This window comes from Paenibacillus sp. FSL K6-3182 (genome assembly GCF_037976325.1).
In the GTDB taxonomy this organism is placed as follows: Bacteria; Bacillota; Bacilli; order Paenibacillales; family Paenibacillaceae; genus Pristimantibacillus.
Window position 1 is genome coordinate 1,430,515 of sequence record NZ_CP150265.1, and the last position, 57,671, is coordinate 1,488,185.

The window sequence follows — 57,671 nt, forward strand, 5'->3', positions numbered from 1 at the left end:
TTGTGCTTGTCGTAGGTGATTCCGAATGGACGGCATCTTTTGATCCTTCTCGTTATAAGGGGTTGCCTTCGCGTACCGTGTTTGTTCGTGATTCCACTTACGCGTCTTTGCCGGACTATATAGCAGTGCCGCCAGCTAGCGAAGCGGGTTTCCCGCATCTGCTCGTACTGGATAGCCAAGATCAAATTCGTTATACAGCATCAGGATACAAGATCGGTACGGGAAAAGAAGCATTGCAGATTCTCACTAGCATATGGCAGCAGCCAGCGAAACGGAGTGATACGTAATGGCAAGTCGAAAATATATTGTGGCGGGTTATGCATCAGATTCGAAGCTTCCAGACATGACGCGGGAAGATTTAACGAAGCTCACCCATTTGAATGTGGCATTTGGCCATGTGCGCAATGATGAAATTATTACAGAGCATTTGAAAAATATTGATGTTCTTCGCAGGATTAAACACGAGCATCCAGAGCTGACTATTCTATTGTCTGTCGGCGGATGGAGCGCAGGCGGGTTTTCTGAAGCTGCATCTACCGCTGAAGGGAGGAGCCGCTTCGCAGATTCGGCGGTTCGTGTATTAACCAATTTTCCATTCGATGGAGTCGATCTCGACTGGGAATATCCTTGTTATGGTGAAGCGGGCATAGCGTCGAGTCCAGATGATAAGACCAATTTTACTCTGCTGCTCAAAACCATCCGCGAAGCTTTGGACGAGAAGGGCGCAAGTGACGGGAAACATTATTTGCTTACGATTGCAGCAGGCGCGGATCAATATTATGTAGACGGTACGGAAATGGATCAAGTCCAGCAATACTTGGATTTTGTTCAGCTGATGACCTACGATATGCGCGGTGGATTTCAAATTTTAACGGGGCATCATACGAATCTGTATACTCCAACCGGAGATTTATTCCGCATCAGTACGGATGCATCCGTTAATTTGTTCATCCGAGCAGGCGTGCCGAAGGAGAAGATTGTGATAGGCGCGGCGTTTTATACTCGGGTTTGGCATAACGTTCCTAATCGCGCCAATGGGCTTCATCAAATGGCGGGCAGCACAGGCGGATATGGACCGGATTTCACCAAGCTTGCAGCGGAATACATCAATAAAAACAATTATGTTCGATATTGGGACGACGAAGCGAAGGCGCCATACCTCTACGACGGAAGCAGCTTTATCTCTTACGACGACGAACAATCGCTGCATCATAAATGTGAGTATGTGAAAGCAAGTGAGCTTGGCGGCGTAATGTTCTGGGAATACAGCTGCGATGAAACGCACCGTTTGCTCCACGCGATATATGAAGGGCTTAAGGAGTAGCTGGATTGGGAAGTTGCTTAGTGGTATCGGTGCGGCTCTGATGCACAAGAGGAAGTCAGTTTTTCAAAATAAGCCTACTTTCTAGTCCTATTTCCGTGAAAGGTGCATGTTTGTTGAAAATAGGTCTAGATTTTATCGCTATTTTTACTGAATCGACGCATAGTGGGGTATTTGTCGGGTTGTGAGCGGAAATAAGCCTACTTTCTAGTCCTATTTCCGTGAAAGGTGCATGTTTGTTGAAAATAGGTCTAGATTTTATCGCTATTTTTACTGGATCGACGCATAGTGGGGTATTTGGCGGGTTGTGAGCGGAAATAAGCCTACTTTCTAGTCCTATTTCCGCAAAAAGCTCATGTTTGTTGAAAATAGGTCTAGATTCTATCGCTATTTTTACTGAATCGACGCATAGTGGGGTATTTGTCGGGTTGTGGGCGGAAAAGTGTAAGAGGAGGTTGTCCCGTAAGTAAATGACTTTGTGGGGCAACCTCCTCTTTAATCGGCCGATCAAACTTTTCATCAGCGCTAAACCTCGCCGTCTCCCGCACCAAAACCTAGCAATTTCGGCTGGCGAAGCAGGCCCGTATCCGTAAACTCGAGTGCGGTCACCCTGCATGGGAAATGTACGGCAAGCCAGACTACGTCGGATTTCTTCATGCCTTGCGAAAGCGACGGGAAGGGGCAATCTCCCGGGTGGTCATGCATGAACTGGAGCAGCAATTTTTTGGAGGCGTTATCTAGTCCAGAGACATGCCCAATATATTTATTCTCATATTGCAGCACGAGGCTCGACACGAGGCCATCCCTTAATTTCACCCCAACAACGTCCGCGACGATTCGTACTTCCTTCCGTTTCTTGAACCAATCTTTATGGCCTTTGCCCTCGCTGTAAGGACTATCCAGACGCTTCGATATGAGCCCTTCCCACTCCCGCTCGATAAGCCATTCCCATAAGGACTGACCATCATCAAACAAGTCGGTGACGAACAAGCGCGGCGATTTTTCAGGAAACTTGGCAGCAAGCCTGCTGTAACGATCACGGAAGGGAAGGCTGCGCAAATCTTCACCGTTATCATTGAGCATATCAAACATGACGAATAAGAGATCATCTTTGCCTGACCTTTTCTGTATGCCTAGGCGGCTGCGCTGAAAGTTTGGACGAGTGCCGTCAAAATAGACGATTTCACCATCAAGGATGCAAGGCCCAACACGCAGCGGCGACAAGAGAGCTACAATTTCAGGGAATGTGGTATTTCGCGGCTCTACTCGTTTGGAAAATAGTTCAACACCGCCGCTGCCATCTAATCGAGCGAGCGTTCGAACGCCATCCCATTTGATTTGATATCCCCACTCCGAGCCAGTAGGGATATCGGGTGAAGTAACTGGCGCCATGGGCACCTTCGGCAGAGGAAGCAAAGACATCGTGTTCATTATCCGGCATCCTTCGTTTTTCTAGTGGTGCTCTTCCTTTTCTTTGGAGCAGCAGGCGGTGTTTTGGCTGCTTCGAGGGAAGCTTGCAGCGCAGCCATCAAGTCAATGACATTCGTCCGACCAATAGCCGGAGCCGAAACCATATCAACGCTTTCGCCCGCCATTTTATGCTGAATAGCTTCAAGCATGGCAGCCCGGTAATCATCGGTATATTTTTCAGGATGAAACGGTTCAGACAGCTGCTCAATGAGCTGTTTTGCCATTTGCAGTTCCTTTTCATTGACATTAGCAAGCCCAGGCAGGTTAGGCACTTCTGCTAGCGGCCGAATTTCATCTGGATAATGCATCGTCTCCATGCATAAGCAGTTTCCGACAACGCGAATCGCCGCCAAGCTGCTTTTGCTGCGGATCGATATTTTGGCGATGCCGATTTTACCTGTTTGCTTGATCGCTTCAAGCAGCAGTGTATAAGCTCCAGCCCCTGACATGTCGGGCGAGAGGTAATAAGCTTTTTGATAATAGAGAGGATCGATATCCGTTAAATCGACAAAGTCGAGAATTTGAATAACCCGTGCAGATTCAGGCTTTAGCGCTTCAAGCTCCTCTTCATTAAAGAGGACAAACTTGTCCTTCTCGTATTCAAAACCTTTAGCGATATCCTCTGGTTTAACGGCTTCATCGCAGTGAGGACAGGTCTTCACATAGGAAATAGGCATGCCGCAAACCTTATGTATTTGGCGGAAATGAATATCCTTATCTTCTGTTGCTGTAAACATTTTTACAGGCACATGAACCAACCCAAAGCTAATCGCACCTTTCCAAACTGTATGCATACAATCCCCGCCCTGCTTTTTTTCCATAGGATGCGCGCGTTTGGTTAAAGTATACGAGGAATGGACAATCTCACCATATCAAGCCGATAACAAAAAGACCCTTCGCAAGCTCATTTGAACTTGTGAAAGGTCTCTATGCTAACGTTATTTATCGCTTTTTTGCTCGTTTTTGGCAAGCTGCTGCCGAAGCTCTGCATTTTTTGCAGCTAATTGTTTCGTTAAAGCAGCCTGCGAAGCATCAATTCTGGCTACCTCTTCGTTTAATTTCGTAATTTGAGTCATCTTGCTGCTAAGGTCGGTGGGGGAAGAGCTCATTTTGATGTTTTTTTGCAGTTGTTTTATTTTAGAGAGAGCTTTCTCTTTTTTGCTTTTATCGTTGCTGGTTTGCTTCTGCATGTCAGCGATTTCTCTTTTTAAGCGGCTGATAATGGATGTAGTGAAGCTAATGGACATAAGGGCACCTCATAATCGTATAGTGTTGCATCGCCCCATTTTACTATAAATCGCTCGTTTAAGCGAGAAAGAAAGACCCGGAAGAATGCCACCAAAATAAGGTGCTCTCCCGGGTCTCCGTTCATGCAAACGGTTTAGGCTGCTGTTAGTTTATTGATTGAGCTCTTGTTTGTGTTCCTGACTGTCCATGCTGTTCACGCTGTTCATGCTTTTCTTGCGAACGGTCGGTCTAATAAATCGTCCAAGAAGCATAAATAATGGCGAGGTTTCGAGTTCGACAAGATTGAGCATCTCCGCCCAGTTAAAGATGACCAGAAACGGCAGTAATCCAATGGCCAGTATGCCGAATATCAGTCCGACGGAAACATTTCGAAGCATTTTACCAATTGTCATGCTCTCATCTCCAATCTTGCGGATTCTCTCACCTTTACATTATACGCCCCTTCCGAGGCGCCATTCAACCGTACCCTTCAATTGCCGATTATTAAGGAGCATACTTGTGCCAGCAAATCATACTGAAGTATTATTAAACCTTGTACCCCATATCGTGAACTCCGATCAACCTATAGAGCAGCGATCATTCACGGGAAAGGAGCTTATTTTGAAGGTAAAAAGCTTGTACCACAACTATGTCAAAAATAATCTTTTCATGAAAATGATTTTGTTGTTTGCATTGATCACAACAGTGACGATCGTAACCTTTTCGTATTTTATGTTTAATGTCATGTCAGAGTCGATCGTACGCAATGAGCTTGAAAATCAGAAAAAAGCGATTGATAGCGTGAATAGCTACATGGCTCGTAAATTTGAATCGGTGGAGTCCATTATGCTTGATGTGTATCGGAATGAAGCCTTATCCCTTCATCTTACTTACTTTCTTCAAAATCCGTTCGAGGATTACATCAATTATCAATTGGATCAATATGCCTCTTCTATTAATATCGACATGCCGAAGGGGCTGGATTATTTTGAAAATAAGGTTGAAAATGATGCCGATATCGAGAACCTGCTGCTGTACAGCTCGGAAAGGCAGTTTTTGTACGCATACAAGCAGGGGCATGTAACGAAGTTAATATCTACAAATGCAGCACATTCCTATATCCCGGATGCCATGGCGATGGAAGGAAGTAAAGTAACGCTGCCAAATGCATGGGTACGAACGGCAATTGGACAGCAGGATCCAAAGCTATTCGCGATACGTGTCCCCATTACGGACAAAAATACGCTAAAAAACCTAGGACAGCTGCTCGTTTATTTCAACTCAGAACGGATTCAAAAAGCACTTGAGAGCTATAAAGAGCAATTAAAGGGCTACATTCTTGTCCTCGGACCAACAGGGGAAGTGCTCTTCGATTCCTCAGACAACTTTTATGGCAAACGCTACCCTTATATCGATAAAATTGATTCCTTGAATGACACTGTGATGCTTGAGCAGGAATCTTATGTCAAGATGTTCACGCAAACCGAAGCGGGTTATACCGTAGTTGGTGTAGCGCCGAAGGCGGAGGTGGCTGCTGCCTATCAAGGCCTGAAGCACACGATTACATTGATTAGTATCATTTGTATCATTATGGTGCTGCTTGTTCCGACCTTGGTTGTTATCAATTTCGCGAAAAGAACGAATAAAATAATACGATTTATGCGCAAAGTGGAGAACGGCGACTTGTCCGCACGCATCCAAGACGAGAAAGAGGACGAGCTTGGGCAAATTTCCAGAAGCTTTAACGATATGCTCGGCGAGCTGACAAAACATATCGACCGCGTCTATAAAGCGGAGATTAAACAAAAGCATACAGAGCTTGCTGCACTGCAGGCTAGAGTGAATCCACACTTTTTGTACAATACGCTCGAAGTGATTCGGATGCGGGCCGTATCGCAAGGAGCGAAGGACGTAGGCGAAATGATATACAGCTTATCGGTGTTATTCAAAAGCTTCGTTCAGCCCAAAGGCGAAAACACGCTCAAGGATGAGCTAGAGACTTCGCGCCTCTATTTGGAGCTGTTTCGGATTCGTTATAAGGACAAGCTGTCTTACGAAATTCATTGCGATCAGAGCTTGGCTAGCAAAAATATAATGCGAATGGCGCTGCAGCCGATCATTGAAAATTACGTTGTGCATGGTCTAGAAGCGCGCAGGCCGGATAACCAAGTGAAAATAAATGTTCGGCAGATAGAGGATCGCATACAAATTCAAGTCGAGGATAATGGCAGAGGTATAGCGCCTGGGCGACTCGCGTCCATTCGTGAGTCGATGGACATGCTGGAGGAAAGCGGCGATTCTTTTGGTCTTCGCAGTGTGCATGAGAGACTGAAGCTGCTGTACGGAACGGAATATGGTGTTGAAATTAACAGCACGCCAGGCGTCGGAACGATCGTAACGATTGAATTCCCAGTGCTAGAGGAGGCGCAGCATGTATAGAGTATTTCTTGTAGATGACGAGCCGTTTATTATAGAAGGCTTGTACGACATTATTGATTGGGCGGCGTTTGGCCTTGAAATCGTCGGTTCAGCGGAAAATGGCCAGGATGCGCTTGAAGCGTTGAAGGAGTCATCGGCTGATATTTTGCTTACGGATATTTCAATGCCTGTGATGGACGGCTTAACTTTGATTCGTGAAGCAAGGCAATTCCGGCCGGATTTGAAGGTCATTATTTTGAGCGGCTTCAACGAATTTGACTATATCAAGTCAGGGCTTAAGCTTGGTGTGGAAAATTATTTGCTTAAACCGATTAATATTGACGAGCTGCAGGAGACGCTGGCTAATACAATCGACAAATTGAACACAACAAGACCAGACCGATTATTTAGTGATTATGATATTCGCATTCTTAGGGATAATATATTGTATCGGTGGCTGACTGGACGCATTGCGCCAAATGAGCTGATCGAACGTACCGATATGCTTGAAATCCGGCTGGATGCTCCTTATCTTGTGACTGCGATTATTCGTACTGAAAGTCAGTTCGAGCCGTCCTATGAAGCCGTACAGCGGCTTGCCATGGAAGATCCGTCGATGCTGCCGTTTGTGGACATTGATGGCGACTTGGTTATCGTGTTTATGCTGGAGGACAAGGAGCTGGGTAAGGAAAAGGCGATGACCATGCTTGAAAATATGCAGAAGCGGTTCGCTCCGAGCCCGATGCGTATTTCGCTTGGCAGTGTGGAGGCGGTAGGCGAGGGTGCGCCGCAGAGCTACGCGCATGCGAAGAAAGCGCAGGAATATTTCTTATTATCCGACGAGCCGGCTATTTTGGACTATAGCTTGTTATCGGAGAAGAACAGCATTGAGAATGCAACGTCGCAGCCGCTGAATTGGTCCTTATTCTCGAAGCTGATTAAGGCGAAAGATCTAGAGCAGCTTTATGCGGCAATCGATGCTGAATTTGAGCATTATCAGACGCTGGACGGCGTTACGCCGGAATATATTCAAAGTATGGCCATTGAGATGATGATACGGTTCAAAATGGAGCTCAAAGAAATTAAGCAGGCAGATCAGCCTGAGCTGTTCAAAGCAGGTTTCACGCAAATCATGCAAGCCGAGACGATTGAAGGGCTCTCCTCCGTCGTCAAAGAAGCAGCTACCTTGACGGTGGATTCGCTTATGCGTGATGTGAAAAGCCCGATCATTCAGCTGCTGCTCGGATATGTGCATGAGAACTATGCACAGGCGCTGTCGCTCAAATCGCTCAGCCAGCAATACAATATCCATCCTGTTTATCTCGGACATCTGTTTCAGAAGGAGACAAATGAAACCTTTACCGAGTACATAAACAAATATCGAATAGGCAAGGCTAAGGAAATGTTGAAGGAGACGAATCTGAAGGTGCAGGAAATTGCGCTTCAGGTCGGCTACTGGGAAACTGGATATTTTTACAAGCAATTTAAGAAATATGTTGGCATTTCGCCGACTGATTACAAAGGACTACTCTAATGCAAGATGGAGTTGTCCTTTCTTTCTTTAATTTGTACACCATACCTTTAATTTGTTCCCTATTTGAAAACCGTTACATCCGTTATTTTTAAGTTAGCCCTAAAACGCATCGCGAATTAAGGTCAGAGCAATAAAGTAAGCGTATGCTTACGCAATTGAATTGTGCTTCGTAACTAGACATAGGGAGGACTTACAATGATTAGAAACAAAAAGAGATTTATGCCGGCGCTTGCACTGATGCTGGTCATGTCAATCGTGCTTAGCGCGTGCGGCGGAAGCAAAAACGAAGGTGAAGGCACTGCCGAGAAACCAGTAGAACTGCTCTGGTACACAATTGGTACGCCTCAAAAAGATGTGGACAAGGTTATGCAGGAAGTAAGCAAATATACAGCAGAAAAAATTGGTGTTACGGTTAAAATGAGCATGATCGACTGGGGCGATTACTCACAGAAGCTGCAAGTTATGACGGCTTCCGGTGAAGCAGTAGACATTATGTTTACGTCTTCATGGGCGTTTGACTACGTGCAGAACGCAAGAAAAGGCGCATTCATGCAAATCGATGATTTGTTGAAATCGCACGGTCAAGGCATCGTCGATACACTTGATCCTGCCTTCCTTGAAGGTTCCAAAATTGACGGCCACAACTATGGTATCCCTGCTAACAAAGAGCTGCCAGCACAAGAAGTATGGCGCTTTAACAAGCAGTATGTAGACAAGTACAAAATCGATATTTCAAAAGTAAACACACTTGAGAGCCTTGAGCCATTGCTCAAAACGATCAAAGAAAACGAACAAGGCGTATATCCTTTCGCGGTTGATAAAAACCAAATGCCTTACGTGCCATATGACTATGTAATCGAGAAGCTTCCAATGGCTGTTTCCCTCGATACAAAGGATTACAAATTGGTTAACGTTCTAGATACACCAGAAATGAAACAAGCTTTGACTACAATGCACAAATATTATAAAGCTGGCTACATTCCAACTGAAGCAGCAACAATGGATTCGATGACAGATGTTCAAACAACTGGCAAATGGTTCTCAGACCGTGCGACAACTCAGCCTTTCGCTGACAACCTATGGTCTGCAAGCTATGGCTACCCAGTAGTTTCAACTCCTGCAAGCAAAGCGCTTATTTATAACTGGTCTGTTATGGGCTCGATGCAAGCTATTTCGGCTAACTCGAAATATCCGGAAAAAGCAATGGAATTCCTAAACTTGCTGAACACAGATCCTGTGCTTCGCAACATGATTGATTCCGGTATCGAAAACGTTCACTACAAGAAAACAGGCGACAATGTTATGGAAAACCTTGATGAGTCTAAAAACTATGACATGCCAACATTCTCACTCGGTAATGTAATGCTTACGTACTTGAATACAACAGATCCTACGAACAAGTGGGAAGAGTTCAAGAAGTTTAACGATGCAGGAACACCAGCACCTCTTCTTGGCTTCAACTTCGATCCGTCGAAAGTAACGACTGAAATTGCTTCCGTACAAAACGTAAGAGAAGAGTTCTGGGCACCGCTTATGACAGGAACAGTTGATCCTGAGACTTACATCAAACGTGCAAATGAGAAATTTAAAGCAGCTGGACTTGATAAAATCATGGCTGAAGCACAACGTCAGCTTGACGAATGGAAAGCGGCGAACAAGTAAACATGCGGGAGGTATGAAGCGAATGCACGGCATTCGTTTCATACCTTTGCTTATTAATCTGACAACTGAGAGGTGATCACGTGGGAGCCATAGGACGGTTTTTTAAAGATATTAATAAAAATAAAGCGATGTTGATTATGGTGCTGCCAGCAACAATCTGGTTCATCTTCTTCTCTTACTTGCCGATGGCCGGTATGGTTATTGCGTTTAAGGAGTACAGATACAGCCGGGATGGATTTCTTGCCAGCATTATCGAGAGCAAGTGGGTAGGCCTGCAAAACTTCAAATTTCTATTCAGTACCAATGATGCTTACATCATTACACGCAATACCGTCGTTTATAACATCTTCTTTATCGTGCTTGGTCTAGTCATTGCCGTTGCAATGGCGATTATGCTGGCTGAGATTACGAACAAGAAATTAGCAAAAGTATATCAAACGGGTATGTTTCTTCCATACTTCCTATCATGGGTTATCGTCGGTTATTTCGTATTCAGCTTCCTGAGCTTGGATAAAGGCGTTGTGAACCAAGTGTTCAACTGGTTCGGCATCGATCCGATAAACTGGTACTCTGATCCAACCTATTGGCCGATTATTATCGTCGTCGTATTTCTTTGGAAATCAGTCGGCTACAACAGTGTCATCTATTTGGCAGCCATCATGGGTATTGATAAATCCCTTTATGAAGCGGCAATGATCGATGGCGCAAATAAATGGCAGCAAATTCGCAGCATTACGATCCCGATGCTTACACCGCTCATTACAATATTGACGCTGCTTGCAATCGGTAAAATCTTCTATGCGGATTTCGGACTGTTCTATCAGGTGCCAAGGGACTCTGGAACACTCTACAGCGTAACGAATGTTATCGATACTTATGTGTATCGCGGCTTGAAATCAACTGGTGAAATCGGTATGAGTACAGCAGCAGGCTTGTATCAGTCGATCATTGGATTTGTACTCGTTATTACATCGAACGGAATTGTTCGTAAATTCAACAAAGACAATGCTTTGTTCTAGTCTAAAGGCTTTACTGCTGGAACAAGCATTGCGCAGGGAGGAAAACCGCTATGTCCGCTCAAACGAAAACCCGCGACTTTCATAGGTTGACGCCCATTTGGAATATAGGATTCCATTCCGTGGCTGGTATTTTTGCATTGTTATGTGTATTTCCTTTTCTATTCGTCACCATCATTTCGTTTACGGATGAGGCGACGCTAGCTAAAAACGGCTATTCGCTCTTTCCTGAAAAATGGAGCTTTGAGGCTTACAGCTATTTATTTAAAGCGGGGGATCAACTGCTTCGCTCTTATGGGGTAACGATAGCTGTTACCGTTATTGGTACTGTCATTGGTGTTGTATGTACAGCGCTTTTCGCTTACGCAATCTCACGTAAAAGCTTTAAATATCGCGGTTTCTTCGCATTTTTCGCCTTTTTTACGATGCTATTTAACGGTGGTCTCGTGCCGTCTTATATTGTTGTTACACAGCTGCTTGGACTTAAAGACTCCATTTGGGCGCTTATTTTACCGCTTGCGGTCAACGCTTTCTACATTATGATCCTAAGGACATTCTTCTCGACCATGGTGCCAGATGCTATTATAGAATCAGGCAAAATCGATGGTGCGGGAGAATTTGGAACCTTCTTCAAGTTGGTGCTGCCTTTGTCGCTTCCAGGGCTTGCAACCATCGCTTTGTTCAGTACACTAGGCTATTGGAATGATTGGTTTAACGCCTTGCTGTACATTAACACGCCGAATTTAGTGCCGCTTCAGTCGATGCTGATGCGGATCGAGAATAGTATGCAATTCATTATGCAAAACTCGCAAAATGCATCGCTAAGCACCGGTTTGCTGCAGTCGATGCCGCAGGATACTTCGCGTATGGCGATGGTGGTGCTGGCAACAGGCCCAATCGTATTCGCTTATCCTTTCTTCCAAAGATATTTCATTCAAGGCTTGACGGTTGGTGCCGTTAAGGAATAATTACGAATCATATTTCTAAAGGAGCAAATACGATGGAGCAATTTAGATTACCGAAAATTCCGATGCCTGAGCTAACGCTGCCGCAGGCGATTCAAGACGTGCTGAAGGAAGCGGAGCAGAAGCTGGCACATCGCCCGAAGCTGCTTCAATTGTTCAAAAATTGCTTTCCGAATACGCTGGAAACAACGACAAAGCTGATGGACGATGGCACGACATTTGTAATTACTGGCGATATCCCTGCGATGTGGCTTCGTGATTCCGTCGAGCAAGTGATGCACTACGTTCCATTCGCGAAACATGATAAAGATTTGCAAAGAATTCTTAGTGGTTTGATTAAACGCCATATTTCCTATATTCAAATCGACCCTTATGCGAATGCGTTCAATGAGTCCGCTAATGATTGGCACTGGAATACTACGGATGAAACGGATATGTCTCCATGGGTATGGGAGCGCAAGTTCGAGCTTGACTCCATTTGTTTCTCCATGCGCCTCGCGCATGCTTACTGGAAAGAAACGGAGCTGACGGATATTTTCGATTCCGGCTTCAAAGCTGCGATGCGCCGCATCGTAGAGCTGTGGAAGACAGAGCAGCGCCATTTTGAACAATCGCCTTATCGTTTTACTCGTGATAATGGCATTCCAACTGATTCACTTCGCAATTCTGGTCTAGGCATGCCTGTAAACTATACGGGTATGATTTGGTCAGGCTTCCGTCCAAGCGATGATGCATGTGATTTCCATTACAACATCCCGGATAACATGTTTGCGGTTGTTACGCTTCGTCAAATGGAGGAAATAGCGGAATGGGTGTTCCGTGACATGGATTTCCTTAAAGAATTGAAAAAGCTAGAAGAGGATGTCAACCATGGCATTCAGCTTTACGGTATTTATCAGCATCCGGAATTCGGACCTATTTATGCTTATGAAACGGATGGTTTCGGCAACTTCTGCCTGATGGATGATGCAGGAACTCCGGGCTTGATCTCGATCCCTTACCTTGGTTATGTGGATGCAGAAGACCCGATTTATGTGAATACAAGAAAATTTGCTCTAAGCAAACATAATCCTTTCTACTATGAAGGAACGGCAGCAAAAGGTATCGGCAGCCCGCATACGCCTCCAGGCTACATCTGGCATATGGCATTGTCGATGCAAGGCATTACAGCTACTAGCAGCGAAGAAAAGCTAGATTTGATTGCGATGCTGGAAGCGACTGACGCGGACACAGGCTATATGCACGAAGGTTTCCATGCGGATAATCCAGCTGTGTTCACGCGCAAATGGTTCGCTTGGTCGAACAGTCTTTTCTCACAGCTTGTCTATCAAGCGATGAAGGATGAGATTCTATGAGCATGATTATTTTCTATGATCCATCGTTTCCAATCGATTCTCGCATAAGCTCGAATGCGGAAGGGCAGCTTCTGCAAATCGGCAGCGTCGTTCGCGCGAATAATCTTGGAGCGGCACTCGCTGCTGCAGATGGCGGAAGCTTTATAAATATGCATGCACCGTATTTCCCTAAGCAAGCATGGTCTGAAATTTTAGCCTACTTAAAGCGCGGTGGAGGTTTAATCAGCATCGGCGGCGTTCCATTCAAAAAACCAGTTTCAAAAAACGAAGCTGGCGTTTGGGAGCCAGAATCTGAGCAAACCGCCTATCACCGCGAGCTTCATATTCATGAGGCTTTGCCTGTAGATGCAGCACCAATTATGAAATTGCGTGCAATGGAAGATCTTCCGCTGCTGCAAGGCAAAGAGTCCATGTTTGAGGTTTCAAGCACTTGGAATCTAGTGCCGCATGTAACCAAAACGAGTGATTTGCCGCATCAGATGGGTTCTGCTGGACCGATGGATGCACAATTGTACCCGCTTCTAAAGGGTGTTTCAGCAGAAGGAAGAGAAGTTGCAGCACCTGTCGTACTATGGGAGAACACGAAGGGAATGTTCGCAGGCGCGCGCTGGTTGTTCGTAAATCAGCCGTTAACGGAGCTATTCTGGCAAAGCGGAGGTGCGGACGAGCTTCGCCGCTGGTCGGAATTCTGCTCAGCAGGCGTAACAGAGCTGTGGCTGAAACCTAATTATGCGTCCTTCGAGCTGGATGAGCGTGCGATGCTGACGCTGCAAGTACAGAAGCTTAGTCGTTCTGCTGCTGCGACAGATTTGCCAGCTGTAAGCTGGAGCTTTTCGATTACGATCCAGCATGAAAGCAAGCCAGATGAGCGGTGGACGAGCAGCATCAATGCGGAAGCAGCGAGCAAACAGCTTATCGTTCGTATTCCCGTTCCTCTAGCAATCGTTAGCGGTTACTATAAGGTGGACTGTATCGCGGAGTCAACGGATGGAGAAGTACGCATTCTTCGCCAAGGCTTCTGGGGTTTTGATGCTGAGCTGCTTGCAGAGGGAACTCCGGTTACGAGCGAACGCGATTATTTCGTAAAAGACGGCAGACCGATGCCGGTTGTCGGCATGACCTACATGACATCGGATGTTGCGCGCAAGTTTTTATTTTTGCCAAATGCATCGGTATGGGACCGTGATATGGCTCAGATGCGCAAAGCGGGCATCAACTGGATTAGAACCGGCATATGGACGGCTTATCGCAATATAATGCAGGTTGATGGCCATGCATCGGAAGAGGCGCTTCGCTCCATTGATGCGTTTCTGCTTACAGCCAAACGCCATGATTTGCAGGTAACCTTTACTTTCTTCTCATTCACTCCGGAAACTTGGGAAGGCCAAAATCCTTATCTCGATCCGCGGAGTTTAGAAGCACAGAAACGGTTTATCCGCTCGATCATTTCGCGCCACAAACAATCGAAGCATGTCGATTGGGATTTAATTAACGAGCCGTCAATGTTTGATCCTCCTCGTATTTTTTCTGATGGACCAAGATCAGCACGCGATCCATTCGAGCAGGCGGCTTATGCAGCTTGGCTTAAGGAACGCCACGAATCTGTGGAGAAGCTGCAGAAGCTATGGAATATGACGCCAGAGCAGCTGCCGAGCTTTGAAGCGGTGAAAGTGCCCGAGCCAGAGGAAATCAACTTTGACGTTCAAGATATGCATCAAGGCAAGAAGGGTACTCGCTGGCTTGATTATGTATTGTTCTCCATGGATATGCATAATCGCTGGGCACAGGAGCTATACCAGGCCATTAAAGAAGAATGCCCAGATCATATGGTTACAGTCGGACAGGATGAAGCGCTTGGCGCGCAGAGGCCTTCACCATTCTTCTATGGCGAGGCTGTCGATTATACAACCGTGCATTCTTGGTGGTTGAATGATCATTTGGTTTGGGACAGTATTTTTGCTAAGACGGCAGATAAGCCGAATTTGGTGCAGGAAACGGGCATTATGTACGTGGAAACACCAGAAGGACGCGCGAAACGTTCGGAAGCAGAACTACGCGATATTCTTGAGCGCAAATATGCCTATGCTTTTGCAACAGGTGGCGCAGGTGCGGTGCAATGGATTTGGAATACGAATTTCTATATGGACAATGCGAATGAATCGCACATTGGCGCACTTCGTGCAGATGGCACGGAGAAGCCTGAGGCAAATGTATCTTATGATTTCGGACGCTTCATGGGTGAAATCAGAGATTTGTTCAGAGGGCGGGAGCTTGAGGATACCGCAGTTGTTTTCCCTTATTCCAATGATTTTTCCAATCGCAAGCTGGCGTTTGATGCAACAACAAAAGCAACGCGAGTGCTGGCTTATGAGCTGAACAAGCCATTCCGCGGCGCTTCGGAATATCACCTGGACGAGCTGGAAGCAAATCCGGTTAAGCTCGTTATTGTACCAAGTGCTCATAATATTGAAGACGCTGCAATGAACCAGCTGCTTAGCTACGTTGAACGTACAGGAGCAACGTTGCTGCTGACGGGTCCAACAAGCCTTGATGCATACTGGCGTCAAGTCGATCGTCATGCTGAGTTGTTTGGATCAAGAGAGCTTGTCAATGTACGCCGCGAAGAACTGCTTCGCATCGGTGATCGTTTGCTGCCTGTTTCTTATGGCAATCGGAGAATTGCTCAGGTATGGAAGGAATCGCAAAAAGGAACTTCTGCAGCTGAAGTCGATCAGCTTATCGAGCTATCGCACGGCAAAGGAAACATCCTTTGGTGTCCGCTGCCAGTAGAGCTGAATGATCGCATTGAGCCGATCTCAGCCATTTATGAGTTTGCGCTCACCTATGCAGGCTGCAGCGTGGAGCTGGATTGGATTAAAGGCGGACAACTGCCAGGTGTATATGGTCGTAAACTGTCCTTCCAAGACGGCGCGTTATTCACATTCGTATCCGAGTTCAGCTTGAATGTCGATATTGAGGTGAAAGACCCTTTAACCGGCGTTTCCTACGCTTTTACGCTGGAGAAGGAACGGTCTGTACTCTTTGCAGTGGATAAAAACGGTCAGCTGCTGTCCGTTTACCGGCCTGATCAGGTAAATGTGAATGTAATTCCTGCAAACAACGATTAACAAGAAGAGGTGTTCTAGTGATGAAAGACAAACGAACAGCCCATATCATCTCGCATACCCACTGGGATCGGGAATGGTATTTGCCATATGAGAAGCACCATGTATTGCTAGTAAAATTGATGGATACGCTGCTTCATACACTTGATACGGATCCGGACTTCAAAAGCTTTTATTTGGACGGCCAAACGATCATTTTGGAAGATTATTTGCAGGTTCGCCCCGAGAATCGTGAGCGCCTAGAACGTTATATTAAAGAAGGCCGTATTCCGATCGGGCCTTGGTATATTTTGCAGGATGCCTTCCTGACAAGCAGTGAAGCGAATCTTCGCAATTTGCAAATCGGGCATCAGGATGCGAGCCGTTATGGAACGATTGCAAAAGTTGGATATTTTCCAGATACGTTCGGAAATATCGGTCAAGCCCCGCAAATTTTGCGTCAAGCCGGCATCGATAATGCGGTATTTGGCAGAGGCGTGAAGCCAACGGGCTTTAACAATACAGTAGCAGATTCCGATTATGAATCATCCTTCTCTGAGCTGATTTGGGAAGGGCCAGACGGCTCGCAAGTGCTGGGCGTATTGTTCGCCAACTGGTACTGCAACGGCATGGAAGTGCCTACAGATGAAGCAAGCGCCAAGGAATATTGGGAGCGCAAGCTGGCTGAGGCAGAGAAGTATGCTGCTACAGGCCAATTGCTGTTCATGAACGGATGCGACCATCAGCCGATTCAGCAGGATCTGTCTGCTGCGCTGAAAACAGCAAGAGAGCTTTTCCCTGATACAGAATTCATTCATTCGAATTTCCAAGATTATTTGGCGTCGGTGAATGCTTCGCTTACACGCGAGCTGTCTGTCGTGAAAGGCGAGCTTCGCAGCCAACGTACAGACGGCTGGTCAACGCTTGTGAATACAGCTTCCGCACGTGTTTATTTGAAGCAAATGAATCAGCTTGGTCAGGCCATGCTGGAGAAGGTAGCGGAGCCGCTTGCTGCGCTTGCTTATTCACTTGGTCACGAATACCCGCATCACTTGTTTACTTACGCTTGGAAAACACTGATGCAGAACCATCCGCATGATAGCATTTGCGGCTGCAGCGTGGACGAGGTTCACCGTGAGATGGTGACTCGCTTCGATAAGAGCCGTCATATTGCGGAAGCGATTATTGACGATAGCAAAGTGATAATTGCCGATGCGGTTGACACTTCCATATTTGAACAATATGGCGAAGATGCATTGCCGTTTGTTGTGTATAATACAACGGGCTGGGATCGCAGCGGAGTAGTAGAGGTTGAGCTGGACATCGCTCGCATTTACTTCCGTGATGGTTTGTCGCTGGATGTGATGAACAAGAAAATGTATGCTGTCGATGTAACGGGCAGAACGCTTGTTAATTCAAGCGGCGAAGCCATTGCGCATACAGCTTCTGATATGGGACTTCAATTCGGTTATGATCTGCCAGATGACAAGTTCCGTCAGCCATATATGAGCCGAAAAGTGAAGCTGACATTCGAAGCAGCGGAAGTTGCTGCGCTAGGCTTGGCAGCTTATGGCTATGTTCGAAATGCGAAAGCAGAATTGCAGCCATCACAATCGATGGTTGCTTGCGAGCATGCGCTTGAGAATGAATGGCTTCGAATTGATATCGCGCAGGACGGATCGTTTAACTTGACCGATAAACGCAGCGGTCAAATCTATCGCGAGCTTGGCGTGTATGAGAATACTGGCGATATCGGCAACGAATATATGTATAAGCAGCCAACCGGCGAGCAAACTTTGACAACGAAGGGTGTACCTGCAAGCATTCGTCTAATCGAGAATACGGCATACCGTGCGGCATTCGAGATCGTTCATGAATGGGCTGTTCCTGCTTCAGCAGAACCATACTTCGAAGTTGAGAAGCAAGAGGCTGTTTATTTCCCTGAGCGGAAGTCACAACGTACAGAAACGACAGTTCCTCTTACAATCAGGACTGAAATTGCAATAAGCCGCAAAGGCGAAGGGGTAGAATGGAAATCCTCCTTCAACAACCAAGCGAAGGATCACCGGGTTCGCGTATTGTTCCCAACAGATTTGGAAACAGCGGTTCATCAAGCGGACTCCATCTTTGAGGTTGCAACGCGTGATAACGAGCCGGCAGCAGAGTGGATCAATCCTAGCAACGCACAGCATCAGCAGGCGTTTGTTGATGTGAGCGGCGAGCAAGCTGGTTTGACGGTTGCCAACCTTGGCCTGAATGAATACGAAGTATTGCGCGATGGACGTAACTCCATTGCGATTACATTGCTTCGTGCAGTTGCTGAGCTTGGTGATTGGGGCGTATTCCCTACACCAGAAGCACAATGCTTGGGTGAGCAAAGCTTCAGCTTGACGATCCTTCCACATAACGGCGACGGAGTTGCATCCGGTGCATATGCGGCGGCATATCAGTTCCAAGTGCCGTGGACAGTTAGCCAGACAGGCGTACATGCCGGCAAGCTTGCTCCAAATGGCGCTTTATTCGCTTGGGACGGCAGTGGACTAGCGTTCTCCTCCATGAAGGTGAATGAGCAATCTGGCGATTTCATGCTTAGATGGTTTAATATGAAGCCTTCTGAAACGGCGCTTAAGCTGTCAGAAGCAGCAGCTGTATCACTTGAACAAGCTTATAAAAGTAATGTGCTTGAGCATGAAGTCGAAAATCTTGCTGTAGATGGACAATCGCTGCTTGAAGTATCGGTTGGTCCTTGTGAGATTTTGACCATTGGGATTAAGCATTCATAAATAGTAACGAAGCCCTCTGCTATGGACTGCCATACGGAGGGCTTCTTTTTATGAATAGAAAGGCATAGGCTATTATCTCGCATTCCAATAATTGTTGCTGAAACTCTCGCAATATCGCTAACAGAGACAGTTGCGGCATGCTATAATAGATATATTCGCGTAACTTAGATCGATAGGAACAGGGTCTCCTCGAGCGGAGGGGCCTTTTTTTATTGAAAATACGGGTACATACCTAGCAGGAGGGGAACAAGGTGGCAAAAGGACCAAAGAGGCCTACTAGAGATGAATTTGAGCTGGAAGAGCTGGGCGAGCGGCTGGTTGAAGCAAAGCAAGAAGGCACAGAGCTGCTTCTTACGATATGGGCAGCAGAGCAAGTTAGAGGCGTCATTACGGTGCTCGATTCAAGAACAAAAAAGGTTCATGTGGAATACATGGGCAGCGTAACAAAGGTTCCTTTTATGGATATTATGAAGGTGGAAAGCCCTTATTAATATCATAACCGGGCAGCAATAACATATGAGCTTTCTATAAAAGGTTTCCCTCGTTCATTCGTTGAGCGTTGGGGGCCTTTTTTTAAGCTGGAATATTGCCTAGATGGATATGTTCGAGCCTGCATTGTTTGAGCAATTGTCCTTGGAGGATTATAATAGAAGAAGGTTATGGACGATGCAACAAATGAACTGATTATGAAGGAGGATTTACATACATGTATCCAACACCGCAACAATTAGAAAATTACGCAGAGCTGGTCGTTAAGGTTGGCGTCAACGTGCAGCAGGGACAAACGGTTGTTGTCATGGCACCAATTACAGCAGCTCCACTCGTACGGCTTATTGCATCAGAGGCTTATAAGACAGGCGCAAAAAATGTCCATGTGGAATATAACGATGAGGAGCTTTCCCGCATCAAATACAAGCAGGCGCCTGAAGAGGCTTTCTCGGAGTATCCGATGTGGCGTGCCAAAGCTTGGGAAGAGTTTGTGGAAAATGGCGCAGCGTTCATCACCATCTACTCTCCGAACCCAGACTTGCTTAACGATGTAGATGCGAAGCGCGTTGCAACAGCATCAAAAACAGCTTCAACTGCGCTTAGCGGCTATCGCGGTTCACTAATGAATCATACGAATGCTTGGTCGCTTGTATCCTATGCTACTCCGGAATGGGCAGCTAAAGTATTTCCGAATCTCTCGCAAGAAGAAGCGGTGCAGAAGCTTTGGGAACGCATTGTTGACGCTACTCGGATTGGCTTGGAAGATCCTGTTCAAGCGTGGAAAGCGCATAATGCCAAGCTGCTTCAGATGGTTGAGCTGCTGAATGGCAAGCGCTACAAGCAGCTTCAATATGAAGCGCCAGGCACGAATCTGACGATAGACCTGCCGGATGGACATATTTGGTTAGGCGGCTCCAAAGCAAATGCTAAGGGCGTTTACTTTAATCCGAATATGCCAACGGAAGAAGTATTCACTATGCCAAATAAGGATGGTGTGAACGGAACGGTTCGCAGCACCAAGCCTTTGAATTACAACGGTCAAGTCATTAATGGCTTCAGTTTGACCTTTAAGGATGGCAAAGTAGTCGATCATTCCGCTGAGCAGGGATATGAGGCGCTCACTAATTTGCTTAACACGGATGAAGGGGCAAGGCATCTCGGTGAAGTAGCGCTAGTGCCGCATGATTCACCGATTTCGAACTCCAATGTCACGTTTTTCAATACACTGTATGATGAGAACGCGTCCTGTCATCTTGCACTGGGTCAAGCGTACCCGGTCAATATCCAAGGCGGTACAAAAATGTCAGCTGAGGAGCTTCTCGCTCATGGCGCAAACAGAAGCCTTACGCATGAAGACTTCATGATCGGCTCGGCTGATATGAATATTGATGGTGTGACGCAGGATGGCACTCGCGAACCTATCTTCCGCAACGGCAATTGGGCGATTTAATTCGTCTGATCTTGAAAAGTATAAAAAAAGGCTCCTATTCCGCAGTATTGGCTGTGGTATAGGAGCTTTTTGTGTTTATTGGTGCATTTGGGAGTTCGTATGTGATTTTACGGCTGTATTCACGATATTAACAGGAGTATTTCCAGTTAAATGCGGTAAATACGTCAATTTCAGCTGGATTAGCGGGAGCTTTTCCTGTAAGCGTGAATTTGCACAGCAGCATCCTCATCGAACAATGCAGAATACAGCCAATTAAAAATAAAACTTCTGCATTTCCGTAGGCACGCCATTTCTTCTTAGCAGCTCTTCAAGCGTCTCGCTGGGAGCAGGAGAATCGCCTGCTGTCAGCAGCCTTACGGCAAACTTGCTAGCTTGTCGCTCATATTTTCCAACATTAAAAAACGATTGCTCATCCAGCCAAAAACGGTTGAAGCCAGGATGCAAGCGGTCATGCCCGAGCTCATGCGCGCATACGAAGCGGCGCCAATTATCCGGAAGCGAATCGTGAATGACAATAAACCGGCGGCGCAGTTTTTTGAAATAGAGACCACGCGTGCCTTCTCCGAGGTCGGCGTAACGGATATGAATGCCAAGGCCCTCAGCGATGATGAATGGATCGTTAGTCTTATATTTTCGAATGAGCTTCAAAATCATTTTATCCATAGCAACACCTACCCTTTGGCATCATCAGGAGCATCGTTAGTCGGCTCGGTCTTTTTTTTGTGCTTATTCATATGCTTAGCTTCCCAGAACAACCCTGTAAGCACATCCATGACGCGCTGACGATCGGTAGCACTTAGCGGCACGCCGTCAAACATAATTTCCCCGTCTTCCTCAAGCAGCTTTTTAAAGTCGCGCTTATCTTTATACGTAGCCCACTCAGGTATAGTTGCCGAGGCTGCATCGCGGCCAAGCAAATAATCGGTTGTTGTCAGTAAGATATCCGCCATTTTTTGCAAATCCTCACTTGTTGGTGTTACCCGATCATTCTCGATATGACCAAAGTTAGAGCGGCCCATCTCGAGTTTTGCGGCGACATCCTGCTGCGTTAATCCGCGCTCAACCCTCAATTGTTTAATTCGTGCACCCAATGACATTATAAATACCCTCCGTTTTTGAATATTTGGTATTTTAAATACTTGACGGTAATTAAAATACCAAATACAATGAGATTCATCAGACGAACACTTAAAGAAATGTATTAGTAGATCATAGTCGCTATTTTAACTACTTAAAAGTAAGTATATTTTTGATTAGGAGTATTGTCAATACCGGAGAAGCCGCTATATTTTTTTGTTGTGAACGGTATTTTAAATACTCAATATTCATTAAAACCTAGGGGAGGTTATTTGAATGAATGCAGAACAACAGGTGATTGATCAATTACATGCGTATAAACGGCTAAAAGCGAGAAAAAAACAGCTGGAGGGTACCTCGGTAGGACCAGGCATGAGGCTAAGCGCAGTATCTGAGGATGATCATTTGCAGGAGCTTCATCGGCAGCTGCGCAAGCTGCCTTCCTATATGTACTTGGATGAGCAGGATCAGCGTATCGAAGCTGCAGCGCATGCGAATCTATCGAAATATCCTATTGGAACGAAAGCGCAGCTAAACGAAGTAAAGAAAAGCCGTGCAACAGCAAGTCCAGCGGATGAAAAGCTGCTGCGAGAGCTGGAGAAAAAGATTGAGAAGGTGCTTGAAGCGCGAGAAGGCTCGGGCGGCTTTGAAGGTTATATGGGCGTCATCGATAAAATAAGTGAGCTTCAGGATATAGAGAAGCAGCTGCAATCTATCGATCAAGCGCTTGAAGCGTTAGAAGCATATGCGCCCGATTACGCTCGGCTGCTGAAGCTTCGTTTTATAGAAGGAAAGCCTACAGAGTTTGTTGCTTCGGAGCTGGGTATCGTTGATCGCACGTTCCGAAGATGGAAGCAAAAGGCGCTTCAAGAAGTTGTCCGCTTTCTGTCCGCCTAATGTCCGTTTTCGCTCAAATAACCGTGATATTATGATATTGTACCAAAGATCATAAACGGGGACGAGCGGTGGACGACACCGATCGTCCCTTTTGTTTTATCCAGATGAGGAGGTGGCCCAGATGTGAGCGCGGGTGGGTGAAATGGTGCAAATCGTAAGAGGGCGGAGGCAGAACAAAATGAACAAAAGCAGATTGCAGGAAGCTGAGCTGGAACCAAGGTTCAGCAAGGAGCAGCTAAAGTCGGCTAGACGGTATACGCCTTCCCAGAAGGATATACTATCCGCCGTGTTGTTGGAGCAAGAAACGTATACTCACGAACAAGCGTTATCGATGATAACAGCCTATTTGAAAAAGGAGGTCATGTAGAACATGGCAGGAGGAACTTATACATCACAAAATAAGGTGCGCCCCGGCGTTTACATTAACCTGGTTGGCGAGAAGAAAACGGTAGGCAGCATGGGAGAGCGCGGAACGGTGTCCGTACCGCTAAACCTTAACTGGGGGCAGTCGAAGGCCGTTATTGCGATCAACGCTGGCGATGATCTGCGAAGCTTGCTTGGTTATGATCTAAGTGCGCCTGAGCTATTGCTGGTACGCGAAGCCTACAAGAAAGCAAAAACGCTGCTCTTATACCGACTAAACGAAGGAACAAAAGCGACGGCTGTCGCTGGCAGCCTAACGCTTACAGCTAAATTCGGCGGTGTTCGAGGCAATGACATCACCGTTGCGGTTAAACAAAATGTTGACGATGAAGCACGATTTGATGTCATCACTTTTGTTGCTAAAGAGGCAGTTGACTCACAAACAGCAGTGAATATCGCAGAGCTGAAATCGAATGCCTTTGTAAGCTTCGGCGGTACAGGAGCATTGACGTTAGCAGCAGGCGTTCCACTTGTTGGCGGCTCCAATGGTACCGTAACGAATCAAGACCATACCGACTATTTGGCACAAATTGAGTTGAGGGATTTTAATACCATTGCGCTAGTATCCGCCGACTTGTCCTTAAAATCGGTATATGCTGCTTTTGCCCGCCGTCTGCGCGAGGAAGAAGGCCGCAAAATTCAGGTCGTGCTGGCGAATTATCCATCTGCTGATTCTGAAGGGGTCATCAGTGTCAAAAATGGCGTCAAGCTGCTGGATGGAACGGTTCTTGATGCACAGAAGGCAACGGTTTGGGTTGCTGCGGCAACTGCCGGAGCGCCAATGAATAAATCGCTGACCTATGAAGCCTATGAGGAGGCTGCTGATGCGGACATTCGTTATACGAATTCGCAAACGGTGGAGGCGCTGCAAGCTGGTGAGTTTCTGTTCACGGTAAGCGGCGGCAGAGTCATTGTTGAGCAGGATATCAATACGTTCACTGGCTACTCGCCAGAGAAAGGCAAAGCCTTCTCCAAAAACCGTGTCATTCGTGTGCTGGACGGCATTGCGAACGATTTTAAACATATTTTCGAGTCGTTTTATATTGGAAAAGTTGATAATAACGCAGATGGCAGAAGCCTGTTCCGCAACGAGTGCTTGAAATATTTGAACAATCTTCAGTCGCTCAATGCTATTCAAAACTTTGATGCCCAAGCCGATTTATCGGTTGCAGCTGGTGTCGATACGGACAGCATTATTATCGAGGCTCATATCCAACCGGTTGATAGCGTAGAAAAAGTATATATGAAAGTGACGGTGAAGTAATATGGCATTTTTGAACGCAGGAGATACGATTTCGGGCCGCGAAGGACGGGCTTATACCATTATTAATGGTTTGCAGGAAGAGATGTTTTATATCAAGACGCTGGAGGCAAGCATTGAGAAGCAAAAGGCTGAGATCAAAACGCTTGGCCACCGCGGTTTGCAGCATAAAGCGACGGGATGGTCGGGTACAGGCACGATGACCATCTATTATGTAACGTCAAAATTCCGCCAGATGATGCTGGATTATGTGAATACCGGCGTGGATGCTTATTTTGATATTTCCATTATTAATGAAGATCCGTCCTCGGCTACGGGCAAGCAGACGGTTTTCCTTCATAAGGTAAATCTGAATAAGGTTATTATCGGTAAGCTGGATACGGAAAGCGAAGCTCTTGAAGAAGAGTTGGAATTCACTTTTGAAGGATTGGATATTGCGGAGCAATTTTCAGCTCTTTCTTAAGGCGAAATTAAAAATGATGGAGGCAAGAGACAATGAGTGATTTAAGTGTATTTTTTGCACAAAATGCGGCTGTGGAGACAACGCAGCCGTTTATCGTATCGGATCGGTTTAAGGATGCAGAAGGGCAGGCTGTCGCTTGGGAGCTGCGCAGCATGACGGAAGCGGAAAACGAGGAGTGCCGCAAGTCATCTACCCGCAAGGTCAAGGGGAAAAATGGCGCATTCACTCCAGAGACCAATACAGACGAGTATTTGGCTAAGCTTGTTGTCAGCAGCATTCAATTCCCGAACCTAAAGGATGCAGATTTGCAAAAATCGTACGGCATCATCGGTGCTGAGAACCTTTTGCGCAAAATGCTTCTCCCTGGCGAATATGCCTCACTCGTACAACGGGTGCAGGAAATCAACGGCTTTAACCAAAGCCTAAACGATTTGGCAGATGAAGTAAAAAACTAATAAAAGAGGGCGACGGAGAAGCGAATTACGCTTATTACGCCCTCCACGAGCTTCGTATACTTCCGCATGAGCTCATGACCATGACTCGGCGGGAGAAAGCGGCGATCTATGCCATGATCGACGTTCGTATCGAGAACGAGAAGAAACAGCGCGCCAAAGCAAAACGAAAATAAGGACGGGCTGCGCTCCCATGAGGGAGCGCTTTTGCCCGTGTGAAGGGGGTGGAAGGATGGCGAGTAATTCCCCTGCTATCATTGAGAATGGCGGGTCTGCCAATACAGGTTCAGCCGAAGCCTTTATTAATTTCATGAATCGTTTGAATGCTGCTTTTATTGAAGCAACAAAGCAAGGCGAAAAGTTAGTGAATGCTTTTGATAAAATGCGTATTGAAACCGTTCAGCTGGACACTGAATTGACGAAGGCAACAGCCTCTATGAATGAGTTTACTGAATCGGTTAAAAGATTAAGAGAAGCAGCAGTTCCTCCAGGTGGTGATTCAGGAGATTCTGGGAGTCCTGATGGTTCTGGAAATCCAGACGGTTCTGGTGAAGGAAGGCCAAGACGAGGGTTCATGGATTTTGAGCCTCTTGAATTATTAAAAGGTGCTTTTACTGCTGTACAAGCATTAAAAACGATTATGGAGATGTTTCAAAACAATGAAGCAAATCCAGCTGACCCAGCAGGCGGAGAACCAGCACCTGACGCAATCGTTGATGCCGCTCAAGAGGGAGCATCATTATGGCAATCTGCAATACTCGGCGCTGGACAAAAGCTTACGCAAATGATTGGCATGGCGATTTCCGGGGCTATGGAAGAGAGCAACTCAAAAGCGCTGCTGATTGCTCGTTCCGGTGGTACTAAAATTGGAGAGCCGCTATATGAGAATATACGTGGGAATGCGATTGAAAATGGCGTAGATGTAAACGAAGCCATAAAGACTGCACTGTCACTTATGCCAACTGCTCAAAATACGGGACAGTTGGATCGTATGACCAATATAGCCATGGAGTTGTCTAGCTTAGATCCAAACGGTGGCAGTTCAGAGGATGCGGCAGGTGCAATAAAATCAGCTATGCAAGGTGATTATTCCGGATTAATGGATCAATTTAATATTAGTGAAGAAGCTTTTAAAGATGTCGGTTTCGAAAAAGCCAAGGATATGGATGGTTTTCTTAATGCGCTCGATGCGATGAGAGAAAAAGCAAATTTGGGAACAGAAGCTTTAAACACAGTCGGCGCTAGCCCAGTAAACCAAATCGCCAAGCTGCAAAATACGATTCAATCTGGTTTTGCTGCTGCTGGTATGGGAGCAGTCGCGGCAATGTCACCGCTGCTGGATAAGCTTAATGAACTAGTAGCGAGTGAGAAGTTTCAAGCCTTTTTCACTCTTTTTGGAGACGGATTAACGTTCGTAGCCAATCAGCTTGCCATAGTCGGCGAAGGGGCACTGTGGTTGTTTAGTCAGTTTTTGGACAATTGGCCCTTTATAGCTTCTATTCTTATGCTTGCTGGAGCAGTGCTTCTGCCAACCATGCTTACTGCCTTATGGGCAATGGTTGCACCGATTTTGGCACAAGCAGGTGCTTGGCTTCTGGCTCTTTGGCCTATATTGCTCATTATCGCGGTGATAGGTTTATTGGTAGGTCTATTTCTATACTTTGGCGGTACGACGGAGCAGGTAGTTGGCTTCGTTTCCGGCTTATTTTTCGGATTATTTACGGCATTGAAAAATGGCTTCGCCTATTTGTGGAATATCATTTTATCGGTTGCTGAGTTTTTGGTTAACATTTTTATTGACCCTGTATATGCGATTAAAAAGCTTTTTTTTGATCTCACCCAAAATGTGGTCGGTTTCTTTGGCGGGATGATTAACAGCTTTATTGATGGAATAAACTGGGTTCTTACTAAATTGAACAAGATTACTGGTAAAGATTATGAAATAAAAGGCAGATTCGACACGAGCCAAATCGATAAGTTTAAACCAACGAGCGATAAAAATGTTGTGGATTTCTCTAAATACAAAATGGCTCAATCTGACCTTGGAGAAGCTTTTAATAATGGATCGAGTTATGGTAAGGGATTTATGGATGATTTGCAGAAAAAGAAAAACAATACAAGTTATGATTTAAATAAGGAATCAGGCTTCCTTAAGCCAACTGCTGATGCAGGCAGTGGATTTGGAGCAGCAAGTCCTAACATCGACCGAGTCGGCGAAGTTGGAAAAATCAACGATAGCGTCGAGATTTCCAGCGAGGATTTGAAGACGATGCGGGAGCTTGCGGAGATGAAGAACATTCAGAACTTCGTGTCGCTGCAGCCGACGGTCAGCGTGCAGACCGGTGATATTAACAATGGCTATGATATCGATACGATTATCGGGCGTATCGAGCGTTCATTGAACGATGAAATTGCCTCATCTGCGGAAGGGGTGTACAACAGATGATTTCCAATGCGCATTATGATTATGAAATCTGGCTTAGCTACAATGATCAAAAGCAGGGCTTCCAGCTCCCGGTCAATCCTCCAGAAATTAAAATTAATGATGGTGCTGGGGGCAAGACCTACGAGGTGTCCGGTTTAGGCGAAATTAATCTCATTCAAAGCTCGAAGCTCACGACGATTTCCTTTGAAAGCTTTTTCCCAAAGACGAACTATCCGTTTGTCGTCAGCAAAACATGGATAGACCCTGCTTTTTATGTCATGGTTATCCTCGATTGGATGGAGAAAAAGCGACCGATCCGTTTTGTTTATACCGGGGCAACCTTCGATATTAATTTGGCGATGAGCATTGAAAAATTCGAATGGAAGGAAGCGGCGGGGTCTGGGGATATAGAGTACAGTATTTCACTGAAAGAATTTGCTTTTTATGGTGCCAGGCCCGTCGTTATTAAAAAGGGAGCGGCAAGCGTGAAGCCTAACTCAAGGCCATTGGATAAGCAAGCTCCAAGCACCTATAAGCTGGTTGCAGGGGATACGCTTATTAAGGTAGCTCGCGTTCAGCTTCACAAAGAAGAGCGTTGGCGGGAAATTCAGAAGCTGAACGGCATTAAGGATGCACAGCTCAAAAAGCTGCCCATCGGGATGACGCTAAAGCTGCCGAGGTGATCATATGCTGGAAATATTAATTGATAACCGCAATGGTAAAATATGGAATATTACAAGTCTTGTTCCTTCGCTCACCTACAAGACGAAACGAATTGGAGCGGCGTCTAGTTTGGATATGACGGTGCTTAAAGGAAGTCCATTTCAAAGTGCTTCATTTGAGGTGAACAATGGCGATGTCATTCGTGTCCGCAAAGATAATATCAATGTATTTTACGGATATGTATTTGAAGTGAGTACCGGTATGGATGAGAGAATCTCGATAAAAGCCTATGATCAGATTCGCTATTTATTAAGCAATTATTTTTATAAATTTCAAGGGGTTACCGCCTCTCAAATTGTAAAGAAAATTGCCGATGATTTTGGCTTGGAGACAGGCGTGCTCGTGGATACCAAGTACAAAATTCCATCCATGCTGGAGGATAATAAAAAGCTGCTTGATATTATTTGTAAGGCACTTGATCTAACACTCATTCATTCAGGCGGGAATTTTATGCTTTTGGATGATTTCGGAAAGCTTTCCTTGCGCAATGTGGAGGAGATGAAGGTTGATTTTGTAATTGGCGATTACAGCCTTATGTTTGATTATGGAATGAAGCGATCGATTGACGGCGATACCTATAACCACATTATTATTTTTGAGGATAATAAAGAAGCAGGCATACGTAAGCATCATCCCAAGAAGGATGACGCTTCAATCGCGAAATGGGGACGGCTTCTGCTTTATCAGCAGGCGGATGAGAAAATGAATGTGGCACAAATAAATGAACAGCTTAATCAGCTGATGAAGCTGAAAAACCGTGAGCAAAAGAGCATCAGTATTGATGCCATTGGTGATTTGCGAGTTAGAGCGGGATGTTATGTACCCGTAGTAATTGATGAGCTCGGCATTCACCAATATTTTCTCGTAGATGAATGCTCGCATAAATTCGAAGCGGACTCGCATACGATGAAGCTGGAATTGAGGGTGATTTAATGGCATTATTGGAGTCGATCAAGAAAGCGGGAGCCGCAGCCTACGCTGCAGGGAATCCGCTAGCCGTCATGGTAGGAAAAGTCATTCAAATCAATCCTCTGGAAGTAAACGTTGATCAACGTTTTACTTTATCAGAGGATTTTTTAATTATACCGGAAAGCCTCGTTAAGTATGAAGTTGAGCTGCAAACATCTGAGAAGCTGGTCATCCGCACAGGCTTGGAAGCGGGAGATGCGGTGTTAATGCTCCGCGTTCAAGGCGGTCAACAATTTGTAGTACTCGATAAGGTGGCTAAGCCATGATTCCACAGGGAGCAAATGTTGCGGAGGTAACGACGGTAGAGGAGCTCGAAACGAGCGAGACCTATAAGCTTGATTTAGCAAGCAAACGGATCATAGGCAGGACTGACGGGTTAGAAGCGGTCAAGCAGGCTGTATTCAAAATATTGCAAACGGAGCGATACCGCTATTTTTGCTACAGCACCAATTATGGTACCGAGCTGGAAAGCTTACTTGGAGGATCGCCATCTTATGTTCAATCAGAGCTAAAGCGCAGCATTCAAGAGACGCTTATGCAAGATGAGCGGGTGAGTGATGTCATTGATTTTCAGTATGAGATGAAGGATGAAGCTATCGTTGTCCAGTTTACTGTCGTAACGGAGTTTGGAAGCTTTGGAGAGGAGGTAAGCCAAAATGTATGAAAACATGACCTTTAGCTATTTGCTCCAGCGAATGCTGGATCGTGTACAAGGGAATGTAGATAAGCGGGAAGGCAGCATTATTTATGATGCGCTGGCACCGGCGGCTGCAGAGCTTTCTGAGCTTTATGCTCAGCTGGACGTCAATATTGATTTAGCTTTTGCAGATACATCGAGCGGGGAATATTTGTCTAGGCGTACAGCTGATTTTGGCGTCAATAGGCAAGCAGCTACGAGAGCGAAGCGGCTCGGTAAATTTTATGGCTCCAGCGGAGCGGCAATGGACGTGCCGATTGGAAGCCGTTTTTCGGCTGATTCGGTTAATTACATTGTAAGAGAGAGATTGGAAGCCGGCTCTTTTGTTCTTGAAAGTGAAACAGAGGGAGCAGCTGGCAATCAGCAGTTTGGCGATATGCTGCCTATCGATTATATTAGCTCGCTTGCTCGTGCAGAGCTAGTCGATGTGCTGGTGCCAGGTGAGGACGAGGAGTCGGATACACAGCTGCGCAGCCGTTTTTTTGCCGAGGTTCAAAATCCAGGGACGAGCGGCAATGTATCAGATTATATGAGATGGGCGTTGTCGGTTCCCGGTGTTGGTGGAGCAAGAGTGATGCCCTTATGGGATGGTCCGGGGACCGTGAAGGTTGTTATCGTCAATTCGGATAAGCAGCCAGCGAGCGAGGTGCTGCAGCATGCGGTGCTTGATTTTATCAATGAGAACAGGCCAATCGGTGCAGAGGTTTCAATCGTTTCGGCTTCGAGTGTGCCTATTCGCATCAAGGCTAAGGTTACACTTGCAGCAGGATATACGATTCAGCTTGTGAGCGCGGCTTTTGCTAAAGCAGTCACTGCTTATTTAGATGAAACGGCGTTCCGCATTAATTATGTGAGTATCGCTAAGCTCGGCACTTTGCTCTTAGCAGTACCCGGGGTCTTAGACTACGATCGACTTTTACTGAATGGCGGAAGCGATAATATCGGACTTGAGATTGACGAAGTACCTATTGCGGGGCTTGTTGAATTGGAGGTGTAGCCTATGCGATATCCTGCGGAGGTAGATCAATTTACGGTGAAGCTGAACAAAAAGGAAGGCAGCGAGCTGTACGTTATAGAAGAGCAGCTTGCCGTTCTTGGAGGGGTATTTGAGGGAGACCTTGCACATGATGACATACGCAAGGACAGCATTCAGGTCTATACAGGACCCGGCTTATCGGGTGAGAAGATACAAAATTATTTTCTGACTGTACCGGCTGAGACGCCTTGGAGGCTCCGAATTAAGCTTTTTGCGCAAGCTGAAGCTGTTTTTGTTACCTACGAAACACCAGGCGATCGGGTGGAAGCAGCAGATATTAATGATTTGCAGGTGAGTATTTCTGCAACGCAATTAGAAGTGGAAAGATACAAGAAAAGCGGAAGTATCGATGGCGGATCATTTTTGAGGAGGAATTAAATGTCGCAGACGATTCAGATCAAGCGTGGAACAAAAGCAGAGCTAACTGCATTCGGTGCTTTATTGGCTGGCGAAATGGGATTTTGCACAGATACGAAGGAAGTTTATGTCGGTGATGGGACAACAAATAGCATGGTAGGACGCGCGTTATCCGGCACAGAAGCAGCTAGACCAGCTGCAGCAGCCATGGGTAGGTTGTATTACGTGAGCAGCGGTACAAACAATGGATATTTGTATGCTGATGACGGTACCGCATGGAGAAGAATCAATGCGCAGAAGCTTACCGATTTGACAGGTACGCTGGATGACATTTCAGAAGGTGCCACCTATGCAAAGGTGCTAAAAGCTAACGTTACCAGCGGCAATGTAAACAAGGTGTCCGACGGTGTGAACGTGAAAACAGCAGCTGAGATTAAGACGCACCTGGACGATCCAACCAAGCACAGGCTTATTAATGATGCGGGTTTAGCGATCACCGATTTGTGGTCAGCGCAAAAGATTAGAAATGAAATTGAGCTGGCGAAGCATAACATCGAGCCGCAAGCTTCGGTTAAGGATAAGGACTTAGTGACCCCGCCAGCTTCGCCTGTCTTATCGGATCGTTACTTGATTCCTGCAGGCGCAACGGGCGTGTGGGCTTCACAAGTCAACAAAATTGCCGAGTGGAACGGTATAGCTTGGGATTTATACACGCCGCAAGTAGGATGGACATGCTACATCGATGATGAGCAGAAGATTTTTAGCTGGAACGGTACCGCATGGGTACGAACTGGCGGTGCGCTTCAGACGATTACAGCTGGCAGCGGTCTTACTGGCGGAGGGCAGGCCGATACTGTCACCCTTAGCGTTGGAGCGGGGAACGGGATTGCGGTTGCAGGTGCAGCAGTTAGCGCAAAAGCTGGCAAAGGTGTGCTCGTTAATGCGACAGGCATAGAAGCGAATATTGATGCAGACAGCATCGTTTATGATGCTGCGAATGGCAATCGCTTAAGGGTTGCCGTTATTGATGGCGGTACGTTCTAAGGAGGCGAGCAGATGCCAAGAAAAGTACTCATTCAATTGAGGCGAGGTTTAGAAACGAGCATTGGGCTGCTTGAAGTCGGTGAACTAGGGTACTGCACAGATACCCAGAAGCTGTACATTGGTACAGCCGGCGGGAATATTGTGCTTGCTGCAGCGCAGGCGACGGGCGACATGCTGAAAAGCATTTACGATACGAACAACAACGGAAAGATCGATAGTGCAGAAGCAGCGGACAGCGCGCCTTGGGCTGGTATTAGCGGCAAACCTGTAAGTTTCGCCCCGGCTGCGCATGCTCACGCGGCTGCAGATATTACCTCGGGTACCGTTGCCGTGGCCAGATTGCCTGCTGCGTCGGTAACTGCTGCTGGCGTTGTTCAATTAAGCAATGCGGTTAACAGCACGAGTGTTGTACAAGCGGCGACGGCCAATGCGGTGAAACTCGCTTATGATCTAGCCAGCGGAAAGCTTGGACCGGGAGTAACCTGGAATCAGCTAAAGGGGGTGTAGGTATTGTCCTATAGTCTAGCTTTATTTGGCGAACAGACGTATGGGGAAGATAGGGACGACGGGGAGGAGGCTCTCCATACGGAAATAGATCTCATGAAATATTTGCCTCCCTATTATTATGAAATCGTAGAAATGCTAGCTATTCAATCAAAGCTTGGCGGCGAACTAGGGGAGCAGGCTGAGGCGATTGAAACGTCATTTGATCAATATTTTGTACATTCGGCTACATGGGGACTGACGCGCTGGGAAAATGTGCTTGGACTGAAAAGCGACTCCTCTTTACCGGATGCTCGACGACGCGAGAGTATTTTTGCCAAGCTGCGCGGAGCTGGTACGACGACTAAAGTTAAAATTATCCAAACAGCTATCGCTTTCTCTGGCGGTGAGGTAAATGTAGTTGAATATCCGGCAGAGAGCCGTTTCGAGGTCGTATTTGTCGGGACGAAGGGGATTCCGCCCAATATGGCTGGCTTTATCCAAATGCTAGAGGATATTAAGCCCGCTCATTTAGCTTTTTCTTTGAAATACACCTATACAGTGTGGAATCAGATAGGAACGATGACATGGAATCAAGCGCGAATCAAGACATGGAGTGAATTAAGAGTTTACGAGGGAGTGTGAAAATATGCAAACGACAGGGAATTTAGGATTAAAAAAACCGGAAGGAACAGATGTTGTCGATATTGCGGATTTGAATGGGAATGCGGATATATTGGATACTGCGGTTAGCAATAAGGTAGATAAAGTGGCTGGGAAGCAGCTATCTACAGAGGACTATACGACAGCGGAGAAAACGAAGCTGGCAGGCATTGCTGCTGGGGCCAATGCATATGTGCATCCGGCTACTCATCCTGCATCCGTTATTACTCAGGATGCAAGCAACAGATTTGTAACAGATGCTGAGAAAACGGCTTGGAACGCTAAGGCGAGCACGGCTGTAGCCACCACTTCCGCAGCTGGTCTTCAGTCTGCGGCTGATAAGGTGAAGCTGGATGGGATTGCGGCGGGGGCGAATAATTACACTCATCCAGTTAATCATCCACCGTCTGTTATTACTCAAGATGCAAGTAATCGTTTTGTTACAGATGCGGAGAAAGCTGCTTGGAATGCAAAAGCTGGAACAGCTTCCCCATCTTTTACTGGTACACCGTTAACAACAACCCCACCTGATGAAGCTGCTACAAAACAGATCGCAACTGCAGAGTTTGTATACAATATGGCTCGATTCTCATCAGCGCCAGCAGTAAACTCCAATCCTAACTTGCTTCTGAAAAATGGGAAGTATGACCTTAGTAGTAATCATGCAAATATGCCATCTGGATGTAGTGGTCGTGTTTATATTGAAGTAACCGGTTATTTTGACGGGACGTACACCGCGCAAACGGCATATGACTTTAACAATAATAAGATTTGGACAAGACGTCAGACTGCGAGCACATGGTCGGCGTGGACACTGATAAGTAATGAAACAATGACACTCCAGTCCGGTAGTAATCTTAACAATGTAAACACCAACGGGTCGTACTTTATTAACAAGCCAACGTCGGGACCTGTACCGGGTGTAGAAGATTATTTCGTGACGGTGACTACATTAGACGTCAATTGGACTATGCAGACAGCTTATGATTTTAAATCCAATCGTATTTGGACCAGAAGGAAAGTAATAACTGCATGGGGAGCGTGGACACTGGTAAGTAACGAAACAATAATAAACGTTTATGATGCTAATCTTATGTTGGATAACGGAAATTATTACACCTATACGAATGTCAACATGCCTACAACTCATCTTGGTTGGACAGTGAATGTTGTTAATGTAGGCGATGCAGGACATATAAGACAAACTGCGTATGCACTTGGTAGCACAATCACGTATACAAGAATTAAAACTCCCTCAGGATGGGGCTCTTGGACTGAATTACTCACTTTCGATAGCAAACCTTATGTTGCTGGTTCCTATACAGGGGATGGTACGGTAACAAGAGATATTTTACTACCTTTTACACCAACTGCAGTTTTGATAATACCTAATAACTCAACACTTTTTTCAGCGTTGGGAACTTCATCAGCATCTGGTGGGCTGGCTGTGACTGGTTCAATTGTTAGCTCAGGTAATGCAAATGAAATTGTAATTGGGGCAATGAAGTTTATCATAACCCATGATAGGTCACTCGCTGCTTACTCATCAAGTGGCACAAATACGACTGGGAAAATTTATAATTATATAGCTTTCAAATAAGGAGGGTTCTAAATGATATTACATGTAAACGGTAGCTATGAAACAGGCGATTGGCTAACAAGGGAAACGTATCCCAATTCTCATTTTATTGACGAGAATACGAGTGAGGGCGCTGTACTTGCTGCAAAGATTTTAAAACTTTTCCCATACTTCACGCTTGATATTATTGAAGGAAGACTTGTTAACGTTACACAGCGCGATAAAACTAAAGAGGAAATTGACGCAGAAAACGCGCCAGCGCCGAAGACAGCTGAGCAGCTACGAATAGAGGAATTAGAAGGTCAAAACGCTAGTCTTCTAACTAGACTTGGCGATGTGGAGATTGCCTTAATAGAATTATTCGGAGGTGGAGTTTAGTGCCTAAGTATAAAGTGCGAATTTACGCAAACGTTACAAATACTAAATATAATGCAGGTGAAGGTACTCCAGCAGAAATTATCGAGACGTACAACTTATCCGAGTCTGATGCATCTGAAGTTCTAAAAACTTTCTATGTCATTAGACCAGAGCTAATAGTATAAATTAAACAGAATTTGATTATTGTAAAGTAGATTTAAAACATTCTGCTGAATGTAACAGTAAGTCAATTAAAACACCATAATTGATATATCGACTAGATTATTCTGAAACCTCCCCTTGTGGGAGTTGAGTCAAAAACCTGTTAGGTCGAAAAGTTAAAGATAATGTGGAGATACATGCTCAGGATGTAATCGGAATGTTATTTCTGATTGCGTCCTATTTTGCGTTTAAAAGATGACGTTTTCTCTGCAATATTGAAGATAAAGTTGATTTGTACAATTATTCTGCAACATGTAGTAAAAAGTATTTATCACTGTAACATTATTAATCAAAATAATATAGAAATATCATTCTCAACCAGAAAGGAGCTTCCCATGTACAAACAAATCCTATCCCAATATCTATCAGAAGGAAAGCTCACCGCAGCCGCGGTGGGCGCTTTTTTTGCCCCTGTGATTGATTCTATCTATGGAGGAGGTCGATTAATTCCAATTGCGCTTCTAATAGCAGTTATCGTGCTAGATTGGATAACAGGCATTGCCGCTTCACATAAAGACAAGACATACTCCTCCGAGTATGGGATGTTTGGGGTACTTCGTACCCTTTTTCTTTTGGCATTACCCGTCCTAGCCAAGCTGCTGGACTCTATGCTCAGTATGCCGGGGCTGTTCTTTTACGCCATTACGCTAGGCATCATTTATCACACATGGCAGTCTTTGACTGCCAACGCCTACAGAGCGGGCTGGGAGAAGTGGATTCCTAAATCGGTCATCGAGCATATTGATAGTGAGCTGAAAGCGAAGGTAGAGCGAGCGACAAAGCGAGGCAGCAGCCCAGATACTATTAACAATTCTGATCATACTGATCTATCTACCGATAACGAATCTACTACGAATAAAAGGAAGTCCAACAATGGCTAATTATACAATCAACCACATCCCCCCATCCACCCCCAACAATCGCCGCCCCGGCCATTTGCTTTTGCCGCAATCTATCACAATTCACAACACTGGCAACCCTACCAGCTCAGCGAGAAATGAAAGAGCGTGGCTTACGAACCCGACCAATACCCGAACCGCATCCTATCATCTTGTTGTGGACGAGCATGAGGTCATTGAGTGTTTGCCGCTGAATGAGAATGCGTGGCACGCGGGTGACGGAAGCGGCGCTGCAAGCGGGAATCGAACATCGATAAGCATTGAGATTTGTGAGAGTGGAGACTATGAAAAAACACTTTCCAATACTTGCGAATTAGTAGCAAAGCTACTGAAGCAGTACGGCTGGGGAGTGGAGCGACTTCGTCGCCATTACGATTGGAGCGGGAAGATTTGCCCAAGATTGATGTACGATAATGGCAAGTGGACAGGATGGGACCATTTCAAACAGAAGGTACTGGAGAAAATGAAACGGCCAACCGACAATCGAAAATCAGATCTTAATCTATCAGAAGCAGAACAAAGGCTTTTAATTAACACCCTCGGACAATTTACGGATCAAAAGCTTCTACAAGACACCAAATGGAGGGAGAAAGCGGAGCAAGGTACGTTAACGCTCTCGGAGCTGGCATGGCTGAATACAATGATCCTATCGCGAAAATAAATGAACCCCGCCGACCTCTAAGGTCTGCGGGGTTTATCATTTATTTTAAGACATATTCAGCTAAAACCTTCTGGAGATCGTAGATGTTCAGGTTTTTGTTGAATGTTTTTTGGATGGGCGTGACGCTGCCTGATATCCAAATCTTCAGCTCGGCATCCAGATCATAGTTTCCGGCTGTTTCGATGCTGAAATGAGTAATGCTTTTGTAAGGATAAGAATGGAAATCGATTTTTTTGCCGGTTATTCCTTGTTTATCAATGATGATGAGGCGTTTGTTCGTAAAAATGAACATGTCGCGAATCAGCTTGTACGCTCTTTCTACATTCTCCGATCTACTGAGCAAGTTGCCAAATTCTCTTTGCGCCTCATCAGGATTTACTTCAGAGGCGTTCCCCATTAATGCGTCCAAAAAGCCCATTTTAACACCATCCCTCTAATTCCATATGTACCTAAAAAAAAGGTTCCTTCGTTTACTTTATGCGCAGACAAGCAATAATAGATGGCTTTTTTAGGCATCTGCTGATTTCCTTCAAAAGCCCATACACTTTTGCCCCAGAATCATAGGATACTGTGTAAGTTAACAAAAAGGAGATGAACAAATGAGCTATGGAGTAGCAGGTGCTAATGTAGGTCCTGGAAACTGCGCACCTTACCCAGTTGCAGGAGTAGGCGTAGGCTGCGGCGGTGGCGGATTCTCAAGTATTGGATTTATTCTTGTCCTTTTTATCCTTCTTGTCATCATTTCTCGTTCTTGGCTGTAAGCAATAATGAAGCCAAAGCGTAAACGCAAGGCTTTCCAAACGCTTTCTAACTAAATGAAAGTATAATAACATCCCCATAGGCCTGAGCCATGGGGATGTTATAGTTTATCATATGGGACAAGTTGCTAATGATACTTATTATTCTACAATGGAGCGAGCGACGAGAATAAGATCTAATAGATCGATGACACCGTCTTTGTTAACGTCAGCTTGTTTAATTAGTTCCCAATCCGCTGAGCCTTCGCGTTTGCCGTAATGAATAACGATGAGGGCCAAATCCGAAATGCTGACTTTGCCATCTTGGTTTTGATCGGCAGGGTTTGTCGTTTCTTTTGGCGTTACTTGGATATTCAAGGTGAATGGAGCAGCATTAACTTCCGTTTCGCCGTTTGAAATTAAGATCGAATCCGCAGTCACTTTACCTGTAGTAACCGTTTGTGTTTCTTTTGCTTTAAAAGTAAGCTCCACAACCTGTTTACTGCCGGTAACCGCATTTTCTACCCCTTCACTAGCAAGAATGAGTCGGATTTTGCCTTTCTCATCATGGATGGTATTCACAATTTGAACCTTTTCAAGAAGTGAACGGCTAGCTACATATTCAAATGCATTCGGGTCATAGTTAAATGAGATATCTTGTGCATAGACGTTGTCCGAAACATCATTCAAGCCTAGCTTAATCGTAAAGGTTGAACCGGATACGACAGACGTTTTTCCTTCCAATACAGCAGTTGGACCGGATGTTTCTGTCCCTTCTTCTTTAACGGAAGCGGTGAAGTTAGGCAATGACTCTTTTCCTTGTCCACTTGCGATCATCGCTTGATGAAGCACCGCAGATGCACCGTTATTTTGGGACTGCGTTACTAACCGTACAATAGGCTGATCCGGCGAGATGGCGGAATCTGCTGTGAGGACGATTCTTGTTTTTCCATTGGCACTTTCATTTCGTAATACGGTAACACCAGCTTGAAGCGGCTTAATCGATTGGACCGTTAGATCGCCAGTCTCTAATTCGATATCCAAGGCTTTAGCATCAGTGTTCAGATGACTAACGGCGAGCTCATAACCTTTTAATTGTTTAGAAGTGGTGTCAACAATTTTGGTTAACTGAAGATTCGGAGCATCCGGTTTGTTCTGATCCTTCTGAGGGACGAACATGCCATCAATCGTCTTGGAATCGCCAATCGGTGAATCGACCTCCAGTGCAGCTAATATCGTTGCAGCGATATCCTTCGTTGTTCCTCCTTGCAAAAGCTTCTCCTTGCCTACATCCGTTGCAATTGTTCTTCCGTTTGCTGCGATAAATACCGTTTTGGCAAGCGGCGAATCTTGTCCATGGGCAGTAGCGCTGCCGAGCGTATGGTCTGCGTTTTCTGTGCCGCCGCCATGATCGGCTGTCATTAGAATAAGCGTATCGTCCAGCAGGTTTTTGCTGCCGAGCGAGTCATAGATCGTTTTTACAAGGTTATCTGTTTCCATGAGTTTTGCGTAATAATCCTTCGTATAGAAACCGAGCGAGTGTCCGACACCGTCCACATCATCCAATTGGAAGAAAATAAGGGATGCATCGTATGCTCTGCCGTCTGCCGCATATTTTGCAAAAGCATTGACGTTTGCTTTATCGCCCGCAGAATATCCTTCGGCACCAAGGGACGGTTCAATATGTCCATTAATGATGTTGGACCAAGTTGTAAAGGCAGCGAGCTTAGTCTCCGGGAATTGTTCGCGCAATTTTTTGAAGACGGACGGGTAAGGCGATGTTTCACTATAGGAATTATTTGCGCTAATCGTATTGTCAATTTGATGCTTGCTGTAATCCACACCATTTAACATGGCACCCCAGTTAGGAGATGAAACCGTAGGCAGCGTCGTTGTTACGGAATAACTAGCAGCACCTTTCTCGATAATACCGCGCAGTGCGGGCAGATTTAATCGGTCGCCTACCGTTTCCTTCACAGAGCTTGGCGTTTCCCAGTATGGCGCATCCTTCGATACCGACATGCCGGCACCGTCAATGCCGATAACGACAACTCGTTTGTAAGGCATATATTTTACTTTATCAGCAATATTGGATAGTTCTTGAACGGACTTCCCTTGAGCCAAGGCAACATCACCAATCGTAATATGACTGTCTTTGTTAATATCCTCAGATGCTTTTGTATTAATCTGAACAGTTTGCGCAGGCGTGTTCAACGTTTCCTTCACATATTTATTACCGCCTACGAAAAATTCAGCAGAGGTCACTTGAATCGTGCCTTGTCCACTTGCATCCTTCGCAAAAAAGTAAACATCAGACAGTGTAGATGACGCGAATTCTAAAGGGTTGGTTTTGTTATATACACTTCCAGCTGGGAGTTCCAGCTTAACGATGCCTGGTGTTGAAGTGTCTACTTTCGTTGCTTTCGTTGCACGTGAGAATGTGAATTTGCTGCTGTCATAGGCAATTTCTACGCTCGCGCTGTCGATCGCGGTTGTCATGGAAGGGGTGCGCAGGTCGAGCATCTGCCTAAATTCTGTGCCAGGAGTTGTGGCTGTTGCACCTACGAATTTTAGCGTGCCATTGAATTTATCGCTGACTACTATGGGCGGAGCACTATTGAAAATTTCTGTAACCTCTTCAGGGGTGATCGCACGATTCAAAATGAGAACCTCATCGAGCTGCGCTTCCAAAGCTGCAGAATATTTGCCAGTGCCATCATTGCCGAGCATTGTGGATAGACCAGAATCGATCGTTCCTGTGCGACCAGTAATGCTAATTGCGCTTGCGATATTATTGAATTTGGTCCCGTTTGAAGTAGAGACTGCAACAGGCACGCCATCTTTATAAAAATCTACGCGTCCGACGGTACGGTCATGCGAGATAACGATATGGTGCCAGCTCCCATTAGCGACGTTTGGAATATCAGCATCTATACGTGTTCCGCCTGCCGTGTTGAAATTCCATCTTAGCCTTTTATCGGATTGAAGAGAAAGGTTGTAGCCAACATTAGCACCGCTGTTCCAGTCTTTGTTGGATAGAATGGAAGGATCGGAATCTACGCCGGAGGACTTCACCCAGAAGGAGAAGCTGAAGCTTTTATCGACTCCGAATTGGAGCTGTGATGGCTTGCCTAGATTTACGTATTGTTTATTGGCACTAGTTGAACTTAAAGAAAGGGCTTGTCCGATTCTTCCGGGAACGTAAGTTGGAGTGCCGACGATGTCAGCCGAGAGAGTGTTTGTGGAACTATCAGCGGCATTGTTCTCAAAGCTGAACTTTGCATGCAGGTCGGCATTCACAACAGCTGCAAAAGCGGTTTGGCTGAGCGGAACAAATCCTCCTGATGCGGTAATTAATGTAACGGCAGCAAGCGTGGATACAAATGCTTTTTTTATCGTCTTATTCATGAATAATAACCTCCAATTTTTCGAATAGGTGTCTCGTGAAATCGATTAGGGGACAGTAGATTTACTTTTATGGCATAGGGGCCATAATCCAACATCCTTCCCACACATAAATTAAAAACAAAACAAATAATGTCATTAAATAATGTGATTAATTGTTTTTGTGTGTTTTTTGTTCTTCTTTATCATAAGGTTGTGTTGTTAAACAGGTGTAATCGCAATATGAAGAAATTACTAAAAAGAGGCTCCACCTCGTCGAAACGACAAGGTGGAGCCTCTTTTTATAGTAGTAAGAACAACTTATAGAGGAAGCAGCGCTTCAATATCTCTCAAGGATTGTATTTCAAAAGTTGGACGTGCGGCACCTTCTGGCAGCTGCTGTCTCGATCGATTTAGCCAGGCGCTTGCTATACCGGTTCGGCTCGCCCCCAAAATGTCGGTAAACAAATTATCTCCTACCATTAGACATTGCTCAGGTTTTAGCCCCGCGAGATTCATCGTGTGCTCGAAAATTTGCGGAGCCGGCTTGCCGCAGCCGACTTCTCCCGAAATAACGATATGGGGAAAATAATCGGATAATCCGTTGATGCCATAGAGCTTCTCTTTCTGTAAATCAGGTGTTCCATTGGTCAGCAGCATAAGCGTGTATTTTGCAGATAATGCTTCGAGCACCTCAAATGTTTCTTCATATACATAAGGGCGCTTGCGCCGCTCGGTTGGAAACTGTTCAGCAAGCTTGACTGCAAGGTCTTCATCGTGGATGCCGAGCTCTTGTAGTCCTCTCTCCCAAACGTTTTTACGGAAAGCAGGTGCTTCCTCTTTCATTAATTGCAGCTCTGCTGCTTCTCCATCATCAAACCGGGCCCACATCGCTTCCATCGCAGTTACTTCAATATTCGCTAAGTAAGCGTAACATTCCAATTCACGAAAAACAGAATGAGCAGATTGAATGATAGATTGCTTTAAAAGTCCTATTTGTAAACCCAATGCTTGCTCGGCTGCTTCGCATGTTGCTTCGAGTGCCTCGTCTGTACTTTTCTCATCCCAAATCAGCGTGTTGTCTAAATCGAAAATAATCGTTGTCATAAGTGTTGAACCCGTCCTTTTTTTAGTTTGTTGTCTTTGCTAAAGAAATGAAAAAAAGGTTGTTGCACATAAAATACAGCATTCGGATCTTTAAAACAACTTAAAACCATAATAAAAGCAATTAAACACACAATCTTTACTTGTGTTTGACACTCACTTAACAAATCTATTTTAAACTGCTAATAGATCAACGATGCAAATGCTTTAACTTCATAATACCGTTCTTGAACGATTATTACGAGAACACAAGGAGAATGAGAATGAAAAATGAAGGATTAGCGATTAATGGTATTCGCAAGGCATTTGGCAGCTTTCAAGCACTCCATGATGTCAGCGTTCATATTCCGAAAGGGAAATTCACATGTCTGCTCGGCCCAAGCGGCTGCGGCAAGACGACATTGCTGCGTATTATCGCAGGTCTTGAACAGACTGATGCCGGCACCGTTATCCTTGATGGAAATGATATTACGACGCAGCATACATCCAAACGCAACTTTGGCATCGTTTTTCAATCGTATGCGCTATTTCCAAATCTAAGTGTGAGCGACAACATTGGCTACGGTCTCAAAGGGAAACAGCCGAAGCATCAAATTGAAGAACGTGTGAAGGAGATGCTGGAGCTCATTGGACTGACTGAGGTGAGGGATCGGTATCCAGCACAGCTCTCCGGAGGCCAGCAGCAGCGGGTGGCGCTCGCAAGAGCAATCGCCTTATCGCCTGATATTTTATTGCTGGATGAGCCGCTTTCTGCGCTTGATGCGAAGGTGCGGGAGAAGCTGCGCGAACAGCTATGCGAGCTGCAAGAGCGGCTTGGCATTACGACGGTTATGGTTACGCATGACCAAGAGGAAGCGCTCACGATGGCGGATCAGATTGTCGTCATGGATCAAGGACGTGTTGTCCAAATTGGCACGCCGCAGGAGGTATATGACAAACCGAATACGCCTTTTGTCGCTGATTTCATTGGGGCTATTAATTTCTTCCCTGTAGGAACAGAAAGATGGATGGGGGCAAGCCCAAATGATTTGTTAGCTATAAGGCCGGAACATATCCAGATTGATGAGGAAAAGCATACGGGCGGCCTATCTAATGATAGCGGAATTAGCGGATTTGTTCAGCATGTGGAGTTTCGTGGCGCATTCTATCGTGTAAGCTTGCAGCTTGCGAATGAACACGGGAAGCACTCAGACATAAGCGTAACGGTGGATATATCAGCGCAAATAGCTAATCGATTTGAATGGTCGCGCAATAAGCTATTTCATCTTCAAATGCCGCAAGAGCGTATGCTTCATTATCCTGCGGCAATCGCTGGGAACGTGGGGAGGTAGAGAATGAAAGGGAAAATAGATCAAGCTCTGCCCTCGCAGTGGGTGAGAAAAAGCAATCAAAAGTTACGGGAGAGCAATGGCGTTATTAAGCTCCTGCTAGTGCTAGTCCTGCTCACACTTATTACTGTTATTGTCCTGCCGCTGTTCGCGATGTTTAAGCAGGCGTTCATGGATTCAGATGGAAATCTGGTTGGCTTCACTCATTTTTCATCGTATCTGCAGTCAAGATCACTCATTCAATCGATGCTGAACACGATTACCGTATCCACAGCTACAACCGCGATTGCTGTGCCGCTTGCCTTTGGGCTGGCGTTCGTATTGACTCGCACAAATATTAAAGGTAAGTCCTTCTTCAAAGCTCTTGCCATGCTGCCCTTATTCGCACCAACCATGATGCACGGGCTCGCGCTTACTTATTTATTTGGTCATCAAGGTCTTATCTCTACGGGGTTGTTCGGACTGCTGCCGTTTGAGTGGCGAATTCCGCTCTATGGAAAAGTAGGCATCATCATTTCTGAGGTCATTTATACGTTTCCGCAGGCGTTTCTTATTTTGTGCGCGGGGCTTGCCGTCAGCGATTATCGCTTATATGAGGCAGCCGAGTCGATGGGCGCGAGCAGCTTGCGAAAAATGTTTACCGTAACGCTGCCGTCTGTAAAATATGCGCTGCTCAGCGCAGTCGTCATTTGTTTTACGCTCAGCTTCACCGATTTTGGAGCACCGAAGGTCGTAGGCGGACAGTATAACGTGCTGGCCACTGATATTTTTAAACAGGTTGTCGGCCAGCAAAATATGTCTATGGGAGCTGTAGTCGGCATCGTGCTGACCATTCCCGCCATTCTCGCGTTTATCGTGGATCGAATCGTCACGCGGAAGCAGCAGGCTTACGTCACATCAAAGTCTGTTCCTTATTCCGTGAAGAACAATCGGCTGCGCAATGTTTGGGCGTATACGTATGCGATTGTTTTATCAGCCATGATATTGCTGTTAATGGGAGCTGTTCTGCTTGCTTCTCTCGTGAAGAAGTGGCCGTATGACATGTCACTAACGTGGAGCAACTTCGACTTCTCCAATGCAGCGGCAGGTGGCTTCGATCCGTTCTGGAACAGCATTGAGATGGCCGCTTGGACAGCGGTAATCGGAACGATCATTACGTTTTTGTTTGCTTATTTGATCGAAAATGGACGTGTCTATCGTCCGATCCGGCAAGCTGCTTATTTCTTGTCGATTTTGCCACTGGCGCTTCCAGGGCTGGTCATCGGATTATCTTTTATTTATTTCTTTAATCATCCGTCCAACCCGTTTCACTTTATTTATGGAACGATGATTATTCTTGTTTTGGCTAATGTTGTGCATTTTTACTCCGTTCCATTCATGACGGCAACCGCAACTTTAAAAATGCTGGACAAGGAGTTCGACAACGTCTCGGAGTCCATGAATGTCTCGAAACTGCGGACATTTTATCGCATTACGGTGCCATTGTCCTTGCCGGCCATATTAGAAATGGCAGTTTACTTTTTCGTAAATGCAATGGTGACGGTATCTGCACTGGTCTTTCTGTATGCATCGGACTTGCGAATTGCCTCGGTTTCCATCGTCAGCATGGACGATGCGGGCGATACGGCAGCGGCGGCAGCGATGTCTGTGCTCGTTGTTCTCCTCAATGTTGTCGTTCGCTTTCTATATGAAGCGGGCACCGCAAGGCTGAGACGCAAAATGTCAGCTTGGCAGAAGCGATAAGGCGATGCCAAAAACAATTTTTCAAAAAAACAAATACACATTATACGATGGAGGTTTTTACTCATGATTAAAACAGTCATATTGGATTGGGCAGGTACAGTGGTTGATTATGGAAGCTTTGCTCCGGTTGAAGCGTTTCGCCGCTTATTCGAAGAAAGAGGCATTGAGGCGTCGTTCAAAGCGATTCGGAAGCCGATGGGTCGCATGAAAAAGGACCATTTGCGCGATATTTGCTCCGATCCTGATGTGTCTGCTGCATGGCAAGCGAAGTTTGGCAGCAAGCCAAATGAAAATGACATTGATGAAATGTACGAAAAGTTTGAACCGATGTTGTTCTCCATTCTTCATCAATATGCTACACCAGTGCCCGGAGCGCTTGCACTTATTGAGAGACTTCGCGAGCAGGGCATCAAGATTGGAACGACGACAGGTTATACGCGTCCCATGATGGACATTATTGCGCCGGAAGCTGCGAAGCAAGGATATTCGCCAGATAGTACTGTAACGCCAGATGAAGCAGCCGAAGGCCGTCCGCATCCATGGATGATTTTCCGCAATGCGGAGCTGCTCGGTACGTATCCGATGAGCCATATCGTCAAATGCGGCGATACCGAAGCGGATATGAGAGAAGGCCGTCATGCAGGCGTATGGTCAGTAGGCGTTATTTTCGGCGGGAATGAAGTGGGTTTGACACAAGCGGAAACGGAAGCCCTGTCTGAGGGCGAGAAGGAGAAGCTGTTTGTTGAAGTTTCGGATCGCTTGATGCAAGCGGGAGCACATTTTATCATTCGTGAGATTGGCGAGCTGGATGGCGTTATTTCACACATCAACGAAAGACTACAAGCGGGGGATCGTCCATGAAATCACATAATGATGCATTATTGCTAACAGAAAATCCATATCTACTTCTTACGCCAGGACCGCTAACGACGACTCGAACCGTGAAGGAAGCGATGATGAAGGATTGGTGTACGTGGGATGATCAATACAATCAGCTGGTATCTTCGATAAGAGAGCGGCTCGTGAAGCTTGCTGCACAAGCGGCGGCAGAAGACTATACTGCTATATTGATGCAGGGCAGCGGGACGTTTAGCGTGGAAGCCACAATAGGCACGGCGATGCCGAAGCAAGGCGGTAAATTGGCTATTGCCGTTAATGGAGCTTACGGCGAGCGAATGGTTCAAATTGCCGACGTGCTTGGTATTTCAGTTACGCCAATCCGTTTTGACGAGCGCAGCCCTATCAATCCGGAAGTCATCGAGAAAGCACTTCAGGATGATTCGCAGATTACACATGTTGCCATCGTACATTGCGAAACGACAACAGGTATCCTTAACCCTTTGAATGAAATAGCTCAAGTTGTTAAGCGCCATAATGTCACGTTTATTGTTGACGCTATGAGCAGCTTTGGCGGTGTAGCTATGGACATAGATGAGCTGGGCATTGATTTCCTCATTAGCAGCAGCAACAAATGTATCCAAGGGGTACCGGGTTTTGGTTTTGTAGTTGCCCGCCGTGATGCCATTGCCAAATGCAAGGGCCATGCGCGCTCTTTATCGCTTGATTTGTATGACCAATGGGACATGATGGAGCGCTCGAATAGCAAATGGCGTTATACCTCGCCGACACATGTTGTTCGCGCATTCGATCAGGCGCTGAAGGAGCTTGAGCTTGAAGGCGGAATTGCGGCTCGGGAAGCTCGTTATAGCAGCAATCAACAAGTAATAACTGAGGGGATGGAGGCTGCTGGTTTCAGTGCGCTGCTTCCTCGTGAGTGGCAATCTCCTATTATTACAGCATTTCGTTACCCAAGCGCTAACTTTTCATTTGAATCATTTTACGGAAGCTTAAAGAAGGAAGGTTTTGTTCTGTATCCAGGGAAGCTGACCTCGGAGCCGACTTTCCGAATTGGCAGCATCGGTGATGTTAATCCAGCAGATATGGAACGATTGGTACATGTGATCAAAAGCATTTATTCATCCTTTGACAAGGAACAGTAGGAGAGTGAAGACGATGAAAGTATTTTGTCTTGGCGGTGCAGGTCGAATTTGTATGGAAGCGGTGCTGGATCTTGTTCAGTACTCCTCATTTGAGGTCATTACGATCGGTGATTTCAATCTGGAAGCGGCGCAGCAGCTTGCTGCCTCACTGAATGATAAACGTGTCAATGCAGTCAGAGTGAATGTACATGATCATGCGGCAACGGTAGAACAGCTTCGCGGCTACGATATTGTAATGGATGGAACTACGATTACATTAAACGGCTTGTCCACGGCATGTATTGCAGAGGCTGGCTGCCACGGCATTAATTTGAACGGCTTTGGCGAAGAAGATGCAAGTCACGATGTATTTGTCCGCAACGGAAAAATGTGTTTGCCTGGCTTCGGGATGACGCCCGGTGTAACGCAAATGATGGCGATGCATGCTGCTAATCAGTTGAAGGAAGTGCATGAGGTACGGGTTAGTCATGGCTCATACCGGCCGATTGCATTCTCCAAATCGATAGCGGAAACGACGGTTTATGAGTATGATCCGAAGCTGCCTGGACGCGTAGTTTATGAGAAGGGGCAATTCATTCAGGTGGAGCCGTTTGCTCGTCCACGTGAAATTGAGCTGCCAGAGCCGTACGGCAAATCGATTCAATACATTATTCCGCACGCAGAGACAAGAACGCTGGCAAAAGCGCTTGAGAGCAAGGATGTTCAGTTAATTGAAGTACGCGGTACATGGCCTCAGCAAAATATGAGACTCGTCCGTGCGTTATATGACTATGGGTTTATGCGCAACGATCGTATAAACATTGCAGGCCAGGAAATTGGCATTATGGATGCGATTGGGCAATACTTATTCGAATCGCAGGAAGGCCATGAAACGGAATTATACGGTTATTCTCTTCATATTGAAGTAACAGGGATATCGGCACAGACTGGCGAAGCTTGCAAATATACACTTACCCATACACATCCTGCATCGGATGGTTCAGTAGAAGGCTGGGAGAAACTCCGTGCGTACACTAGAAACGTCGGCATTCCACTTGCGATAGCGACGGAGCTTATTGCGAGCGGTCAGACGTTATGCAAAGATCAAACAGGAATCATAACACCGGAAGAAGCTTTTGAACCGAGCATTATATTTGAGCAGCTAAGCAAGCGCGGCATTCTCATTCATGAAAAGATTGAGAGTTTAGTTGAAGTAGGCTAGAATACGATTAATAATCAAAACAGTAGACTAAGCTGAAGACGAAGGGGAAATAGAGATGTCGCTAGCCGGAGAAGAGCGGAAGCAGATCATCATTAATATGCTGCAGCTAAAAGGAAAGGTTCGAACGCCGGAGCTTGTGCAGGCGCTTGATGTATCATCGGAAACGATCCGCCGTTATTTGGAGGAGCTGGAGGATGAGCTTAAGCTCAAGCGAGTATACGGCGGCGCCGTTAAGATTAATGTGGAGCGGGAAGAGCCCGCTTATGTTCGGCGTGAGGTGCAGCAGGCTGAAGAGAAAAGAAGGATCGGACGAGCTGCCTCCTCTCTCATTCAGGATAAAGACGTCGTTGTCATCGACGATGGAACAACGACGCTGCAAATGATCGATTCACTTGCTTACAAAAAACAACTTACCGTTCTTGTTACATCCGTTTATACCTTAAACTTGCTGATTGGCTACAAAAATCGCAATATATTTGATGGTGAAATCGTGCTTATTGGCGGTCGCATTAACCCGAAGCATTACCGGACATCCGGTACGCTTGCGATGGAGTTTATGTCCAGTTTTAATGTGGATAAGGCTTTTATCGTTGCTGACGGTTTACAGATTGATAGCGGTGTGACAAGCTACGAGGATGAGCGCGGCGTGTTGGCTAGAACTTTTATGAAACAAGCCAAGCAAACGATCGTGTTAGCTGATTATACGAAGATTGGGACGAACCATTTTTATAAGATTGCCGATTTTAAAGAGATTGATATGATTATTAGCGATGTAGCGCCTCCACAGGCTTGGCGTTCCAAGCTTGATGATCAGGATGTGCACTGGATTGTAGCAGAATAGCTGTTTATGGCAAAGGAATCTTTGAGTCTAATAAGACTTGGAGGTTCTTTTTTTTTTACCAACCAAATGCAAATTACTCAAAGGAAAAACACATCTAATTAGCGGAAATCAAAAACAAAACAATTTATTTACTTGTATTTTACAGTGCGTTAAACAAACAAGCATATAGTAGGAATAGAGAAGAAGAACAAACAAAGGGAGAGAAAAAAATGAAAAGAAGCTGGTTTCTGCTTGTGAGCATGATAGTTATTGTTACGGTATTATCCGCATGCGGAGGTAACGGAGGATCGAGCAGTAAAGGAAATAACAAAATGGGCAATACTTCTGAAGCAACAGAATCAACAGAATCATCGCTTGATACGGATAGCAAAGAACTTACCGTATACACTGCGCTTGAGGATGATCTTATTAAAGAGTATTTGAAAACTTTTTATGAAAAATACCCAGACATCAAATTGAATATCGTTCGTGATTCAACAGGTATCATTACGGCTAAGCTGCTTGCTGAGAAGGATAATCCGCAAGCGGATGTCGTGTGGGGCGTTGCAGCAACAAGCTTGCTAGTACTGGATCAAAACAGCATGCTGGAGCCTTATTCTCCTGCTGGCGTAGATCGGATTCTTGCTGAGTTTAAAGATACTAGAAGTCCGGAGCATTGGGTAGGCATTGATGCATGGGAGACTGCTTTTATTGCTAATACGGTTGAGCTGGAGAAAAAAGGTTTGGCAGTTCCGAAGACATACGAGGATCTGCTTAAGCCAGAATATAAAGGTCTAATCACGATGCCTAACCCTGCATCATCTGGTACGGGTTTCCTCACGGTATCGGGCTTGGCGCAGCTGCTTGGAGCAGATAAAGCATGGGAATACATGGACAAACTGCATGAGAACATTGGCATCTACACACACTCAGGTTCGAAGCCGGCAAAAATGGCTGGTACTGGCGAATATCCAATCGGGATCTCCTTCGGATACCGCGGTATTAAAGAAAAAAGCGGCGGATCGCCAGTTGAAGTAGTGTTCCCGGCAGAAGGCTCAGGCTGGGATGTCGAGGCAAATGCAATGATTAAGAAATCGAAAATGAAAAAAGCAGCACAGACGTTTTTGGACTGGGCAATTACAGACGATGCAATGGCTGAATATAGCAAAAACTATCCGATCGTAGCTGTGAAGAGTGACACTAGCGTCATTCCAGAAGGTTATACTAAAAACCCGATTGAGCAATTAATCAAATACGATCTGCAAGAAGCGGCTAAACAAAGAGACACTATTTTAAAAGAGTGGAGCAACCGCTACGACAGCAAGAGCGAGCCGAAATCATAATAGTTGTATAAAGAAAAAGGCTGACAAGCGCTAGTTAAGCTGCTGTCAGCCTTTTCACTAGCACGCTCCCTATTGAACATAACGAAAAACACGATTTGGAAGGAGAATGGACATGTTGTTGAGAGTGAAAAAAATAGCAATTTTGTTAATAGTGATGACGTTGTTTTCTGGCGTCTCTACGCTAACGGGCATTGGCCGCTCAGCTTTGCTGCCTGCTGCATATGCTGCGGCTGCAACGTTGTCGCTTACCGTCAATCAGAAAAATGCGGCAGTCGGACAGCCAGTTGAGGTCGTTGTAAAAGGGGAGCAATTAAATGATTTATATGGCTTCGAGATTAAACTGAAGTACAACACAGCAAAGCTTAAATTCAAACAGGCGACAGCAGCGTGGAAAGGAATGCCTATTTCACCGATTGATAAAGATGGGGTTATAACATTCGCTCATACGAAGATTGGGAAGGATAGCGGAGTGAGCGGATCGGCAGTTATTGCGACGTTTACTTTTGAGGGAGTTGCGAGTGGAAAGGCGAGCGTTGAGCTGGTAGAAGCGAAGCTGGTCGATAGCCAGGTCAAGGCGGTTCAGCTGAAAAATGCGGCGAAGCTGGCTTTGCTCTTAAGTTCTTCGACGCCAGTATCCTTCAGTGATATAAAAGGCCACTGGGCTGAGGCAAATATTACAAGAGCGGCTTCGCTTGGCATCGTAACAGGCTTTGAGAACGGTGCTTTTCAACCTAATGGCTGGGTAACGCGTTCGCAATTTGTTGCTATGATCGGCCGTGCATTCGAGTTGAATGCTAAGCAAGCGAAGGAAGTTAATTTTAAAGACAAGGGACAGTTTCCAGCTTGGGCAGAGGCTTTAATAGCGGAGGCTGTGAATGCTGAGGTAATTAGCGGTTATGACGATGGTACTTTCCGGCCAAACCGCCATATTTCAAGAGCGGAAATGGTGGCAATGACGATGCGTACATCTGGTTTTCCGCTCGACGAGAACCCGTCAATTCGTTTTGCGGATGCCTCGCAAATACCAGCTTGGGCTAAGCCGGCTGTAGCGGCTGCTGTTTCTCGCAATCTGCTTAAGGGGAGAAGCGGCAATCGCTTTGAACCGCAGGCAAAGGCTACTCGTGCAGAAGCATTGACGTTTATTTTGACGCTCATCGATAGCCAGAATAAATAGACTTGTTCACCCAGAGCAGAGGCGTTTAGCCATTTCAAGAAAGTGTGGGCGGGCATAAAAAATGAGCAGGAGCACATTTTACGAAATAGCCTATACCTTTTTTACTAAAAATCATAGGATACTGTACCTTAGTAAAAAGGAGATGAACAAATGGGCTATGGAGTAGCAGGGGTTGGCGCAGGAAATTGCGGACCTTCTTATCCAGTTGCAGGTGTTAGCAATTGTGGAACTGGAGTTGGCGGCTGGGGAACTGGTATCGGTATTATATTGGTACTCTTCATTTTGCTTGTTATTATTTCCCGCGCTGTATGCTGGTAATCAACAAAGCTTGCTTGTAAATCGGAATCAATGCGTTTTCCACTAATTGAAATAGTATTAAACCCCCAAGTGCCTGAGCCTTGGGGGTTTTGCCTGTTCATGCTATTCGCGAACCTCTGCAATGAGCTCGATTTCAACTGGCGTATGGAATGGAAGGTCGCTTGTACCAATCGCGGACCTTGCATGGCGTCCATTTTCTCCGAATACTTCAATGAGCAGATCCGATGCGCCGTTCAGCACATAAGGCTGATCGCCGAAACCGGGAGCGCTGTTGATGAAACCAAGAATTTTTACGATTTTTACGACACGGTCAAGGTCGCCTAGGTGAGTTTTCATCGCCGCAAGCAGGTTGATAACGACTTGGCGCGCTGCTTCTTGACCTTGCTCGATCGTTAGATCAGAGCCGATTTTACCTTCATACATGAGAACACCATCGATACGGCAGTCGAAGCCGGAAGTATAGATGAGATTGCCCGTTTGGTTGACCGGAATGTAGGAGAACTTAGGCTTAGTCGTTTCAGGCAAAACAATTCCTAGCTCAGCAAGACGTTTTTCAATAATAGACATTATAAAACAGCTCCTTGTTTATCAATTGTGTATTGCGGGTTAACTAATGCGTGCAGCAGTGCTGCGCGCGAATAAGATTACCTTCGCGCTTATGCGTGTGTTCACCATGTGAAAGCGTGAGCTGGCCGGCAACGATAACATGCGAGATGCCGGACGGATATTGACGCGGGTCCTCGAACGTAGCTGTGTCTTGGATGACAGCTGGGTCGAATACCGTGATGTCAGCAGCATATCCTGGCACAAGCAGTCCTCTTTTGCCAAGTTTAAAGCGCTGTACGGGAAATGAGGTTAGCTTGCGAACCGCCTGCTCAAGCGACAGTACCTTATCCTCACGCACATATTTTGCAAAAACGCGTGGAAAGGTGCCGTACGTGCGCGGATGAGGCTTGCCGATCTCGCAGTTCAAGCTGTCGGATGCAATCAATGATTTCTCATAACCGATGACCTGCTTCACATCGTCGTCGGACATATGGAAGTAGACAATCGCGATTTGACCATTCTCCTCAAGCAGAAGATCCATCATGCAATCGACGGGATGTTCTCCGCGAAGCTCGGCAACCTCGGCGATTGATTTGCCTTCGAGTGCCTTGTTCGCTTCGGTCTGAATCGAAGAAATAATGATGCTGGACCAGCCAGTTGAACATACAAGATTATCCCAAGTGTCCTGCTCGCGGCTTAGCTCTTCTTTGATCCGCAGGCGGAGCGCCTTATCGCGGAACGCTTCAAGTGTTGCATGAATGCCGCCCTCTAGCACCCAAGGAGGGAGGACGGTTGTTAAGGTGGTGGAGCCTGCCGCGTAGGGATAAACATCAACTGTGACGTCCATACCGCGTGCTCTTGCCGCTTCTACAAGCTCCAGCGCATCAAGCGCTTTACCCCAATTGGCGCGGCCTGCTGCTTTCAAATGACTGATATGCAGCGAGATGCCGACTCGTTCAGCGATCCATATGACCTCTGCAACGGACGGCAGCAAGTTATTGCCCTCACCGCGAATATGTGTGGAGAGCAAACCGTTGTATTTAGGCAAAACGCTGCAAAGCTCAACCAGCTCTTCGCGTGAAGTATAGCTGCCAGGTGCATACAATAGGCCAATTGATAATCCGATTGCGCCTGCTCGCAGCCCTTCTTCAAGCAGTGTCTTCATCCGCTCGATTTCGTCTTTCGTCGCAGGACGGTTCTCGAAGCCCATGACTGCGATACGAAGTGCACCGTGTGCTACATAGGTGGCGATGTGCTCCGATGGATTGGATTTGCTGACAAAATCCATATATTGACCAACCGTTTCCCACGGCCACTCCCAGCTTGTACTCCCAAGTACGGGCTGCACATACGACTGCAGCAGTGCGCCTTTACTCCGAATAAATGGAGCAGGGGCGAGGCCGCAGTTGCCGACAACCTCAGTTGTTACCCCTTGCTGCAGCTTAATTTCACTGTAAGGATGATCAATAATCATCAGATCCGAGTGGCAATGCCCATCGATGAAGCCAGGAGAAATCACTTTGCGTCCCACATCAATGATTTGGCTAGCCTCTTGATCAATTTGGCCAATAGAAACAATGATGCCATCTTTGACTCCAACATCGCCGCCGTACCAAGGATTGCCGCTGCCATCGACGATTTTGCCGTTTTTCAAAATAAGATCGAGCATGTTATAAGCCTCCTCCTTCTCGTTATTCGAGCATTCCACGAGCCGCTACAGTCGTTTTGTGAAGCTGCCCAGTGGAATCCTTGATGTAGACAAAGCTGTGCAAATTAACGGTGCTGCAAATATGATTGGGGATGATACGCACCAAGTCGCCAACCTGATAGTTGGAACCCGGCTGTACACGAATCATGCCGTGCTCCTCATTCATTCGCTCCAAAATCGCTTCAGGATCTCCGATGATATGGCCGAAGCCCTTAAGGAATAAAGGTGAATTGCCCGGTTGTACGTCCGTTGCGAATGTTTTGCTGCCGCCGTCAATGATGATTAAATCTTCATAGGGCCTGCTGACAATAGTAGCCAGCACCACGCCGGCACAATCCTCAAGCGCACATGTTCCGAAAGCTGCCTGCATCCGGTCTTGATAAATGTAAGTTCCGGGACGAACTTCAGTGATGCCGTCAACTTCAGCAGCGAACAGCGCAGTAGGCGAAGAGCCTACACTTACATCCTCAATGGCGATGCCTGCGCTCCGTAGAGCTGCAGCAGCCTCAACCATCAAGCGACCCTCTTCATGGCCGGCTGCTTGCAAATCGAGCGTCGATGCTCCGCTGACCATAGCCCCTCGATAGGTGAAAATACCGCTAAGCTTTATGCCGTCAAGATCATTGATTTGCTTCGCAAGCTCCACGGCTTTGTCGATCGCAACTCCTGTACGGCGAAGTCCCGTTTCCAGTTCAAGGCGTACTTCCAGCACTGCGCCTTCACGCACGGCTGTCTCAGAAATGCGCTTCGCACCCTCTAAGCTATCGACTCCGATAATTAAACGAACGCCGGATAGACTGAGCCGAGCTGCACGCTCAAGCTTGGATTTGGCCACTAACGGATAAGCGACAAAAATATCACGAATGCCGCCGCTTGCCATGATCTCTGCTTCGGAAATTTTGGCTACGGTGATGCCGATGGCACCAGCTGCGAGCTGCCTTGAGGCCATTTCCGGCAGCTTATGTGTTTTGGCATGGGGACGAAGCTTTACGCCGCGTTTCGCGATAGCTTCTGCCATTGCAGCAATGTTGTTGTCGACAGCATCACTGTCGATGACAACGCATGGTGTTTCTAGCTTAAGCAAGGCTTCCTCATCTTTGCGTACGTTTAATATCTCGCTCATTCGCTTGCTCCTTCATCGCTATCTCCGCCTTTGGATTCTTCCAAATAGCTGTATAACGTAAATTTTGAAATGCTCAAATAGCTGCAAACCTTCTCGCCTGACTTTTTAATGAGAAAAGCACCCTTTTGATCAAGCAATTGAATGATTTTAATTTTATCTTCTTTGGTCATGGCAGCTGGCGGCTTGCCAATCGTGACCTGCGCTTCCTGTATGAGCGTATCGAGCAGGTCGTTCACGTTGCTGACAAACGATTCCCGAACCGGCTGTAGTCCGCTCGCTGTCAGCGATTGAAGCGTTTTCTCGGCAACCATCAGATCGGTAATGTCAAAGTTGATGCAGAGCGCTCCAATGATGGTGCCGGCGTTATTTTTTACATACATGGAGGTCGAACGGAGAATACGTCCATCCTTCGTCTGGGTAACATAATTATGGCGGTTATCACCCTCGGAGGTGCCTCTCATAATTTCCAGTCCAAGATTCGTGCCAGGATCTCCTACATTTCTTCCGGTGACGTGGCCGTTCTCGATGACAACAATGGTGCTGTCTACGGGCTTTGACCAGTCATGCACAACGACCTCGCAATTGTCTCCAAACTGCGCGGTTATACCTTTGGCCATCTCCGTCAAAAATAGTAATTCTTGAGATATTGATTCCACTTGCATTCACTCTCCACTTTCTTAAAGCCTCATTGCCCACATGGTACTACGACTTACTCGAAAAATCAAACAAAAAATCTGTTAACCTAAAAAAAAGTGTGATAGGATGTTTTTAAACTTTTTATTGCTACGAGAAAAGGAGAGTGGGGATGAGAGATGCGCTGGATTAGTAGCTCATTAAAGCGTAAGTTATCCTTTTTGCTGCTGCTATCGGTTCTCATTCCGCTGCTCGCGCTGGGCTTATTTGCCTACAACATGGCAGCGACAGCTACGGAAGAGAAGGCAAAGCAATCGGGCAAGAGCCTATTGCGTCAGACGGGTACGAATCTCGAATTTATCGTTCAAGATATCGAGAATATGTCATTATTTTTGATTGGGCAAAAGGATGTACAGCAATATTTGAGCAGTACAGGAGAAAATGCGGTTAAACAAACGCAAATGATTGAGTTTCTATCTAATCTGGTGTTCTCCAAATCGTATATTTCGGACATCACGATTTATCCGCAAAGCCAGTCCCATCCCGTTTCAAATACAACGATTTTTGAGACGGAATTATCCGAGCTGACTGGAGAAGATATTGAGCATTATCAATCTAGTGCAAAATGGTGGACAAGCCGTTACGAGACGGATACAGCAGCCGGGGTGAAGCAGGTGATCTCACTCGTCAGGCCGATACGAAGTCTGAACAGCTTCAAACAAATTGGAACGTTGGTCATAAGCCTTAACGAAGAAGCTGTTTCCAAGCTGATGAATCAGGCGGGCATTTCAGCGGGGGGCTACGTCGTTCTGTCCAATGAGAAGGGACAAATCTTGTCCGGCAGTGATCAAAGCAGGTCAATGATGACAATGGAAGCTCTGCTGCCAGGCTTGACGATAAGAGGGAATTCGGGAACGCTCAACTACGGCCATGGTGAAAGTAAACAGACCATACTCTATGATACGGTTGCTGATGTAGGCTGGCGGCTGACGGGCGTCATGCCCTTCACGGAATACAAAGCTCAAAA

General features: G+C 46.1%; 55 protein-coding genes (2 of these 55 only partly in view). 42 read left to right on the plus strand and 13 right to left on the minus strand.

Annotated features, from left to right (window positions below):
* Both MHH56_RS06170 and MHH56_RS06175 read left to right on the plus strand, forming a co-directional pair.
* Positions 1–287 carry the 3' end of a transglutaminase domain-containing protein gene (locus MHH56_RS06170; RefSeq protein WP_339207306.1) on the plus strand. 2,359 nt of this gene lie to the left of the window's left edge, so 287 of the gene's 2,646 nt are visible here — the last part of the coding sequence; the start codon falls outside the window, past its left edge; its stop codon occupies positions 285–287.
* Complete coding sequence (locus MHH56_RS06175) at positions 287–1,324, plus strand: glycoside hydrolase family 18 protein (protein ID WP_339207307.1); 1,038 nt, start codon at positions 287–289, stop codon at positions 1,322–1,324. The genes MHH56_RS06170 and MHH56_RS06175 overlap by 1 nt, the downstream gene beginning before the upstream one ends.
* 522 nt (positions 1,325–1,846) lie before the next feature.
* On the opposite strand, the gene MHH56_RS06180 is transcribed toward MHH56_RS06175, so the two are convergent.
* From MHH56_RS06180 to MHH56_RS06195, 4 genes are all read right to left on the minus strand, one after another.
* Positions 1,847–2,752, minus strand: coding sequence for a DNA ligase (locus MHH56_RS06180; RefSeq protein WP_339207309.1), 906 nt, complete (start codon positions 2,750–2,752; stop codon positions 1,847–1,849).
* A complete protein-coding gene (locus MHH56_RS06185) occupies positions 2,752–3,585 on the minus strand; it encodes a Ku protein (RefSeq protein WP_339207310.1) in 834 nt (277 codons plus the stop codon). The genes MHH56_RS06180 and MHH56_RS06185 overlap by 1 nt, the downstream gene beginning before the upstream one ends.
* A gap of 144 nt (positions 3,586–3,729) precedes the next feature.
* On the minus strand, positions 3,730–4,038 hold the full coding sequence (locus MHH56_RS06190) for a hypothetical protein (protein WP_339207312.1): 309 nt from the start codon (positions 4,036–4,038) through the stop codon (positions 3,730–3,732).
* A gap of 150 nt (positions 4,039–4,188) precedes the next feature.
* Positions 4,189–4,431 (minus strand): hypothetical protein, encoded by a 243-nt coding sequence (locus tag MHH56_RS06195; protein ID WP_339207313.1) that lies wholly within the window; start codon positions 4,429–4,431, stop codon positions 4,189–4,191.
* A 106-nt stretch (positions 4,432–4,537) separates the two neighbouring features.
* Here MHH56_RS06195 and MHH56_RS06200 point away from each other — a divergent pair, with 106 nt between their 5' ends.
* The 10 genes from MHH56_RS06200 to MHH56_RS06245 all read left to right on the plus strand — a co-directional run bounded on the left by MHH56_RS06200 (position 4,538) and on the right by MHH56_RS06245 (position 20,794).
* A complete protein-coding gene (locus MHH56_RS06200; RefSeq protein ID WP_339207314.1) occupies positions 4,538–6,457 on the plus strand; it encodes a sensor histidine kinase in 1,920 nt (639 codons plus the stop codon).
* Positions 6,450–7,970 carry a response regulator transcription factor gene (locus MHH56_RS06205; protein WP_339207315.1) on the plus strand — a complete coding sequence of 507 codons (1,521 nt, stop codon included), beginning with the start codon at positions 6,450–6,452 and terminating at the stop codon, positions 7,968–7,970. Before MHH56_RS06200 ends, MHH56_RS06205 begins: the two co-directional genes overlap by 8 nt.
* A 195-nt stretch (positions 7,971–8,165) precedes the next feature.
* A complete protein-coding gene (locus MHH56_RS06210; protein WP_076269713.1) occupies positions 8,166–9,632 on the plus strand; it encodes an ABC transporter substrate-binding protein in 1,467 nt (488 codons plus the stop codon).
* Between the two features lie 80 nt (positions 9,633–9,712).
* Positions 9,713–10,651 carry an ABC transporter permease subunit gene (locus MHH56_RS06215; RefSeq protein ID WP_179089866.1) on the plus strand — a complete coding sequence of 313 codons (939 nt, stop codon included), beginning with the start codon at positions 9,713–9,715 and terminating at the stop codon, positions 10,649–10,651.
* Between the two features lie 50 nt (positions 10,652–10,701).
* Positions 10,702–11,616, plus strand: a complete 915-nt coding sequence (locus MHH56_RS06220; RefSeq protein WP_076269714.1) for a carbohydrate ABC transporter permease — start codon at positions 10,702–10,704, stop codon at positions 11,614–11,616.
* Positions 11,617–11,648: 32 nt separating this feature from the next.
* Complete coding sequence (locus MHH56_RS06225) at positions 11,649–12,968, plus strand: glycoside hydrolase family 125 protein (protein ID WP_339207318.1); 1,320 nt, start codon at positions 11,649–11,651, stop codon at positions 12,966–12,968.
* Entirely contained in the window at positions 12,965–16,096 is a 3,132-nt protein-coding gene (locus tag MHH56_RS06230) for an alpha-amylase family protein (RefSeq protein ID WP_339207319.1), read from the plus strand. Before MHH56_RS06225 ends, MHH56_RS06230 begins: the two co-directional genes overlap by 4 nt.
* A gap of 20 nt (positions 16,097–16,116) precedes the next feature.
* Positions 16,117–18,855 (plus strand): alpha-mannosidase, encoded by a 2,739-nt coding sequence (locus MHH56_RS06235; RefSeq protein WP_339209520.1) that lies wholly within the window; start codon positions 16,117–16,119, stop codon positions 18,853–18,855.
* Positions 18,856–19,106: 251 nt separating this feature from the next.
* Entirely contained in the window at positions 19,107–19,346 is a 240-nt protein-coding gene (locus tag MHH56_RS06240) for a YolD-like family protein (RefSeq protein WP_076269718.1), read from the plus strand.
* Positions 19,347–19,561: 215 nt separating this feature from the next.
* A complete protein-coding gene (locus MHH56_RS06245; protein WP_339207321.1) occupies positions 19,562–20,794 on the plus strand; it encodes an aminopeptidase in 1,233 nt (410 codons plus the stop codon).
* A gap of 252 nt (positions 20,795–21,046) precedes the next feature.
* Here the strand turns inward: MHH56_RS06245 and MHH56_RS06250 are convergent, their stop codons facing one another.
* Both MHH56_RS06250 and MHH56_RS06255 read right to left on the minus strand, forming a co-directional pair.
* A complete protein-coding gene (locus MHH56_RS06250; RefSeq protein WP_339207322.1) occupies positions 21,047–21,457 on the minus strand; it encodes an ImmA/IrrE family metallo-endopeptidase in 411 nt (136 codons plus the stop codon).
* Positions 21,458–21,465: 8 nt separating this feature from the next.
* Positions 21,466–21,891 carry a helix-turn-helix transcriptional regulator gene (locus MHH56_RS06255; RefSeq protein ID WP_076269721.1) on the minus strand — a complete coding sequence of 142 codons (426 nt, stop codon included), beginning with the start codon at positions 21,889–21,891 and terminating at the stop codon, positions 21,466–21,468.
* Positions 21,892–22,147: 256 nt separating this feature from the next.
* Here MHH56_RS06255 and MHH56_RS06260 point away from each other — a divergent pair, with 256 nt between their 5' ends.
* The 19 genes from MHH56_RS06260 (at position 22,148) to MHH56_RS06350 (ending at position 37,482) form a co-directional block, all read left to right on the plus strand.
* A complete protein-coding gene (locus MHH56_RS06260; protein WP_339207323.1) occupies positions 22,148–22,768 on the plus strand; it encodes an ECF-type sigma factor in 621 nt (206 codons plus the stop codon).
* A gap of 178 nt (positions 22,769–22,946) precedes the next feature.
* On the plus strand, positions 22,947–23,135 hold the full coding sequence (locus MHH56_RS06265) for a hypothetical protein (RefSeq protein WP_339207325.1): 189 nt from the start codon (positions 22,947–22,949) through the stop codon (positions 23,133–23,135).
* 3 nt (positions 23,136–23,138) lie between these two features.
* Entirely contained in the window at positions 23,139–24,455 is a 1,317-nt protein-coding gene (locus tag MHH56_RS06270) for a phage tail sheath family protein (RefSeq protein WP_339207327.1), read from the plus strand.
* Position 24,456: 1 nt separating this feature from the next.
* Positions 24,457–24,915 carry a phage tail tube protein gene (locus MHH56_RS06275; protein WP_076269725.1) on the plus strand — a complete coding sequence of 153 codons (459 nt, stop codon included), beginning with the start codon at positions 24,457–24,459 and terminating at the stop codon, positions 24,913–24,915.
* 32 nt (positions 24,916–24,947) lie between these two features.
* Positions 24,948–25,370, plus strand: a complete 423-nt coding sequence (locus tag MHH56_RS06280; RefSeq protein ID WP_339207329.1) for a phage portal protein — start codon at positions 24,948–24,950, stop codon at positions 25,368–25,370.
* A gap of 229 nt (positions 25,371–25,599) precedes the next feature.
* On the plus strand, positions 25,600–27,813 hold the full coding sequence (locus MHH56_RS06285; protein WP_339207331.1) for a hypothetical protein: 2,214 nt from the start codon (positions 25,600–25,602) through the stop codon (positions 27,811–27,813).
* On the plus strand, positions 27,810–28,475 hold the full coding sequence (locus MHH56_RS06290; protein ID WP_339207332.1) for a peptidoglycan-binding protein LysM: 666 nt from the start codon (positions 27,810–27,812) through the stop codon (positions 28,473–28,475). Before MHH56_RS06285 ends, MHH56_RS06290 begins: the two co-directional genes overlap by 4 nt.
* A 4-nt stretch (positions 28,476–28,479) precedes the next feature.
* A complete protein-coding gene (locus tag MHH56_RS06295) occupies positions 28,480–29,448 on the plus strand; it encodes a hypothetical protein (protein ID WP_339207334.1) in 969 nt (322 codons plus the stop codon).
* Positions 29,448–29,750, plus strand: a complete 303-nt coding sequence (locus tag MHH56_RS06300) for a DUF2577 domain-containing protein (RefSeq protein ID WP_339207336.1) — start codon at positions 29,448–29,450, stop codon at positions 29,748–29,750. Before MHH56_RS06295 ends, MHH56_RS06300 begins: the two co-directional genes overlap by 1 nt.
* Positions 29,747–30,148, plus strand: a complete 402-nt coding sequence (locus tag MHH56_RS06305; RefSeq protein WP_339207337.1) for a DUF2634 domain-containing protein — start codon at positions 29,747–29,749, stop codon at positions 30,146–30,148. The genes MHH56_RS06300 and MHH56_RS06305 overlap by 4 nt, the downstream gene beginning before the upstream one ends.
* Complete coding sequence (locus tag MHH56_RS06310) at positions 30,141–31,178, plus strand: baseplate J/gp47 family protein (protein WP_339207339.1); 1,038 nt, start codon at positions 30,141–30,143, stop codon at positions 31,176–31,178. Before MHH56_RS06305 ends, MHH56_RS06310 begins: the two co-directional genes overlap by 8 nt.
* A 3-nt stretch (positions 31,179–31,181) precedes the next feature.
* Positions 31,182–31,595 carry a phosphoglucomutase gene (locus tag MHH56_RS06315; protein ID WP_339207340.1) on the plus strand — a complete coding sequence of 138 codons (414 nt, stop codon included), beginning with the start codon at positions 31,182–31,184 and terminating at the stop codon, positions 31,593–31,595.
* On the plus strand, positions 31,596–32,618 hold the full coding sequence (locus MHH56_RS06320) for a DUF2793 domain-containing protein (protein WP_339207341.1): 1,023 nt from the start codon (positions 31,596–31,598) through the stop codon (positions 32,616–32,618). It abuts the gene before it with no gap.
* A 12-nt stretch (positions 32,619–32,630) separates the two neighbouring features.
* Complete coding sequence (locus MHH56_RS06325) at positions 32,631–33,125, plus strand: tail fiber protein (protein ID WP_339207342.1); 495 nt, start codon at positions 32,631–32,633, stop codon at positions 33,123–33,125.
* 3 nt (positions 33,126–33,128) lie between these two features.
* Complete coding sequence (locus MHH56_RS06330; protein WP_339207345.1) at positions 33,129–33,746, plus strand: putative phage tail protein; 618 nt, start codon at positions 33,129–33,131, stop codon at positions 33,744–33,746.
* A gap of 4 nt (positions 33,747–33,750) precedes the next feature.
* The gene (locus tag MHH56_RS06335; RefSeq protein ID WP_339207347.1) at positions 33,751–35,364 is read left to right on the plus strand and encodes a pyocin knob domain-containing protein; all 1,614 of its coding nucleotides are present in this window, start codon (positions 33,751–33,753) and stop codon (positions 35,362–35,364) included.
* Positions 35,365–35,376: 12 nt separating this feature from the next.
* On the plus strand, positions 35,377–35,721 hold the full coding sequence (locus MHH56_RS06340; RefSeq protein ID WP_339207349.1) for a hypothetical protein: 345 nt from the start codon (positions 35,377–35,379) through the stop codon (positions 35,719–35,721).
* 536 nt (positions 35,722–36,257) lie between these two features.
* On the plus strand, positions 36,258–36,803 hold the full coding sequence (locus MHH56_RS06345; protein WP_339207350.1) for a phage holin family protein: 546 nt from the start codon (positions 36,258–36,260) through the stop codon (positions 36,801–36,803).
* Positions 36,796–37,482, plus strand: a complete 687-nt coding sequence (locus tag MHH56_RS06350; RefSeq protein ID WP_339207352.1) for an N-acetylmuramoyl-L-alanine amidase — start codon at positions 36,796–36,798, stop codon at positions 37,480–37,482. The genes MHH56_RS06345 and MHH56_RS06350 overlap by 8 nt, the downstream gene beginning before the upstream one ends.
* A gap of 40 nt (positions 37,483–37,522) precedes the next feature.
* On the opposite strand, the gene MHH56_RS06355 is transcribed toward MHH56_RS06350, so the two are convergent.
* The gene (locus tag MHH56_RS06355) at positions 37,523–37,900 is read right to left on the minus strand and encodes a PH domain-containing protein (RefSeq protein WP_339207353.1); all 378 of its coding nucleotides are present in this window, start codon (positions 37,898–37,900) and stop codon (positions 37,523–37,525) included.
* Positions 37,901–38,081: 181 nt separating this feature from the next.
* Between MHH56_RS06355 and MHH56_RS06360 the strand changes: the two genes are divergently transcribed.
* Complete coding sequence (locus MHH56_RS06360; RefSeq protein WP_179089868.1) at positions 38,082–38,243, plus strand: sporulation protein YjcZ; 162 nt, start codon at positions 38,082–38,084, stop codon at positions 38,241–38,243.
* 138 nt (positions 38,244–38,381) lie between these two features.
* On the opposite strand, the gene MHH56_RS06365 is transcribed toward MHH56_RS06360, so the two are convergent.
* Together MHH56_RS06365 and MHH56_RS06370 are read right to left on the minus strand one after the other, a co-directional pair.
* Positions 38,382–41,627: a LamG-like jellyroll fold domain-containing protein gene (locus tag MHH56_RS06365; RefSeq protein ID WP_339207355.1), complete on the minus strand. Its 3,246-nt coding sequence runs from the start codon at positions 41,625–41,627 to the stop codon at positions 38,382–38,384.
* 297 nt (positions 41,628–41,924) lie between these two features.
* A complete protein-coding gene (locus MHH56_RS06370) occupies positions 41,925–42,710 on the minus strand; it encodes an HAD family hydrolase (protein WP_339207357.1) in 786 nt (261 codons plus the stop codon).
* A gap of 260 nt (positions 42,711–42,970) precedes the next feature.
* Here MHH56_RS06370 and MHH56_RS06375 point away from each other — a divergent pair, with 260 nt between their 5' ends.
* The 9 genes from MHH56_RS06375 to MHH56_RS06415 all read left to right on the plus strand — a co-directional run bounded on the left by MHH56_RS06375 (position 42,971) and on the right by MHH56_RS06415 (position 52,634).
* Positions 42,971–44,038: an ATP-binding cassette domain-containing protein gene (locus MHH56_RS06375; RefSeq protein ID WP_339207358.1), complete on the plus strand. Its 1,068-nt coding sequence runs from the start codon at positions 42,971–42,973 to the stop codon at positions 44,036–44,038.
* 3 nt (positions 44,039–44,041) lie between these two features.
* A complete protein-coding gene (locus MHH56_RS06380) occupies positions 44,042–45,778 on the plus strand; it encodes a putative 2-aminoethylphosphonate ABC transporter permease subunit (protein WP_339207361.1) in 1,737 nt (578 codons plus the stop codon).
* A 63-nt stretch (positions 45,779–45,841) separates the two neighbouring features.
* On the plus strand, positions 45,842–46,639 hold the full coding sequence (gene phnX, locus MHH56_RS06385; protein ID WP_076269746.1) for a phosphonoacetaldehyde hydrolase: 798 nt from the start codon (positions 45,842–45,844) through the stop codon (positions 46,637–46,639).
* Positions 46,636–47,778: a 2-aminoethylphosphonate--pyruvate transaminase gene (phnW, locus tag MHH56_RS06390; RefSeq protein ID WP_339207363.1), complete on the plus strand. Its 1,143-nt coding sequence runs from the start codon at positions 46,636–46,638 to the stop codon at positions 47,776–47,778. Before phnX ends, phnW begins: the two co-directional genes overlap by 4 nt.
* Before the next feature lie 13 nt (positions 47,779–47,791).
* Positions 47,792–48,979 carry a saccharopine dehydrogenase C-terminal domain-containing protein gene (locus MHH56_RS06395; RefSeq protein WP_339207365.1) on the plus strand — a complete coding sequence of 396 codons (1,188 nt, stop codon included), beginning with the start codon at positions 47,792–47,794 and terminating at the stop codon, positions 48,977–48,979.
* A 55-nt stretch (positions 48,980–49,034) separates the two neighbouring features.
* A complete protein-coding gene (locus MHH56_RS06400) occupies positions 49,035–49,820 on the plus strand; it encodes a DeoR/GlpR family DNA-binding transcription regulator (protein ID WP_339207366.1) in 786 nt (261 codons plus the stop codon).
* 209 nt (positions 49,821–50,029) lie between these two features.
* Positions 50,030–51,142 (plus strand): putative 2-aminoethylphosphonate ABC transporter substrate-binding protein, encoded by a 1,113-nt coding sequence (locus MHH56_RS06405; RefSeq protein ID WP_339207367.1) that lies wholly within the window; start codon positions 50,030–50,032, stop codon positions 51,140–51,142.
* Between the two features lie 124 nt (positions 51,143–51,266).
* Complete coding sequence (locus MHH56_RS06410) at positions 51,267–52,316, plus strand: S-layer homology domain-containing protein (protein ID WP_339207369.1); 1,050 nt, start codon at positions 51,267–51,269, stop codon at positions 52,314–52,316.
* 150 nt (positions 52,317–52,466) lie between these two features.
* Positions 52,467–52,634, plus strand: coding sequence for a hypothetical protein (locus MHH56_RS06415; protein ID WP_179089870.1), 168 nt, complete (start codon positions 52,467–52,469; stop codon positions 52,632–52,634).
* Positions 52,635–52,736: 102 nt separating this feature from the next.
* Here MHH56_RS06415 and MHH56_RS06420 read toward each other — a convergent pair whose 3' ends face one another.
* The 4 genes from MHH56_RS06420 to MHH56_RS06435 are packed head-to-tail and all read right to left on the minus strand — an operon-like array spanning position 52,737 to position 56,667.
* Complete coding sequence (locus MHH56_RS06420; protein ID WP_339207370.1) at positions 52,737–53,201, minus strand: RidA family protein; 465 nt, start codon at positions 53,199–53,201, stop codon at positions 52,737–52,739.
* Positions 53,202–53,244: 43 nt separating this feature from the next.
* Positions 53,245–54,849 (minus strand): D-aminoacylase, encoded by a 1,605-nt coding sequence (locus MHH56_RS06425; protein ID WP_339207371.1) that lies wholly within the window; start codon positions 54,847–54,849, stop codon positions 53,245–53,247.
* Positions 54,850–54,871: 22 nt separating this feature from the next.
* Positions 54,872–56,011: an alanine racemase gene (locus tag MHH56_RS06430; RefSeq protein WP_339207373.1), complete on the minus strand. Its 1,140-nt coding sequence runs from the start codon at positions 56,009–56,011 to the stop codon at positions 54,872–54,874.
* The gene (locus tag MHH56_RS06435) at positions 56,008–56,667 is read right to left on the minus strand and encodes a helix-turn-helix transcriptional regulator (protein ID WP_339207375.1); all 660 of its coding nucleotides are present in this window, start codon (positions 56,665–56,667) and stop codon (positions 56,008–56,010) included. Before MHH56_RS06435 ends, MHH56_RS06430 begins: the two co-directional genes overlap by 4 nt.
* 156 nt (positions 56,668–56,823) lie before the next feature.
* Between MHH56_RS06435 and MHH56_RS06440 the strand changes: the two genes are divergently transcribed.
* On the plus strand, positions 56,824–57,671 hold the beginning of the coding sequence (locus MHH56_RS06440; protein ID WP_339207376.1) for a sensor histidine kinase. It continues 925 nt past the right edge of the window; 848 of the gene's 1,773 nt are visible here — the first part of the coding sequence; its start codon is at positions 56,824–56,826; its stop codon lies off the right edge, out of view.

Bases quoted from the DNA above. Each gene is read 5' to 3' on its own strand.
- MHH56_RS06175 (WP_339207307.1), top strand. From the start codon at position 287: ATGGCAAGTCGAAAATATATTGTGGCGGGTTATGCATCAGATTCGAAG.
- MHH56_RS06180 (WP_339207309.1), bottom strand. From the start codon at position 2,752: ATGAACACGATGTCTTTGCTTCCTCTGCCGAAGGTGCCCATGGCGCCA.
- MHH56_RS06185 (WP_339207310.1), bottom strand. From the start codon at position 3,585: ATGCATACAGTTTGGAAAGGTGCGATTAGCTTTGGGTTGGTTCATGTG.
- MHH56_RS06190 (WP_339207312.1), bottom strand. From the start codon at position 4,038: ATGTCCATTAGCTTCACTACATCCATTATCAGCCGCTTAAAAAGAGAA.
- MHH56_RS06195 (WP_339207313.1), bottom strand. From the start codon at position 4,431: ATGACAATTGGTAAAATGCTTCGAAATGTTTCCGTCGGACTGATATTC.
- MHH56_RS06205 (WP_339207315.1), top strand. From the start codon at position 6,450: ATGTATAGAGTATTTCTTGTAGATGACGAGCCGTTTATTATAGAAGGC.
- MHH56_RS06210 (WP_076269713.1), top strand. From the start codon at position 8,166: ATGATTAGAAACAAAAAGAGATTTATGCCGGCGCTTGCACTGATGCTG.
- MHH56_RS06220 (WP_076269714.1), top strand. From the start codon at position 10,702: ATGTCCGCTCAAACGAAAACCCGCGACTTTCATAGGTTGACGCCCATT.
- MHH56_RS06225 (WP_339207318.1), top strand. From the start codon at position 11,649: ATGGAGCAATTTAGATTACCGAAAATTCCGATGCCTGAGCTAACGCTG.
- MHH56_RS06230 (WP_339207319.1), top strand. From the start codon at position 12,965: ATGAGCATGATTATTTTCTATGATCCATCGTTTCCAATCGATTCTCGC.
- MHH56_RS06235 (WP_339209520.1), top strand. From the start codon at position 16,117: ATGAAAGACAAACGAACAGCCCATATCATCTCGCATACCCACTGGGAT.
- MHH56_RS06245 (WP_339207321.1), top strand. From the start codon at position 19,562: ATGTATCCAACACCGCAACAATTAGAAAATTACGCAGAGCTGGTCGTT.
- MHH56_RS06250 (WP_339207322.1), bottom strand. From the start codon at position 21,457: ATGGATAAAATGATTTTGAAGCTCATTCGAAAATATAAGACTAACGAT.
- MHH56_RS06255 (WP_076269721.1), bottom strand. From the start codon at position 21,891: ATGTCATTGGGTGCACGAATTAAACAATTGAGGGTTGAGCGCGGATTA.
- MHH56_RS06260 (WP_339207323.1), top strand. From the start codon at position 22,148: ATGAATGCAGAACAACAGGTGATTGATCAATTACATGCGTATAAACGG.
- MHH56_RS06265 (WP_339207325.1), top strand. From the start codon at position 22,947: ATGAACAAAAGCAGATTGCAGGAAGCTGAGCTGGAACCAAGGTTCAGC.
- MHH56_RS06270 (WP_339207327.1), top strand. From the start codon at position 23,139: ATGGCAGGAGGAACTTATACATCACAAAATAAGGTGCGCCCCGGCGTT.
- MHH56_RS06275 (WP_076269725.1), top strand. From the start codon at position 24,457: ATGGCATTTTTGAACGCAGGAGATACGATTTCGGGCCGCGAAGGACGG.
- MHH56_RS06280 (WP_339207329.1), top strand. From the start codon at position 24,948: ATGAGTGATTTAAGTGTATTTTTTGCACAAAATGCGGCTGTGGAGACA.
- MHH56_RS06285 (WP_339207331.1), top strand. From the start codon at position 25,600: ATGGCGAGTAATTCCCCTGCTATCATTGAGAATGGCGGGTCTGCCAAT.
- MHH56_RS06290 (WP_339207332.1), top strand. From the start codon at position 27,810: ATGATTTCCAATGCGCATTATGATTATGAAATCTGGCTTAGCTACAAT.
- MHH56_RS06295 (WP_339207334.1), top strand. From the start codon at position 28,480: ATGCTGGAAATATTAATTGATAACCGCAATGGTAAAATATGGAATATT.
- MHH56_RS06300 (WP_339207336.1), top strand. From the start codon at position 29,448: ATGGCATTATTGGAGTCGATCAAGAAAGCGGGAGCCGCAGCCTACGCT.
- MHH56_RS06305 (WP_339207337.1), top strand. From the start codon at position 29,747: ATGATTCCACAGGGAGCAAATGTTGCGGAGGTAACGACGGTAGAGGAG.
- MHH56_RS06310 (WP_339207339.1), top strand. From the start codon at position 30,141: ATGTATGAAAACATGACCTTTAGCTATTTGCTCCAGCGAATGCTGGAT.
- MHH56_RS06315 (WP_339207340.1), top strand. From the start codon at position 31,182: ATGCGATATCCTGCGGAGGTAGATCAATTTACGGTGAAGCTGAACAAA.
- MHH56_RS06320 (WP_339207341.1), top strand. From the start codon at position 31,596: ATGTCGCAGACGATTCAGATCAAGCGTGGAACAAAAGCAGAGCTAACT.
- MHH56_RS06325 (WP_339207342.1), top strand. From the start codon at position 32,631: ATGCCAAGAAAAGTACTCATTCAATTGAGGCGAGGTTTAGAAACGAGC.
- MHH56_RS06335 (WP_339207347.1), top strand. From the start codon at position 33,751: ATGCAAACGACAGGGAATTTAGGATTAAAAAAACCGGAAGGAACAGAT.
- MHH56_RS06340 (WP_339207349.1), top strand. From the start codon at position 35,377: ATGATATTACATGTAAACGGTAGCTATGAAACAGGCGATTGGCTAACA.
- MHH56_RS06345 (WP_339207350.1), top strand. From the start codon at position 36,258: ATGTACAAACAAATCCTATCCCAATATCTATCAGAAGGAAAGCTCACC.
- MHH56_RS06350 (WP_339207352.1), top strand. From the start codon at position 36,796: ATGGCTAATTATACAATCAACCACATCCCCCCATCCACCCCCAACAAT.
- MHH56_RS06355 (WP_339207353.1), bottom strand. From the start codon at position 37,900: ATGGGCTTTTTGGACGCATTAATGGGGAACGCCTCTGAAGTAAATCCT.
- MHH56_RS06360 (WP_179089868.1), top strand. From the start codon at position 38,082: ATGAGCTATGGAGTAGCAGGTGCTAATGTAGGTCCTGGAAACTGCGCA.
- MHH56_RS06365 (WP_339207355.1), bottom strand. From the start codon at position 41,627: ATGAATAAGACGATAAAAAAAGCATTTGTATCCACGCTTGCTGCCGTT.
- MHH56_RS06370 (WP_339207357.1), bottom strand. From the start codon at position 42,710: ATGACAACGATTATTTTCGATTTAGACAACACGCTGATTTGGGATGAG.
- MHH56_RS06375 (WP_339207358.1), top strand. From the start codon at position 42,971: ATGAAAAATGAAGGATTAGCGATTAATGGTATTCGCAAGGCATTTGGC.
- MHH56_RS06380 (WP_339207361.1), top strand. From the start codon at position 44,042: ATGAAAGGGAAAATAGATCAAGCTCTGCCCTCGCAGTGGGTGAGAAAA.
- phnX (WP_076269746.1), top strand. From the start codon at position 45,842: ATGATTAAAACAGTCATATTGGATTGGGCAGGTACAGTGGTTGATTAT.
- phnW (WP_339207363.1), top strand. From the start codon at position 46,636: ATGAAATCACATAATGATGCATTATTGCTAACAGAAAATCCATATCTA.
- MHH56_RS06395 (WP_339207365.1), top strand. From the start codon at position 47,792: ATGAAAGTATTTTGTCTTGGCGGTGCAGGTCGAATTTGTATGGAAGCG.
- MHH56_RS06400 (WP_339207366.1), top strand. From the start codon at position 49,035: ATGTCGCTAGCCGGAGAAGAGCGGAAGCAGATCATCATTAATATGCTG.
- MHH56_RS06405 (WP_339207367.1), top strand. From the start codon at position 50,030: ATGAAAAGAAGCTGGTTTCTGCTTGTGAGCATGATAGTTATTGTTACG.
- MHH56_RS06415 (WP_179089870.1), top strand. From the start codon at position 52,467: ATGGGCTATGGAGTAGCAGGGGTTGGCGCAGGAAATTGCGGACCTTCT.
- MHH56_RS06420 (WP_339207370.1), bottom strand. From the start codon at position 53,201: ATGTCTATTATTGAAAAACGTCTTGCTGAGCTAGGAATTGTTTTGCCT.
- MHH56_RS06425 (WP_339207371.1), bottom strand. From the start codon at position 54,849: ATGCTCGATCTTATTTTGAAAAACGGCAAAATCGTCGATGGCAGCGGC.
- MHH56_RS06430 (WP_339207373.1), bottom strand. From the start codon at position 56,011: ATGAGCGAGATATTAAACGTACGCAAAGATGAGGAAGCCTTGCTTAAG.